The 57671-nt window shown below is 38.2% G+C and carries 56 protein-coding genes and 1 pseudogene (2 of these 57 cut by a window edge); 51 read left to right on the top strand and 6 right to left on the bottom strand.

The features are described 5' to 3' along the window. The 17 genes and pseudogenes from IGJ52_RS07835 to IGJ52_RS07755 all read left to right on the top strand — a co-directional run. Positions 1-244: the 3' portion of an L-type lectin-domain containing protein gene (locus IGJ52_RS07835; RefSeq protein ID WP_425140228.1), read on the top strand. 1925 nt of this gene lie to the left of the window's left edge; the window shows 244 of its 2169 coding nt (coding positions 1926-2169); its start codon lies off the left edge, out of view; it ends in the stop codon at positions 242-244. A gap of 366 nt (positions 245-610) precedes the next feature. Continuing rightward, on the top strand, positions 611-1456 hold the full coding sequence (locus tag IGJ52_RS07830; protein ID WP_104845999.1) for a glycosyltransferase family 8 protein: 846 nt from the start codon (positions 611-613) through the stop codon (positions 1454-1456). Then, complete coding sequence (locus IGJ52_RS07825; RefSeq protein WP_002408861.1) at positions 1446-2345, top strand: glycosyltransferase family 8 protein; 900 nt, start codon at positions 1446-1448, stop codon at positions 2343-2345. Before IGJ52_RS07830 ends, IGJ52_RS07825 begins: the two co-directional genes overlap by 11 nt. 133 nt (positions 2346-2478) lie before the next feature. Beyond that, positions 2479-3417: a magnesium transporter CorA family protein gene (locus tag IGJ52_RS07820; protein WP_438792008.1), complete on the top strand. Its 939-nt coding sequence runs from the start codon at positions 2479-2481 to the stop codon at positions 3415-3417. A gap of 36 nt (positions 3418-3453) precedes the next feature. Continuing rightward, on the top strand, positions 3454-4284 hold the full coding sequence (locus tag IGJ52_RS07815; RefSeq protein ID WP_438792007.1) for a manganese catalase family protein: 831 nt from the start codon (positions 3454-3456) through the stop codon (positions 4282-4284). Between the two features lie 279 nt (positions 4285-4563). Then, a complete protein-coding gene (locus IGJ52_RS07810) occupies positions 4564-5295 on the top strand; it encodes a GntR family transcriptional regulator (RefSeq protein ID WP_002360115.1) in 732 nt (243 codons plus the stop codon). A gap of 11 nt (positions 5296-5306) precedes the next feature. Next, positions 5307-6479 carry a tagatose-6-phosphate ketose isomerase gene (gene agaS / locus IGJ52_RS07805; RefSeq protein ID WP_368015250.1) on the top strand — a complete coding sequence of 391 codons (1173 nt, stop codon included), beginning with the start codon at positions 5307-5309 and terminating at the stop codon, positions 6477-6479. 22 nt (positions 6480-6501) lie between these two features. Beyond that, positions 6502-7497: a tagatose-bisphosphate aldolase gene (gene lacD / locus IGJ52_RS07800; RefSeq protein ID WP_002357245.1), complete on the top strand. Its 996-nt coding sequence runs from the start codon at positions 6502-6504 to the stop codon at positions 7495-7497. Between the two features lie 15 nt (positions 7498-7512). Further along, the gene (locus IGJ52_RS07795; RefSeq protein ID WP_368023483.1) at positions 7513-8454 is read left to right on the top strand and encodes a hexose kinase; all 942 of its coding nucleotides are present in this window, start codon (positions 7513-7515) and stop codon (positions 8452-8454) included. Between the two features lie 32 nt (positions 8455-8486). Continuing rightward, positions 8487-10301, top strand: coding sequence for a glycoside hydrolase family 35 protein (locus tag IGJ52_RS07790; protein ID WP_016614679.1), 1815 nt, complete (start codon positions 8487-8489; stop codon positions 10299-10301). Then, positions 10298-10777, top strand: coding sequence for a PTS system mannose/fructose/N-acetylgalactosamine-transporter subunit IIB (locus IGJ52_RS07785; RefSeq protein ID WP_002408868.1), 480 nt, complete (start codon positions 10298-10300; stop codon positions 10775-10777). Before IGJ52_RS07790 ends, IGJ52_RS07785 begins: the two co-directional genes overlap by 4 nt. Before the next feature lie 13 nt (positions 10778-10790). Continuing rightward, positions 10791-11690, top strand: a complete 900-nt coding sequence (locus tag IGJ52_RS07780) for a PTS mannose/fructose/sorbose/N-acetylgalactosamine transporter subunit IIC (protein WP_002357253.1) — start codon at positions 10791-10793, stop codon at positions 11688-11690. Continuing rightward, entirely contained in the window at positions 11677-12486 is an 810-nt protein-coding gene (locus tag IGJ52_RS07775; RefSeq protein ID WP_002357254.1) for a PTS system mannose/fructose/sorbose family transporter subunit IID, read from the top strand. Before IGJ52_RS07780 ends, IGJ52_RS07775 begins: the two co-directional genes overlap by 14 nt. Before the next feature lie 19 nt (positions 12487-12505). Next, positions 12506-12913 (top strand): PTS sugar transporter subunit IIA, encoded by a 408-nt coding sequence (locus IGJ52_RS07770; RefSeq protein ID WP_002419866.1) that lies wholly within the window; start codon positions 12506-12508, stop codon positions 12911-12913. A 149-nt stretch (positions 12914-13062) separates the two neighbouring features. Beyond that, positions 13063-17036, top strand: a pseudogene (locus IGJ52_RS07765) (endo-alpha-N-acetylgalactosaminidase family protein). 732 nt (positions 17037-17768) lie between these two features. Next, entirely contained in the window at positions 17769-18923 is a 1155-nt protein-coding gene (locus tag IGJ52_RS07760; protein WP_002386882.1) for an AI-2E family transporter, read from the top strand. A gap of 120 nt (positions 18924-19043) precedes the next feature. After that, entirely contained in the window at positions 19044-19688 is a 645-nt protein-coding gene (locus IGJ52_RS07755; RefSeq protein WP_438792006.1) for a DUF998 domain-containing protein, read from the top strand. 46 nt (positions 19689-19734) lie between these two features. On the opposite strand, the gene IGJ52_RS07750 is transcribed toward IGJ52_RS07755, so the two are convergent. Next, positions 19735-20304: a hypothetical protein gene (locus IGJ52_RS07750; protein ID WP_002361963.1), complete on the bottom strand. Its 570-nt coding sequence runs from the start codon at positions 20302-20304 to the stop codon at positions 19735-19737. Positions 20305-20525: 221 nt separating this feature from the next. Between IGJ52_RS07750 and IGJ52_RS07745 the strand changes: the two genes are divergently transcribed. The 4 genes from IGJ52_RS07745 to IGJ52_RS07730 all read left to right on the top strand — a co-directional run bounded on the left by IGJ52_RS07745 (position 20526) and on the right by IGJ52_RS07730 (position 24346). Next, positions 20526-20978 carry a DUF2188 domain-containing protein gene (locus tag IGJ52_RS07745; RefSeq protein WP_002420103.1) on the top strand — a complete coding sequence of 151 codons (453 nt, stop codon included), beginning with the start codon at positions 20526-20528 and terminating at the stop codon, positions 20976-20978. 190 nt (positions 20979-21168) lie between these two features. Next, on the top strand, positions 21169-22188 hold the full coding sequence (locus tag IGJ52_RS07740; protein WP_010707490.1) for a branched-chain amino acid aminotransferase: 1020 nt from the start codon (positions 21169-21171) through the stop codon (positions 22186-22188). Positions 22189-22321: 133 nt separating this feature from the next. After that, entirely contained in the window at positions 22322-22642 is a 321-nt protein-coding gene (locus tag IGJ52_RS07735) for a cupin domain-containing protein (RefSeq protein ID WP_010816575.1), read from the top strand. A 63-nt stretch (positions 22643-22705) separates the two neighbouring features. Continuing rightward, positions 22706-24346 carry a peptide ABC transporter substrate-binding protein gene (locus tag IGJ52_RS07730; RefSeq protein ID WP_010816574.1) on the top strand — a complete coding sequence of 547 codons (1641 nt, stop codon included), beginning with the start codon at positions 22706-22708 and terminating at the stop codon, positions 24344-24346. 97 nt (positions 24347-24443) lie between these two features. On the opposite strand, the gene IGJ52_RS07725 is transcribed toward IGJ52_RS07730, so the two are convergent. Further along, positions 24444-25319, bottom strand: a complete 876-nt coding sequence (locus IGJ52_RS07725; RefSeq protein WP_104659204.1) for an NAD(P)H-hydrate dehydratase — start codon at positions 25317-25319, stop codon at positions 24444-24446. A gap of 149 nt (positions 25320-25468) precedes the next feature. Here IGJ52_RS07725 and IGJ52_RS07720 point away from each other — a divergent pair, with 149 nt between their 5' ends. The 14 genes from IGJ52_RS07720 to IGJ52_RS07655 all read left to right on the top strand — a co-directional run bounded on the left by IGJ52_RS07720 (position 25469) and on the right by IGJ52_RS07655 (position 39168). Beyond that, positions 25469-26335: an SPFH domain-containing protein gene (locus tag IGJ52_RS07720; RefSeq protein ID WP_002366818.1), complete on the top strand. Its 867-nt coding sequence runs from the start codon at positions 25469-25471 to the stop codon at positions 26333-26335. Positions 26336-26508: 173 nt separating this feature from the next. Then, positions 26509-26997 (top strand): 5-(carboxyamino)imidazole ribonucleotide mutase, encoded by a 489-nt coding sequence (gene purE, locus IGJ52_RS07715; protein WP_033625012.1) that lies wholly within the window; start codon positions 26509-26511, stop codon positions 26995-26997. Next, positions 26990-28114, top strand: a complete 1125-nt coding sequence (purK, locus tag IGJ52_RS07710; protein ID WP_033601016.1) for a 5-(carboxyamino)imidazole ribonucleotide synthase — start codon at positions 26990-26992, stop codon at positions 28112-28114. Before purE ends, purK begins: the two co-directional genes overlap by 8 nt. A gap of 151 nt (positions 28115-28265) precedes the next feature. After that, complete coding sequence (purC, locus tag IGJ52_RS07705) at positions 28266-28979, top strand: phosphoribosylaminoimidazolesuccinocarboxamide synthase (RefSeq protein ID WP_002357270.1); 714 nt, start codon at positions 28266-28268, stop codon at positions 28977-28979. 13 nt (positions 28980-28992) lie between these two features. Next, positions 28993-29244: a phosphoribosylformylglycinamidine synthase subunit PurS gene (purS, locus tag IGJ52_RS07700; protein WP_002357271.1), complete on the top strand. Its 252-nt coding sequence runs from the start codon at positions 28993-28995 to the stop codon at positions 29242-29244. Continuing rightward, positions 29245-29919 carry a phosphoribosylformylglycinamidine synthase subunit PurQ gene (gene purQ / locus IGJ52_RS07695; RefSeq protein WP_002408883.1) on the top strand — a complete coding sequence of 225 codons (675 nt, stop codon included), beginning with the start codon at positions 29245-29247 and terminating at the stop codon, positions 29917-29919. It begins immediately after the preceding gene. After that, the gene (gene purL / locus IGJ52_RS07690) at positions 29916-32135 is read left to right on the top strand and encodes a phosphoribosylformylglycinamidine synthase subunit PurL (protein ID WP_010715271.1); all 2220 of its coding nucleotides are present in this window, start codon (positions 29916-29918) and stop codon (positions 32133-32135) included. The genes purQ and purL overlap by 4 nt, the downstream gene beginning before the upstream one ends. After that, a complete protein-coding gene (purF, locus tag IGJ52_RS07685; protein ID WP_010715270.1) occupies positions 32111-33550 on the top strand; it encodes an amidophosphoribosyltransferase in 1440 nt (479 codons plus the stop codon). Before purL ends, purF begins: the two co-directional genes overlap by 25 nt. A gap of 1 nt (position 33551) precedes the next feature. Further along, the gene (gene purM / locus IGJ52_RS07680; protein ID WP_347495668.1) at positions 33552-34583 is read left to right on the top strand and encodes a phosphoribosylformylglycinamidine cyclo-ligase; all 1032 of its coding nucleotides are present in this window, start codon (positions 33552-33554) and stop codon (positions 34581-34583) included. Further along, a complete protein-coding gene (purN, locus tag IGJ52_RS07675) occupies positions 34580-35152 on the top strand; it encodes a phosphoribosylglycinamide formyltransferase (protein ID WP_002360141.1) in 573 nt (190 codons plus the stop codon). Before purM ends, purN begins: the two co-directional genes overlap by 4 nt. Then, the gene (purH, locus tag IGJ52_RS07670) at positions 35104-36690 is read left to right on the top strand and encodes a bifunctional phosphoribosylaminoimidazolecarboxamide formyltransferase/IMP cyclohydrolase (protein WP_438792005.1); all 1587 of its coding nucleotides are present in this window, start codon (positions 35104-35106) and stop codon (positions 36688-36690) included. Before purN ends, purH begins: the two co-directional genes overlap by 49 nt. 18 nt (positions 36691-36708) lie before the next feature. Next, complete coding sequence (gene purD / locus IGJ52_RS07665; RefSeq protein WP_010827483.1) at positions 36709-37956, top strand: phosphoribosylamine--glycine ligase; 1248 nt, start codon at positions 36709-36711, stop codon at positions 37954-37956. A 127-nt stretch (positions 37957-38083) separates the two neighbouring features. Continuing rightward, positions 38084-38413 (top strand): DUF1648 domain-containing protein, encoded by a 330-nt coding sequence (locus tag IGJ52_RS07660; RefSeq protein ID WP_002420116.1) that lies wholly within the window; start codon positions 38084-38086, stop codon positions 38411-38413. Positions 38414-38433: 20 nt separating this feature from the next. After that, positions 38434-39168, top strand: coding sequence for a TIM44-like domain-containing protein (locus IGJ52_RS07655; RefSeq protein WP_438792004.1), 735 nt, complete (start codon positions 38434-38436; stop codon positions 39166-39168). Positions 39169-39207: 39 nt separating this feature from the next. Here the strand turns inward: IGJ52_RS07655 and IGJ52_RS07650 are convergent, their stop codons facing one another. The 4 genes from IGJ52_RS07650 to IGJ52_RS07635 form a co-directional block, all read right to left on the bottom strand. After that, positions 39208-39729, bottom strand: coding sequence for a QueT transporter family protein (locus IGJ52_RS07650; RefSeq protein WP_002408894.1), 522 nt, complete (start codon positions 39727-39729; stop codon positions 39208-39210). Positions 39730-39874: 145 nt separating this feature from the next. Next, the gene (locus tag IGJ52_RS07645; RefSeq protein ID WP_173975044.1) at positions 39875-40660 is read right to left on the bottom strand and encodes a 3-oxoacyl-ACP reductase; all 786 of its coding nucleotides are present in this window, start codon (positions 40658-40660) and stop codon (positions 39875-39877) included. 62 nt (positions 40661-40722) lie between these two features. Further along, positions 40723-40956, bottom strand: a complete 234-nt coding sequence (locus IGJ52_RS07640; RefSeq protein ID WP_002408895.1) for a DUF2829 domain-containing protein — start codon at positions 40954-40956, stop codon at positions 40723-40725. Continuing rightward, positions 40946-41608 (bottom strand): YigZ family protein, encoded by a 663-nt coding sequence (locus IGJ52_RS07635; RefSeq protein WP_010816565.1) that lies wholly within the window; start codon positions 41606-41608, stop codon positions 40946-40948. The genes IGJ52_RS07640 and IGJ52_RS07635 overlap by 11 nt, the downstream gene beginning before the upstream one ends. Positions 41609-41749: 141 nt before the next feature. On the opposite strand from IGJ52_RS07635, the gene IGJ52_RS07630 reads away from it, so the two are divergent. The 16 genes from IGJ52_RS07630 to liaX all read left to right on the top strand — a co-directional run. Further along, positions 41750-42037 carry a DUF7662 domain-containing protein gene (locus IGJ52_RS07630; RefSeq protein ID WP_002357286.1) on the top strand — a complete coding sequence of 96 codons (288 nt, stop codon included), beginning with the start codon at positions 41750-41752 and terminating at the stop codon, positions 42035-42037. Positions 42038-42157: 120 nt separating this feature from the next. Continuing rightward, complete coding sequence (locus IGJ52_RS07625) at positions 42158-42493, top strand: PTS sugar transporter subunit IIB (RefSeq protein ID WP_002360150.1); 336 nt, start codon at positions 42158-42160, stop codon at positions 42491-42493. 98 nt (positions 42494-42591) lie between these two features. Further along, complete coding sequence (locus IGJ52_RS07620; RefSeq protein ID WP_010816564.1) at positions 42592-43908, top strand: DEAD/DEAH box helicase; 1317 nt, start codon at positions 42592-42594, stop codon at positions 43906-43908. Further along, positions 43898-44584 carry a ComF family protein gene (locus IGJ52_RS07615; protein WP_173975049.1) on the top strand — a complete coding sequence of 229 codons (687 nt, stop codon included), beginning with the start codon at positions 43898-43900 and terminating at the stop codon, positions 44582-44584. Before IGJ52_RS07620 ends, IGJ52_RS07615 begins: the two co-directional genes overlap by 11 nt. 138 nt (positions 44585-44722) lie before the next feature. Further along, the gene (gene hpf / locus IGJ52_RS07610; RefSeq protein ID WP_002357293.1) at positions 44723-45274 is read left to right on the top strand and encodes a ribosome hibernation-promoting factor, HPF/YfiA family; all 552 of its coding nucleotides are present in this window, start codon (positions 44723-44725) and stop codon (positions 45272-45274) included. A 255-nt stretch (positions 45275-45529) separates the two neighbouring features. Beyond that, positions 45530-48067: a preprotein translocase subunit SecA gene (gene secA, locus IGJ52_RS07605; protein WP_002420121.1), complete on the top strand. Its 2538-nt coding sequence runs from the start codon at positions 45530-45532 to the stop codon at positions 48065-48067. A gap of 76 nt (positions 48068-48143) precedes the next feature. Then, positions 48144-49245 (top strand): peptide chain release factor 2 gene (gene prfB / locus IGJ52_RS07600; protein ID WP_111997025.1). Its coding sequence is split into 2 segments (ribosomal slippage): positions 48144-48215 and positions 48217-49245, totalling 1101 coding nucleotides; the frame shifts between segments, so codons are not numbered across the junction. Between the two features lie 105 nt (positions 49246-49350). Beyond that, the gene (gene ftsE / locus IGJ52_RS07595) at positions 49351-50037 is read left to right on the top strand and encodes a cell division ATP-binding protein FtsE (RefSeq protein ID WP_002361935.1); all 687 of its coding nucleotides are present in this window, start codon (positions 49351-49353) and stop codon (positions 50035-50037) included. Continuing rightward, complete coding sequence (gene ftsX / locus IGJ52_RS07590; protein WP_002364071.1) at positions 50030-50914, top strand: permease-like cell division protein FtsX; 885 nt, start codon at positions 50030-50032, stop codon at positions 50912-50914. The genes ftsE and ftsX overlap by 8 nt, the downstream gene beginning before the upstream one ends. 175 nt (positions 50915-51089) lie before the next feature. Beyond that, positions 51090-51944, top strand: a complete 855-nt coding sequence (locus IGJ52_RS07585) for a phosphate ABC transporter substrate-binding protein PstS (protein WP_002357298.1) — start codon at positions 51090-51092, stop codon at positions 51942-51944. A gap of 122 nt (positions 51945-52066) precedes the next feature. After that, positions 52067-52987 (top strand): phosphate ABC transporter permease subunit PstC, encoded by a 921-nt coding sequence (gene pstC, locus IGJ52_RS07580; protein ID WP_002357299.1) that lies wholly within the window; start codon positions 52067-52069, stop codon positions 52985-52987. Beyond that, positions 52987-53871: a phosphate ABC transporter permease PstA gene (gene pstA / locus IGJ52_RS07575; RefSeq protein WP_002357300.1), complete on the top strand. Its 885-nt coding sequence runs from the start codon at positions 52987-52989 to the stop codon at positions 53869-53871. The genes pstC and pstA overlap by 1 nt, the downstream gene beginning before the upstream one ends. A 16-nt stretch (positions 53872-53887) precedes the next feature. Then, positions 53888-54697: a phosphate ABC transporter ATP-binding protein PstB gene (gene pstB / locus IGJ52_RS07570; RefSeq protein ID WP_002420128.1), complete on the top strand. Its 810-nt coding sequence runs from the start codon at positions 53888-53890 to the stop codon at positions 54695-54697. Positions 54698-54707: 10 nt separating this feature from the next. After that, positions 54708-55466 carry a phosphate ABC transporter ATP-binding protein PstB gene (gene pstB / locus IGJ52_RS07565; RefSeq protein ID WP_002357303.1) on the top strand — a complete coding sequence of 253 codons (759 nt, stop codon included), beginning with the start codon at positions 54708-54710 and terminating at the stop codon, positions 55464-55466. Positions 55467-55480: 14 nt separating this feature from the next. Beyond that, positions 55481-56158, top strand: a complete 678-nt coding sequence (gene phoU, locus IGJ52_RS07560; RefSeq protein WP_002357304.1) for a phosphate signaling complex protein PhoU — start codon at positions 55481-55483, stop codon at positions 56156-56158. A gap of 209 nt (positions 56159-56367) precedes the next feature. Next, positions 56368-57671, top strand: partial view of a daptomycin-sensing surface protein LiaX gene (liaX, locus tag IGJ52_RS07555; RefSeq protein ID WP_002360155.1) — the 5' portion only. 298 nt of this gene lie beyond the right edge of the window; the window shows 1304 of its 1602 coding nt (coding positions 1-1304); its start codon is at positions 56368-56370; its stop codon lies off the right edge, out of view.

The raw sequence follows: 57671 nt of genomic DNA, 5'->3' as shown, positions 1-57671 counted from the left end.
ACAACTAGAAAGCTGGGGACAAGAGGTCTCTCTTTGTTTTTTTGAAAAGAATACTCAAACATTACTTTTTCAATTAACCAAAGATGAACAGTTAATTCTAAAGCAAGAAGTAGAAGGTAAGGATGTAACTAAAAGTTTAAATGATTATGATCTCTATTTTCGTTTTAAAGCTGATCCTTTAAAGGTTGTACCAGGACGGTATTCAGGAAATGTTAGATGGCGGTTATCAGAAGTTAAGCCTTGAAAATGAGAATATTTTTAAAGATTATTAAACAAAAAACTGACTACTTAACTGAGTAGTCAGTTTTTTATTGGTAATATTTTTTTTAATATTAAAACAAATAAGAAAATCTAGAAGCAATACTTTTATCCGAAGTAAAAAAATAGTAGTGGCAGTATTAAGTAGGTTTTGTTTTGCTTAATATATCCCTAAATTAGAGGTCTATTATTTATTTTTGTTTCCTCATAAATATTTTTTAATAGCAATAAAATATATTTTTTTTATAATTTAATTATGTTTATTAAAGCGTATGATTTGCATAAATATTTTTTCGGTCCTATTCTGGTTATGAACTTAGCTATAAAAAGATGAAAGAGGAGAGTGGTTTTGATGAGAAAAACTCAGAAGATTGTGCCAATTGTGACAGCTTCAGACGAAAATTATGCTCCTTATTTGAATGTAATGATGACAACTGTTTTAGAAAATTGTCATGCGGAGAGACCTGTTCATTTTTATGTGATTGATGATGGGCTGTCGCTATCTAGCAAAAAAGCACTCCGACAAACGGTTAGTAGTAACTCACAAAGTGCGACTGTTGAATTTCTAACAGCAGACAAAGAAGTTTATCAAAATTTTTTAGTGAGTGATCATATTACAACGACCGCTTACTTACGCATTTCTTTACCGTCACTTTTACAAAAATATAGCTATAAAAAGGTTCTTTATTTAGATGCAGATACGCTTGTTTTAGATGATATTGTCCAGTTGTATGATACGCCATTAGTGAACCAAACGATTGGCGCGGTTATTGATCCTGGTCAAGCATATGCCTTGAAACGTTTGGGCATCCATTCCTCCGATTATTATTTTAATTCAGGAGTCATGATGATTGATATTGACCGATGGAACGAGCAAGCAATCACTCAAAAAACAATTCAGTATCTAGAAGAAAATGGGGACCGCATAGTTTATCATGACCAAGATGCTTTAAACGCCGTTCTCTATGAAGATTGGCTAGCTTTAGAACCAAGATGGAATATGCAGACGTCTTTAGTTTTTAATCGTCATGAAGCGCCTAATGAGGCTTACCAAAAATTATATGCAGCGGGAAATCAAGAGCCAGCGATTATTCATTTTACTGGTCACGATAAACCCTGGAATACGTTAGAAAATCATCCTTATACAGCTCTTTATCTAAACAAGTTAAAGAAAGTAGGTGCAAGAAATGGAAAATAGAAAAGAATTAGCGATTGTCTCATGTTGCAATACCAACTTTGTACCGCATCTTGCTGCTATGTTTGTTTCAATTTTAGAAAATAGTCCTTCAGCGGCAGCTGTTCATTTTTATGTGATTGATGACAATATCAATTTTGAAAGCAAGCAACTACTGTATTTTACGATTAAACATACCCAAATCAATGCAGAGTTAACATTTTTAAAAATCAACCCCCATTTTTTCAAAAATGTTGTAACCAGTGAGCGAATCCCCAAAACAGCTTACTACAGGATTGCTATTCCAGAGTTGTTTAGAGGAAGCCAGATCGAACGGCTGTTGTATATGGATTGTGACATGATTGCCTTAGATGATGTCGCAAAATTATGGACAGTTGATTTAGGTGAAAATATCATCGCCGCTGTGGAAGATGCAGGGTTCCATCAACGTTTGGAAAAAATGGCGATTCCTGCAGAATCTATGTGTTATTTTAACTCAGGCTTGTTGCTAATCGATGTTAAAAAATGGTTGAATTTAGATGTAACCACTAAAGTCTTAAGATTTATTGAAGAAAATCCAGATAAATTACGTTTCCATGATCAAGATGCATTGAATGCGGTTTTACACGACCGTTGGACCCAGTTACATCCTAAGTGGAATGCCCAAGGTTATATTCTGTCAAAAGCGAAAAAACATCCGACTATTTATGGAGAAAGACAATATGAAGAAACGAGAAGAGCACCATCCATTATCCACTTTACTGGCCATGTCAAACCTTGGACGAAAGAATTTCAGTGGTATACCAAGCGTTATTATGATCAATATGCGAACAGGACTGCCTTTCGTTGTGCAAAAACATTTAGTAAATATCTTTCTTATGCCAAAAATAGTAAAGCTGTTGAACATGTTTGATAACCCTTGTTATTTAGAATAATAGAGGTACACCTCAATTAATTACTACAGAAAAGTGGAGACGTAAAGAAGACTAATTTGCGCTAGGCATTGTGCGTTTACTCGAAATATTTTTTAGAAGGAGAGATTTATAATGCCCAAGTACTACTTTATTGGTGGGGAACGAGTGAGGGAGACAGAAGAAAAAGAGTTTAATTGGTTAGTGATTGACACTAGTGAAACTCAGGTAATTGAAAGAATAATTAAAGAGTATAATTTTCCTAAAGATATTTTTGTGGGTACGTCGTATCCAGAAGAAGTTTCTCGGTTTGAAACTCTTTCGGGAACGACGTTGAAACAACCGATTTCGCTAGTGCTTATGAACCTTTTGAAGGAGGGCGAGAACATTGAGGAACGTTTAGCACCTATTTCCTTTATTTCTTCAGAAAACCTTTTAATTACATGTACTAACGAAAACAATCATTTTTTTGATCGTTTATTAGAAAAATATGGTTGCAAAATAGATACGTTTGAAAAACTAATAACGTATGCGATTTTAGATATCTATTCACATTACGTAGAAGAGTTAAAGGAAAAAAAACAACGGATCGATCGTCTAGATAAAAAAGCACGTATGACTACAGAAAACAAGGAGTTGTACAGACAAGCTGATTTAGAAAGAGAAATCGTTTACATTGATCATACGTTAAAGGATCAAAAAAGCACATTAGAATTACTTTGGCAATCTTCCCAGTTTGTCCATCGATTATCAGATAAAAAACTACTTTATGACGTTCAACTGAGACAACGACAAACCGAAAAAATGATTTCGATTTATAGAGACCTTTTAGAAAGTATTGGCAATCTTTTTAGCGGCATGATGGATAACCAATTAAATCATTTAATGAAATATCTTGATTCAGCGGCCTTAATTATTTCAATTCCAGCGATGATTGCTGGTGTTTGGGGTATGAATACTGGCGGCCTACCAGGTAAAAGTTCTGGTTTCGGGTTTTTATTAGTCGTCCTAGGTGCGCTCATTATCTCAGTAGCCTTTGGTTATCATCTTTACAAAAAAGATTATTCAAAATAAACAAGCATTAAAAATTATTATATAGGAGGATGAATCATGTTTAGACACCAAAAAGAATTACAGTTTGAGGCGAAACCAGACAAACCAAATCCGTTAATTGCAAAGTATCTTCAAGAGTTAATTGGTGGACAATATGGTGAAATGAGTGTAGCAATGCAATATTTATTCCAAGGATGGAGCTGTCGTGGAGGAGAAAAGTATAAAGATATGTTAATGGATATCGCTACTGAAGAGTTGGGCCACGTTGAAATGCTTGCAACAATGGTCGCTCGTCTACTTGAAGGAGCACCAGTGGAAGATCAAGAAGAAGCAATGAAAAAAGATCCAACAATTGGGGCAATTATTTCTGGGATGAATCCCCAACATGCAATTGTCGCTGGTTTAGGGCCACGTCCCGCAGATAGTGTTGGAAATCCCTGGAGTGGTGGGTACATTATTGCTAGTGGAAATATGTTAGCTGATTTTCGTGCTAATTTAAATGCAGAATCACAAGGACGCTTACAAGTTGCTCGAATTTATGAAATGATTGATGACCGTGGAGTGAAAGATTTACTTTCTGTTCTTTTAGCTAGAGATAGCTATCATCAAAATTTATGGGCAAGCGCTGTGAAGGAACTGGAAACAAAAGAGGGCTCTATCTTAGTTCCAAGCACTTTTCCTAGAGAAGAAGAACGTTTGGATATTGCCTATGATTTCTATAACTTTTCTGAAGGAGATGCAAGCAGTCAAGGCTCATGGGCTAGTGGTAAAGCATTAGATGGAGAAGGAGAATATCAATGGTTAAAAGAACCAAAAATTGAAGGAAAAGCTCCTAACTTAAAGCCTGTTACACCTAAAATGTACGGTACACCGAAATTAAAAAAATAAAAGATATTTATCTGTATATGAAAAATGAGCAAAAAAAGATTCTCTTTTAGAGGATCTTTTTTTATCAACTGGTATCATATTTAAGGGTGGTTTTTTACAAAAAAATGATTTCTTTAGGAAAAAAATATTACAATAAAGAAAAATAAAAAAATGTAAACGTTATCATTTCAAGGTTATAGCGGTATGAAGATATTTATTAATACTTTTTATTGACAAAATAAAAAAAACCACCGTACTATTGGTTTGTGGTTATAACCAGTTAGGGTAAAGGAGAAAGTTATGGAAAATGCCTTTAAAAACAAAGCTTTGTATCATCAACTTGTTGATTTGCTGCAGGAACGAATCGAAACATGCATGATTCCTCATGACAAGTTGCCCTCTGAACGTGAATTGACTGCACAATATGGAGTGAGTCGGACGACGGTCCGGTTAGCGCTACAAGAACTAGAAAATAGAGGTTCCATCTATCGTCGTCATGGCAAAGGAACATTTGTTTCAGATATAAAAAAAGAGGCCGCTGATTTAGCTGGCGCATATAGTTTTACAGAACAAATGAAAGGGCTGGGCCGAAAACCACATACCCGTATATTATCTTTCGAAAAATTGGAAGCGGATAAATTTATTTGTCAGCATTTGAATCTGTCGTTAGGAGAGGCAGTTTTTAAATTAAGTCGGTTGCGGATTGCTGATAACGAGCCATTAATGGTTGAAGACACATACTTGCCTGTGAAATTTTTCTTATCACTTACGGATCAATTACTACGTAGCAAGCCATTATATGATCTATTTTCGGAAGATTTTAAGCAAACCGTTCGTTTAGCTGATGAAGAATTATACGCTAGCATTGCGTCAAAAGAAGATGCCAAATTATTGATGATTCCAGAAGGAGCGCCAGTCCTTCATTTAGCACGCCAGACATATAACATGAAAAATGAAATTATTGAATTTACGTTGAGTGTGGCACGAGCAGACCAATTTCATTATCAGATACGCCATATTCGGAATAGTTAGGAGAGTTAAGTATGTTTACAGCAGAAAAAGAAGAACTAGAACAACTAGGAGCGGAAATCACGACACGTGAAATTCGTCAGCAACCTGAGCTTTGGCAAGAAACCGTGACACTTTATCATGAAAATCAAACAGCTTTGGAAAACTTTTTAAAAGAAGTCCAAGCCAAAGCGCAAGGAAAACGAACAAGAGTAATTTTTACAGGAGCAGGGACTTCGCAATATGTCGGTGATACGGTTGTACCTTATCTCCGAGCACACGGCGACACACAAGCCTTTTCATTCGAAAGTATTGGAACAACGGATATTGTGGCCAAACCAGAAGATTATCTGATTAAAGACGAACCAACACTGTTAGTTTCGTTTGCAAGAAGTGGAAATAGTCCTGAAAGTTTAGCGGCAGTTGAAGTAGCTAATCAAGTGGTTGAAACAATTCATCATTTAGCGATTACTTGTGCCGAAGAAGGACAACTGGCACAAATAAGCCAAAAAGAAGAAAACAGCTTTTTATTCTTAATGCCAACACGTTCCAATGATGGTGGTTTTGCGATGACTGGTAGCTTTTCTTGCATGACCTTGGGTACATTACTACTCTTTGATCAAACAGCCTTTAAGCAAAAACAAGATTATGTAACCGCTCTAATTAAATTAGGTGAAGAAGTGCTATCCCGTGAAGAAGAATTAAATGAAATTGTTAACCTTGATTTTGAACGAATTGTTTATGTTGGTTCTGGAAGTTTAGCTGGTTTGACAAGAGAAGCGCAATTAAAAATCTTAGAACTAACAGCCGGCAAAGTTGCCACAATTTTTGACTCTTCTATGGGCTTCCGTCATGGACCAAAATCATTTATTAATGAAAAAACAATAATGTTTGGTTTTGTTAATAATACACCATACACAAGAGATTATGACTTGGATATCTTAGAAGAAGTTCACGGTGACGAAATTGCGGCGGGTGTTTTTGCGATTGCTCAACCCGGCAAACGTAATTTCTCAGGTTCAACTATTGAATATTCCGCAGAAACTGCTCTATTACCTGATGGCTATTTAGCATTAGCAGATATTATGGTAGCCCAAACAGTCGCACTTTTAACATCTATTAAAGTTGGAAATAAACCGGATACCCCTTCACCGACAGGTACAGTGAATCGTGTGGTTAAAGGCGTAACGATTTATGACTATAAATAATACAACATTTGGAGGAGGAACTATGCTTACGTTAACAGCTGGAAAAAAAGCGGCAATGGATCGTTTGTCAACCCAAGAAGGAATCATTAGCGCATTAGCCATTGATCAACGAGGTGCCTTGAAAAAAATGATCAAAGCGCTAGATGTAGAGCCAACTGATGCACAAATTGAAACGTTTAAAGAATTAGTCTCGAAAGAATTGACACCTTATGCGTCCGCTATTTTATTGGATCCAGAATATGGATTGCCTGCTGCAAAAGCACGCGATACCGAGGCTGGATTGTTACTCGCTTATGAAAAAACGGGCTATGATGCAACAACTCCGGGACGATTGCCTGATTTACTAGCAGATTGGTCTGTTTTACGCTTGAAAGAAGAAGGCGCAGATGCGATTAAATTTTTACTCTACTATGATGTGGATGAGGATCCAGAAATCAATCATCAAAAACATGTATTTATTGAACGCTTAGGGAGTGAATGTGCAGAAGAAGACCTACCATTTTACTTAGAATTAGTTTCTTACGATGCACAAATAGCAGATGCAACTTCGTTAGAATATGCAAAAGTTAAACCGCATAAAGTGAATGAAATGATGAAAGAATTTTCTAAACCCCAATATAAAGTAGATGTATTGAAAGTGGAAGTACCAGTTAATATGAATTTTGTAGAAGGTTTTGCGCCAGCTGAAACAGCGTATACAAAAGAGGAAGCGGCGAATTATTTCTTAGAACAAAGTCAAGCCACTGATTTACCATTTATCTTTTTAAGTGCCGGTGTCTCAACAGAACTATTCCAAGAAACACTACGTTTCGCTAAAGAAGCTGGTTCAACATTTAATGGTGTTTTATGTGGCCGTGCTACGTGGAAAAATGGCGTGAAACCTTTCGTTGAAGCAGGAGAAACTGCGGCTTGTGATTGGTTAAAAACAGAAGGCCGAGAAAACATTGAAAGTTTAAATGAAGTCATCGCGGCAACCGCCAGCTCTTGGCATGCAAAAGTTCAAGTAAACGAAGGGTAATTGGGAGGCATAGCTGTGATAGTAACAGTAACAATGAATCCGTCAATTGATATCTCCTACCTATTAAATCATCTAAAGCTTGATACCGTTAATCGGACCAGTCAGGTGACCAAAACCCCTGGTGGCAAAGGACTAAATGTCACTCGCGTCATTCATGATTTAGGTGGAGATGTTATCGCTACCGGCGTTCTTGGTGGTTTTCATGGGGCGTTTATTGCAAACGAGTTAAAGAAAGCAAACATCCCCCAAGCATTTACATCAATCAAAGAAGAAACGCGTGATTCGATTGCGATTTTGCACGAGGGGAATCAAACTGAAATTTTAGAAGCTGGACCAACTGTTTCCCCAGAAGAAATCAGTAACTTCCTTGAAAATTTCGATCAATTAATTAAGCAAGCAGAAATTGTCACAATTTCTGGCAGTTTAGCGAAAGGATTACCATCAAATTTTTATCAAGAATTAGTTCAAAAAGCTCACGCACAAGAGGTTAAAGTGCTACTAGATACTTCTGGTGATAGTTTAAGGCAAGTTCTTCAAGGACCATGGAAACCGTATTTAATTAAACCTAATTTAGAGGAACTAGAAGGATTGCTAGAGCAAGATTTTTCAGAAAATCCATTAGCAGCTGTACAAACAGCTTTAACAAAACCAATGTTTGCTGGAATTGAATGGATTGTCGTATCTTTAGGAAAAGATGGTGCAATTGCCAAACATCACGATCAGTTCTATCGTGTAAAAATTCCAACGATTCAAGCTAAAAATCCTGTTGGTTCAGGAGATGCAACCATTGCTGGTCTTGCATATGGACTAGCCAAGGATGCCCCAGCTGCCGAACTGCTAAAATGGGGCATGGCGGCTGGAATGGCTAATGCCCAAGAAAGAATGACTGGGCATGTAGACGTAGAGAACGTGAACAAACATCTTATGAACATCCAAGTAGTCGAAATTGCTAAATAAAGAGCTTTCTTTATTTAGCAATTATCCAGGAATTGAAAGCGTTTACTAGAAAGGGTGGCAATGTGGACAGATTTGAAATTAAAGAGGAGTTTCTTTTAAATGATCAACCATTTAAAATTTTATCAGGCGCCATTCATTATTTTCGTGTAGATCCCTCAGATTGGCATCATTCACTTTATAACTTGAAAGCTTTAGGCTTCAATACAGTTGAGACATATGTGCCATGGAATTTACATGAACCGCAAAAAGGAACATTTCATTTTGAGGGAATATTAGATTTGGAGCGCTTTTTAAAATTAGCACAAGAACTTGGACTATATGCGATTGTGCGGCCGTCTCCTTATATTTGTGCAGAATGGGAGTTTGGCGGTTTTCCAGCCTGGCTATTAAATGAACCAGGACGAATGCGTTCGAATAATCCAACCTATCTGAAGCATGTCGCGGAATATTATGATGTTTTAATGGAAAAAATTGTTCCGCATCAACTTGCTAACGGTGGCAATATTTTAATGATTCAAATCGAAAACGAATATGGTTCATTTGGCGAAGAAAAAGCGTATTTACGGGCGATTCGCGATTTGATGATTGCACGTGGCGTGACAGCACCATTTTTTACTTCTGACGGGCCATGGCGCGCAACATTGCGGGCAGGTAGCATGATTGAAGATGATATTTTAGTAACCGGAAATTTTGGCTCAAAAGCCAAAGAAAATTTCGGTATGATGCAAGCCTTTTTTGAAGAACATGGTAAAAAATGGCCGCTAATGTGTATGGAATTTTGGGATGGCTGGTTTAACCGTTGGAAAGAGCCAATTATTAAACGAGATCCGCAAGAATTGGCTGAATCAGTTAGAGAAGCATTAGCATTAGGCAGTATCAACTTATATATGTTTCATGGCGGCACCAATTTTGGGTTTATGAATGGCTGCTCCGCACGAGGAACCATTGATTTACCACAAATCACTTCCTATGATTATGATGCGCCACTTGATGAACAAGGGAACCCAACCGAAAAGTATTTTGCGTTACAAAAAATGCTTCACGAAGAGTACCCTGCGTTACCACAAGCTGAACCATTAGTAAAAGATTCTTTTGCGCAAACAGCAATTCCTTTAACAAACAAAGTGAGTTTGTTTGCGACTTTAGAAACGATTAGTCAGCCAGTGGTCAGCGTTTATCCGCAAACCATGGAACAATTAGGACAAAATACAGGCTACCTTCTTTACCGAACAAGCATTGAAAAAGATGCTGCAGAAGAAAAGCTAAGAGTGATTGACGGTCGTGATCGTCTGCAATTATTTGTCAATCAGATACATCAAGCAACGCAATATCAAACGGAAATCGGCGAAGATATTTACGTTATACTATCGCAAGAGAATAATCAAATCGATGTTTTAATGGAAAATATGGGTCGTGTCAATTACGGGCACAAATTATTTGCAGATACTCAGAAAAAAGGGATTCGAACGGGTGTCATGGCAGATTTACATTTTATGACGCAATGGCAACAATATTGTTTACCTATGACAAGCTGTGAACAGGTAGACTATTCAAGAGAATGGCAACCGGATCAACCAAGCTTTTACCAGTATCATCTGGAGTTAGCAGAAGTGAAAGATACATTTATTGATGTTTCTAAATTCGGCAAAGGAATTGTTTTTGTTAACCAAACCAATCTTGGTCGTTTCTGGAATGTTGGTCCGACGCTTTCCTTATATATTCCCAAAGGATTATTAAAAGAAGGGCAAAATGAGATCGTCATTTTTGAAACGGAAGGAACGTACCAACCAGAAATTCAGTTAGTAAAAGAACCACTATATAAAGAAATGAAAGAGGGATTACAATGAGTATTATTGGCGTAAGAATTGATGGACGTTTGATTCATGGACAAGTAGCAAATTTATGGGCGACAAAATTGAATATTTCCAGAATTATGGTCGTTGATGATGAGGTTGCAGGGAATGCCATTGAAAAAAGTGGTTTGAAATTAGCAACACCAGCTGGCGTGAAACTAAGCGTGTTACCAATTGAAAAAGCTGCTCAAAATATTTTAGCAGGAAAATACGACTCACAACGTTTACTAATTGTGGTACGGAAACCAGATCGTTTATTAAAACTAGTAGAACTTGGGGTGCCGATTAAAGAAATCAATGTTGGGAACATGTCTCAAACAAACGAAACACGGTCGATTACTAAGTCAATCAATGTGGTCGATCAAGATATTGAGGTTTTTAAAGAGTTAAATGCTAAAGGTGTCCATCTGATTGCTCAAATGGTGCCAAGTGACAAAGCGGAAGACTTTATGAGTTTGATAACAAAATAGGAGGGAACAAAAAATGAATATCTTATGGTGGCAGATCTTATTATTAACATTATACGCAGGATACCAAATTTTAGATGAATTACAAATTTATTCTTCATTAAGTGCGCCAGTGTTTGCAGGTCTTTTTGCAGGATTAGTGATGGGGGATATTAAAGCAGGACTTATTATTGGTGGAAGCATGCAATTAACTGTATTAGGAGTTGGGACTTTCGGGGGTGCCTCCAAAATTGATGCTAACTCAGGTACGATTCTTGCCACAGCATTTTCTGTGTCTTTAGGAATGAACCCTGAACAAGCAATCGCTGCTATTGCAGTACCAGTTGCTAGTTTAATGATTCAATTAGACATTTTGGCTCGTTTTGCGAATACCTACTTTGCACATCGGATTGATAAAATGGTCGAAGATATGAACTACAAAGGAATTGAACGTAACTTCTTAATGGGTGCCTTACCTTGGTCTCTTTCTCGAATGATTCCAGTCTTCTTAGCACTTGCTTTTGGTGGTGGTTTAGTACAAAAAGTTGTATCTGTCCTAAATGGCGATTTGAAATGGTTAGGTGATGGCTTGTCTGTTGCTGGGGCGGTCTTACCAGCGGTCGGTTTTGCAATTTTACTACGTTACTTACCAGTGAAAAAACATTTCCCTTATTTAATTCTTGGTTTCACTGTAACTGCTTTACTAGGAACAATCTTTACAAACATGCAACTTTTAGGAACATCTGTTGCGAGCGTTGTGAAAGACTTCAGTGGTGTATTTAACGCACTACCAATGTTAGCAGTCGCTTTAATTGGTTTCGCTTTAGCCGCAATTAGCTACAAAAATGGTCAAATGATTCCGAGTGGGCCAGCAGCAAAAAAAGAACATGCAGCGAATGATTCAGACGAAGGAGAGATTGAAGATGACGAAATCTAATTATAAATTGACGAAAGAAGATTTTAAACAAATTAATCGCAGAAGCTTGTTTACTTTCCAATTAGGTTGGAACTACGAAAGAATGCAAGGATCAGGTTACTTGTATACGATTTTGCCACAATTGCGTAAAATTTATGGGGATGATACGCCTGAATTAAAAGAAGTGATGAAAACACACACGCAATTTTTCAATACTTCAAACTTCTTTAATACGATTATTACAGGGATCGATTTGGCCATTGAAGAAAAAGAAGGCATTGCTGGAAAACAAACAGTTTCAGGTTTGAAAACTGGTTTAATGGGACCGTTTGCAGCAATTGGGGATTCAATTTTCGCAGCTTTAATTCCAACTATTTTTGGGGCGCTAGCTGCCAACATGGCGATTAATGGTAACCCAACTGGTATCTTTATCTGGATTGTTGCTCAAATTGCCGTGATGGTCTTCCGTTGGAAACAATTGGAATTTGCGTATCGCGAAGGAATTTCTTTGGTAACAACTATGCAACACCGCTTAACTGCCTTAACAGATGCTGCAACTTTACTAGGGGTCTTCATGGTTGGCGCTTTAGTGGCAACAATGGTTAATGTCAAACTATCATGGGCACCAAGTATTGGGGATGTAACACTTAACATGCAAAATAACTTGGATATGATTTTACCACGTCTACTTCCTGCAGGAATTGTCGGTGGCGTTTATTGGATGCTAGGTAAAAAGAATATGACGTCTACTAAAGCTATTTTTATCGTATTAATTGTCTGTGTCGCATTGTCTGCGTTAGGTGTTATTTCAAAATAAGTAAGACAGGAGAAAATCGATGAGTGAACATTTAGTTTTAGTAAGTCATGGCCGTTTTTGCGAGGAATTGAAAAAAAGTGCGGAGATGATTATGGGACCGCAAGAAACAATTTCCACTGTTGCTTTATTACCAGAAGAAGGTGAAGCTGACTTTTTAGAAAAATTTGAAGCGATTACGGAATCGTTAGAAGATTTTGTTGTCTTTGCTGATCTATTAGGGGGGACACCTTGTAATATTTTATCTAAAAAAATTATGCAAGGTGCTTCGTTTGACTTATATACTGGGATGAATTTACCGATGGTTATCAGCTATGTAAATGCAAGTTTATTAGCGATTGAAGGTGACTATGTTAATGAATCAGCAGAAAGTATTGTGAAAGTCAACGAATTGCTGCTAAATGTTGCAGTAGATGACGAGGATGAATAATTCTGACTTGTTGTCGTAAGTAATCAAAGTTTTTAAGAGAATGATTTAGAGATGGACGTTCCAAAAATAAAAGAATTTATTTTTGGAACGCCCCTTTAATTGCTAATAATGAAAGCGTGTTCAAAAATGTTAGGGGGCTGATTTATCAGATGAAACATGGGAAAATAAAACGATTTAGTACATTGACACTATTGGCAAGCGCAACGATTTTAGTACCATTAAGTACGTCTGCAGAAGAAACAACAAACAGCAGCACTGAAACAAGCTCATCAATGGTGGAACCTACCGCAACAGAGGAAAAATTGTGGCAATCTGATTTTCCAGGAGGGAAAATTGGTGAGTGGCAAGATGTGATTGGTAAAACAAATCGAGAATTAGCAGGAGAGTCATTGGCGATTTCACGAGATGCAGCAGCAGGTAATAATGCCGTATCTTTAAATTTAGATTCCCCTAAATTAGCTGATGGTGAAGTAGAAACAAAGTTTAAATACACTGCTGGAAGCGGTCGAACGGGTGTGATTATACGTGGTAATACCAAAGATAGCTGGGTTTTTGTAGGCTATAACGCGAATGGCAAATGGTTAGTTGAAAGCCCTAATTCGTGGAATGATTCGATTTCTGGGCCAACGTTAAATGAAGATACGAATTATTTGTTGAAAGTACGTTATGTTGGTGAAAAAATTACTATCTGGCTTAACACCACGTTGATTTACGAAGGAGAACCTGTTTTGGCCAACGGAGACAAAATTCCAACAGAAGCCGGACATGTGGGTGTCCGTTTGTGGTACGACAAAAAAATTGTCAATTATGACTATTTTAAAAATGGCCCCGTAGATAGCATTCCAGAAATTGTGCCAGAAGTGACACAAATTGCGCCAGTCAAAGTTTTTACAAAAATTGGTGTCGCACCAAAATTACCGAAACAAGTAAAAGTGACCTATAATACTGGTAAAGAAGCCAATGAAGCAGTCCGTTGGGATGAAATCGATCCTGATGCATACAAAGAACCAGGGACTTTTGAAGTCGACGGTACTTTGGAAAATACAAACATCAAAGCAAAAGCCAGCGTTGTTGTTGCTAAAGACAATGAAGCTGAAAAAGGCGACAAAATCTCTTCTGCAGATTTAACAGCCGTGGTTGATCCACAATTTCCACGAATTATTCGCTACGAAGACCCTCAGAGTAATCAAGTGATTTTTAATGGCCAACACGAGAAAATTGACCAAGTAATGATTGATGGCAAAGCATATAAAGCAACTGCTGAAAAACAGAAGAGTGAAGCAAATCAAGCCTTTTATAACGTAGCTGTCCCAGAAATTGGTCTGCGTTTCACAACGACATTGACTGTTTCAGAAGGCCAAGAATTAGCTATGAAACTCTCAGATATTCGTGAAGAAGGAACCAAAATACACACAATTTCAATTCCAAATCAAGGCTTGATTTCTGTCAATAGTACAGATGAAGGGGCGACTTTTGCTGGCGTTGTGATGAATACTGGGACAAATGCAAATAACGGAAATAAAAATGGTGATACTATCCAAGATTTAACTACAACTAGTCAAGAAGAAACGAAAAAATATATGTACGGTTTCTTAAATACAGCAAATTATGCTGCAAGTTTTTGGACGAACGCCTATGGAGACGGCTCTGTCGATGGTAGTGACAACAATCGAATCCATAAACAAACAAAAGAAGCGGCGACTGGTTTTGTAACAACCTTGTCAAGTGGGGCATGGACCTATCGACCATTTGATGCACCGGAAGATTACACAACTGGGGAAACGCCAGAAGTGAAAGTTAAATTCTCAAAAGATAGCAATGACGACAAGCGGGTGGATTGGCAAGATGCGGCAATTGGGTTCCGTTCAATTATGAATAACCCAATGGGCGCGGAAAAAGTCCCTGAATTAGTCAACCAACGGATTCCTTTTAACTTTGCTAGTCAGGCGACAAACCCATTCTTAGTGACGTTAGACGAATCAAAACGCATTTACAATTTAACAGATGGATTAGGACAAATGAATTTACTAAAAGGGTATCAAAATGAAGGACATGATTCTGCGCATCCAGATTATGGTGCTATTGGTCAGCGACCTGGTGGGGAACAAGCGTTGAATCAATTAATTGATGAAGGCCATAAATTAAATGCCGTTTTCGGTGTGCATATTAATGACACCGAGTCTTACCCAGAAGCAAAAGGATTTAATGAGGAATTAGTTGATCCAACGAAGCGTGGCTGGGATTGGTTAGATCCGTCTTATTTTATTAAACAAAGACCCGATGCATTGAGTGGTCGTCGCTATGAGCGCTTTAAAGAATTAAAACAAAAAGCACCGAATCTAGATTATATTTATGTTGATGTTTGGGGCAACAAGGCGAATCAGGTTGGGCAAGTCGTCAACTAAGTAAAGAAATTAATTCACTCGGTTGGTTTACAACCAATGAATTTCCGAATGCTTTAGAGTATGATTCGGTTTGGAACCATTGGTCTGCAGAAAAAGATTACGGCGGTACAACAACGAAAGGCTTTAACAGTACAATCGTTCGTTTTATTCGGAATCACCAAAAAGACACTTGGATTATTTCCGACAACCCTTTGTTAGGTGGAGCTGAATTTGAAGCCTATGAAGGTTGGGTGGGTAAAACCAATTTTAATACCTATCGCCAAAAAACTTTTGCCATTAATGTCCCAACTAAGTTCTTACAGCATTACCAAATTACAAACTGGGAAACTACAACAGCAGAAGATGGTCAAATCTATGGCACGATTAAATTAGCGAACGGTGCTGAAAAAGTGACCGTTACTCAAGCAGATGCTAATTCGCCAAGAAGCATTACGTTAAATGAGACAGAAGTTCTAAAAGGTGATGCGTATCTACTGCCTTGGAATGTCAATGGTCAAGACAAACTATATCACTGGAATCCAAAAGGCGGTACCAGCACTTGGTCATTGGATAAGAAAATGCAAGGAAAAACGAATTTACATTTATATGAATTAACAGATCAAGGGCGTATTGACAAAGGCGCAATTGCCACTACAAATAACCAAGTGACCATCCAAGCCGAGGCTAATACGCCGTATGTCATTGCTGAACCTGACAGTATTGAACCGATGACATTTGGAACAGGAACACCATTTAAAGATCCTGGATTTAATGAAGCCAATACCTTGAAAAATAACTGGAAAGTTTTCCGAGGTGATGGAGAGGTTAAAAAAGATGCTAACGGTGATTATGTCTTTAGTTCAGAAAAAGAAAGAACCGAAATCAAACAAGACATCAATCTTCCTAAACCAGGAAAATATAGTTTGTATCTAAACACAGAAACACATGATCGCAAAGCCACAGTAACTGTTAAAATTGGTGGTAAAAAATATACGCGGACAGTGAATAATTCGGTTGCCCAAAACTACATTCAGGCAGATATTAACCATACAAGCAGGAAAAATCCGCAGTATATGCAAAATATGCGAATTGATTTTGAAATCCCAGATAATGCCAAAAAAGGCTCGGTGACATTAGCGGTTGATAAAGGCAATTCCGTTACAAAATTTGATGATTTACGAATTGTTGAGCGTCAAACGGATATCATGAATCCAGACAAACAAACAGTTATTAAGCAAGATTTTGAAGACACACAAGCAGTTGGGTTATATCCGTTTGTTAAAGGCTCAGCTGGTGGTGTAGAAGATCCACGGATTCATTTATCAGAAAGAAATGAACCTTACACACAATATGGTTGGAATGGAAATCTTGTTTCAGATGTATTAGAAGGCAACTGGTCCTTGAAAGCCCATAAACAAGGAGCAGGATTGATGCTTCAAACAATTCCGCAAAATATTAAATTTGAACCGAACAAGAAATATACGGTCCAATTTGATTATCAAACTGATGGTGAAAATGTCTTTACTGCTGGGACCATTAATGGGGAGTTGAAAAATAACAATGACTTTAAGCCAGTCGGTGAGTTGACTTCGACAGCAGCAGATGGTCAAACCAAGCATTATGAAGCAGAAATAATTGGGGATGCTTCAGGAAACACTACGTTTGGTATTTTTACAACAGGTGCCGATAAAGATTTCATTATGGATAACTTTACGGTCACAGTGGAATCGAAAAAATAAATTTAGTCTATCTAGAAGAGGTCGGCACAGAAGTGTTTAACTCCGAGAACCAAGTAGGTACTGTTTAACATCTATTTGCTTTGCAAATAGTGTTTCTCAGCAATAAGAAGGAATTTCCGGAAATTGTTCTATAATTTTTGGAGACCAAGTCCTTCAATTCTTAGTGATTTATCACTTAGAGATTGATGAGATCGGAGCTCTGCGAAGTAGGTATTGTTCATCATCGAATCACTACGTTCTTCGTGATTCTCAACAATTTCAGTTTATTGTTTTCTCGCCAAAGGCTCGTCACAGTTTTATCCTTGTAAGTTCCGAAGGACCTTCACCAAGTAGGTACGATGATTTCATCTGTTCATGCTTCACAGTGAAACATCGCAACTCTTAGAGCTTTAGCTCTTTTGAAGGCTGTACTGTGACGAGACGCATGTCGAGAAAACACCTTAGAAGTTGTTGAGATCGGAGCAACGCGTAGTGTTGCTTCTGTTCCCGCCGTTTATCAGTTTTTGAGCGTGAAGCAAAAATCCAAAGTGATTTTTGTCCCACGCTCTACTTTTTTTATGAAAAGAAGCAAGGTCTAGTGCCTCATTTTTATACTGCAGAATAAACCGACACATTTTTTAAAGTGTCAGGCTTCTTTGTGTATTTCATCAAGAACGAATGGACAAACTTGCCTTTTGCCACAAATCGTTTACAATTACAATGATAGGCATAATTTATTTAGAGGTGAAGTGATTGAAGAAATACAATGTTGATTGGAATTACTGGGTTGTCCGCTTTTTATTTGTAATGGCGCTGATTGTTGGCTATTTATTAATCACGAATTATCAGCACTTTGTCCATAGTGTTTCGGGTTTGTTGGGCATCTTATCCCCATTCATTACTGGGTTCGTGATTGCTTATTTATTGAGTGGAAGTCAGAAAAAAATCGAGGGATTACTAGAAAGAGTTCCTTTACCAGTCGTTAAAAAAGCGAAACACGGCTTGAGTGTACTCCTTTTGTACCTGATTATTTTGTTTATTTTTGTCTTGACATTAAACTATATCGTTCCGCTACTCATTAGTAATTTAGTAGATTTAGCAAACTCTTTACCCACTTTTTATGATCACATGGTTCAGTTTGTGATGAGTTTAGAAGATAAAGGGATTTTAAAAACAGCCGCGATTGAAAAATATTTAAATAGTGTCCTTAAAGATTTGTCGCCGGAACGTTTTTTAAATCAATGGACACAAGCGTTATTTTCATTAGGAACGTTGACTAAAAATGTTTCTTCATTCTTTTTAAATGCATTTTTGACGTTGATTATCTCAATCTATGCGCTGGTATTTAAGCAATCTATTTTGACATTTGTTGAAAAGGCCGCCCACAAATTGCTGTCTGAAAAAGTGTACAAGCAAACACAAACCTGGTTAAATACAACGAATAAAATTTTCTATAAATTTATCAGTTGCCAATTTCTTGATGCTTGTATTATTGGCGTTTCATCAACGATTTTGTTAAGTATTTTGAATGTGAAATTTGCTGTGACTTTGGGGATTTTATTAGGTATTTGTAATATGATTCCTTATTTTGGTTCGATTTTTGCGTCAATTGTTGCTGGTGTGATTACGCTTTTCACAGGTGGTGTTACTCAAGCCATTACGGTGTTACTAGTTTTATTAATTTTACAACAAATTGACGGCAATATTATTGGTCCTCGAATTATGGGAGATGCCCTAAATGTCAATCCGATTTTAATTATTGTTTCAATTACGATTGGGGGAGCGTACTTCGGCGTCTTAGGGATGTTTTTAGCAGTTCCTGTTGCTGCAATCATTAAAATTATTGTCTCGGAGTGGCTAAATGAATCAAAAGAAAATGATAAGATTGTAGATTCTATTGAATCCTAAAGTAAAACTTTTCGTCTCGCGTTGACGAAAAGTTTTTTAGTGGGAAAGAAAGTTTAATTATTCGGAGTTTTTGATATGCTATACTTGAAGTAAATAGAAAATCAAAATTGAGGTGAATAAATGCAGCTTTTAAAAAAATATGGCGGCTATTTTTTAGTTTTAGGGGTCTTACTTGATTTTTTTACACCTTATTATGTCGGATTCAAAGATCAAGGTTACAATCAATTGACAGAAGTTATTAGCTTATTAGGTGATGTGAATAGTCCAGTTAGAGAAACCTTTAATCGGTTAACTATCATTGCGGGAATGTTAATGTTAGCAAGTTTACCTAGGATATATGCTATTTTTTCCAGAAAAACGAAAAAAGGTGCTTGGTTAGTAGTGGCAATGATTGGCGCTTATGGTTTATTTGATTGTATTTTCAGTGGGCTCTTCAGCGTAGACACTTCAAGCGCTGGCACAGTTGCTACCGCGCTTCATAACGGAGGATCAGCAGTCGGTTATACAGGCTTTTTGTTGTTATCAGGCGTCTTAACCATTATCTATAGTAAAGACGGTTCGCAAAAAAATAAAAACCTTTTTGGCTTTTTGTTTATTTTATGTATGCTTGCAGCCGGCTTATATGGCTTAGCAAGGATTCCACAGCTACAACAGGTAAAACCATTTAATTATTTAGGCTTATGGCAAAGAGTGAGTTCATTTTGTAATTATCTACCAATGCTGGCACTGTGTTTACAAACTAAAACCAATGACAAATTTGATTGAACATTTGTCATTGGTTTTTTACTAGTTAAAATTGTTTGGTAATGACTTAATTATTGGCTACGGTGACTTCACCAGTAACAGTGGCACCATCTTTTTCTAAGTCAGCAGAATCTTTGTATTCTTGTTTATCAAAAGTAATATTGCCATTAACTTTGGTACCATTTAAAGTAAAGCCATTTGCTTTCACCTCAATATCACCTTTGACAGTCCCGTGAACGATGTTGAAATTTTCAGAAGAAACGATTAGCTTAGGAACCGTGATTTCATATTCAGCAGTTACTTTTTTATTATCATCTTGAGAATAAAGCGCTAATTTACGATAGACATCGTTGGAATCTTTCCCCTTATCATGGAAAGTACCAGCAACTGTTACCTCTTTATCAAAAGTGACATTGTCAGTAGCTGCGACAATCCAATTTCCTTTATCACTTAACGCCATTTCGAGTTCTTCAGGCTTGGCACTAATTGAAGCACCAGAGACTACTTCTGTACTTGAATTAGCTGTTTCTTTGCTACTAGAACTACTATCTGTTTTTTTATCAGATGAACAAGCACTAAGCAGCACAAGAGCAGCAGTTGCCGTCAAAACAGTGGTGAGTACTTTAGACATTTTCATGAAAATCCCTCCAAAAAAATTTATTTATTTCTTCCTTTATCATAACTGATTCAAAGGGAAATGAGTAATCATACACTCAAAGATTGAGAAGTTTGGCCAACGGGAAATTAGGTTTATTCTCTCAAGAAGGTTCAGGAAATATTCAAAGTAATCATTTCTTTTTCAAATGTTCCTTTTCTGTAGTAAGCTAGTAATAGACAGAATTTAAGGAGGAGATTTTGATGCCTTGGAATATGAATGATTATCCTACATCAATGAAAAATTTAGCACCTTTGATTCGGAAAAAAGCGATAGATATTGGCAATGCGTTGCTTGCGGATGGCTACCCTGATGATCGTGCCATTCCAATTGCGATTAGTCAAGCGGAGAAATGGTATCAAGAGGCAAGTGCAGCAGACAAAAAGGCCTTCGAACAAGAAGCAAATCCTACGAAACAAGATTCGCATAAACAGGATAAACATGCTGGAAAATTATTAACGGCGGCTGTCAACGTTAAATATAAAGACAACCAATGGTTGGTGATTTCAGACAGCGCTGAAAAAGCAAGTAATACATTTACCCACAAACAAGAGGCGGTTGAACGAGCTCAAGAAATTGCTCGGAATAAACAAACAAAGCTGAAAATCTATAAGCAAGATGGGACGTTACAAGAAACTAAAGAGTATACTGAATAATTTTTCGAAACCTTGATATTCCGTTGCAATTGAAGAAACGGCTATCAAGGTTTTTTGGCGAGGGAGAAATGGACAAGTAAGAAAAAATAACAAAAGTTAAGAATGAGAATAAGGCTTGCTTTTCTAGTTTTTGGTGGGTACAATTACACTAATTAAGATAAAAAATTAAAATAATTGAGGTGCTACGACAATGGAAAAAGCCAATCTTGATTGGAATAATTTAGGATTTTCTTACATTAAAACGCCCTTTCGTTATATTAGTTATTGGCGAGATGGCAAGTGGGAAGAAGGCACGCTAACAGATAACAATCAGTTAACGATTAGTGAAGGTTCGCCTGCTCTACATTATGGCCAACAATGTTTTGAAGGATTAAAAGCGTATCAATGTGCAGATGGTTCTGTCAATTTGTTTCGTCCAGATGAAAATGCCAAACGGCTACAAAAAAGTTGTGCGCGTCTACTGATGCCACAAGTGCCAGTAGAAACCTTTGTTTCTGCATGCCAAGAAGTGGTGAAAGCCAACCTTGCTTATTTACCGCCATATGGAACGGGTGGCACGTTGTATCTTCGCCCTTATATGATTGGTGTCGGCGATAATATTGGCGTAGCACCTGCCAAAGAATACATTTTTTCTATTTTTTGTGTGCCAGTTGGTTCGTATTTTAAAAATGGTTTAGCACCAACCAACTTTATCGTTTCTGAATATGATCGAGCGGCGGGCCGAGGAACTGGGGCCGCTAAAGTGGGGGGCAATTATGCAGCCAGTCTTTTACCAGGTGCAGAAGCACATGAGAAAGAATTTAGTGATTGCATTTATTTAGATCCGTATACGCATACGAAAATTGAAGAAGTTGGTGCAGCTAATTTCTTTGGCATAACCAAAGAGGGTACTTTTATTACGCCAAAATCAGCGTCTATTTTACCAAGTATTACTAAATATTCATTATTGACGCTAGCAAAAGAACGTTTAGGGATGACGGCGCTTGAAGGAGATGTTTACATTGACCGATTAGCGGACTTTTCCGAAGCGGGTGCTTGTGGCACGGCGGCGATTATTTCTCCTATCGGTGGGATTCAAAATGGCACAGATTTCCATGTATTTTATAGTGAAACAGAAGTTGGACCAGTGACCAAACAACTATATGATGAATTGGTTGGCATACAGTTTGGTGACAAAGAAGCGCCAGAAGGCTGGATAGTAAAAGTTTAAAGAGATAAAAAAGAGAGAATTCATGCTCTCTTTTTTTGTGTAGAATATTCAGAATTTTCTATAAAAAGATTGACTTTGATACTATTTAAAGGAATAATGGAAGATACAAGATTTAAAAAAGGAGGGAAAGCTATTGCTTATTAAATCAGCAGAATCAGAAGAAATGACGATTTTTTTTGATAAAGAAAACCAACCAAATACACAAGTTCAAATGGGCATTATTACATTACAGCCTGGTGAAAAACGGCCTTTAGCTGGATATGCTCGCCATGAACAAGATGAATATTCTTATGTGATTTCTGGCGAAGCACATACGATTTTAGAAGATGGTCAAGACTTAGTTGGAAGAGCTGGACAAGCCCAATTAATTGAAGCTGGTGAAGGGCACATTAATTATAATGATGGGTTGGAGCCAGCAGTCGTTGTCTGGATGCTTGTGGAAAGAACAGAATAAAACGGGAAGCTGTCTTTCTGTAAGTAAGAGCATAAAAAAATGAAGAGTTATAGGAGAAAGAAGATGAAAAAGTATTTAAAAATCACAATAGTTTGTGTTTTATTGGTAGGATTTTTAGCTGGGTGTACCAATAAAAATGAAAATAAAAAGAAACAGAAAAATACCAAAGAAGCCGTTCAACTGATGTCACCCTCGGAATTAACAACACTCAACACCTCTGTATTATTGGATTTTCCAGATGCTATTGTCCAAACTGCAGCGTTTGAAGGGTTATATAGTTTAGATGAACAAGACCAATTGGTACCAGCCGTAGCAAAAGCATTGCCGACGATTTCAGAAGATGGAAAAACCTACACGATTTCTTTGAGAAAAGAAGCGGTTTGGAGTAACGATGATCCTGTCACAGCACATGATTTTGAATATGCTTGGAAAAAAATGATTGATCCTAAAAACGGCTTTGTCTATAGTTTCCTCATCGTTGAAACAATTCAAAATGGTGCAGAAATCTCAGCTGGGAAATTAGCTCCCAATGAACTTGGTGTCACAGCTGTGGATGATTATACATTAAAGGTGACGCTCAAAGAGCCAAAACCGTACTTTACGTCCTTATTAGCTTTTCCGACATTTTTCCCGCAAAATCAAAAAGTAGTCGAACAATTTGGTGCGGACTATGGAACTGCTAGTGATAAAGTCGTCTATAATGGCCCGTTCGTGGTAAAAGATTGGCAGCAAACAAAGATGGACTGGCAACTAGCAAAAAATAATCGCTATTGGGATCGCCAGAACGTGCGCTCAGACATTATCAATTATACGGTTATCAAAGAAACATCTACTGCATTGAATCTTTTTGAAGATGGACAATTAGATGTGGCTACACTAAGTGGTGAACTGGCGCAACAGAATAAAAATAATACGTTGTATCATTCGTACCCAACAGCAACAATGAACTATTTGCGCTTAAATCAAAAACGGAAAGGGCAAGCAACGCCGCTTGCAAACGAAAACTTGCGTAAAGCGTTGGCTTTAGGCATAGATAAAGAAAATCTAGTCAATAATATTATTGCAGATGGTTCTAAAGCTTTACATGGTGCGATTACGGAAGGTTTTGTGGCGAATCCCACAACGGGCCTCGATTTTCGTCAAGAAGCAGGTAATTTAATGGTTTATAACAAAGAAAAAGCGCAAAGTTATTGGAAAAAAGCACAAGCAGAATTAGGAGAAAAGGTTAACGTTGAATTGATGGTAACAGATGATGGTTCTTACAAAAAAATTGGTGAAAGTTTGCAAGGCTCGCTACAAGAACTGTTTCCTGGTTTGACAATAGAGCTAACCGTATTGCCAACGGAAGCTGCATTGAACTTTGGGCGAGAAAGCGACTATGATTTATTCTTAATTTACTGGACACCAGACTATCAAGATCCTATTTCTACCCTGATGACTTTATACAAGGGCAATGATCGCAATTATCAGAACCCTGTCTATGACAAATTATTAGATGAAGCAACCACAACCTATGCCTTAGAGCCAGAAAAAAGATGGGGGAAACTGATTGCAGCTGAAAAAGAAGTGATTGAAACGACTGCTGGTATGATTCCACTTAGCCAAAATGAACAAACAGTCCTGCAAAATGATAAAGTCAAAGGCTTGAATTTTCATACCTTTGGCGCTCCATTAACGTTAAAAAATGTTTATAAGGAAAAATAAAAAGAGAGCCTGGGCTGAAAATCGCTTTTGATTTTCGGCCCAGGCTTAAATCCTGCTTTTTAACCCAAAATTTGTCACCATTTATCCTTTTTGGGTTTTATCTCGAACGCTTCTGTTCTAATAGTTCAGAATCAGGTGCAGTGTGTGGCTGGGCATATTTTTTCATATATGTCGGCAAGGCTTGACTAATCTTCGTTGGTAAAACAACATAGTCGGTTTTGGCCAAATCATCTCCAATGAGACTGTGTAAGTAAACGGCGCCAGCAATGGTTTCAATTGTCGGCTTAAACTGAGCCAAAAACCCAGCAATGATGCCAGCCAAGGTATCCCCAGTTCCGCCAGTAGCCATCCCAGGGTTGCCACCTGTATTTTGAAAAGGTTCTCCTGCGTGGAAAATTGTGGTGCGATGACTTTTTAAAACAATCGTACTGCCTAATTTTGCTTGTTGGCGCTGGTTATTTGCCAGTGTTTGTTGCTCGATAGGTAAGTGACTCAAACGTTGCCATTCCATTTGATGAGGTGTGAAAACAACTTTTTCAGGATAGGTAAGGGAAAAATTACCTTGGCTAAACAGGGTAATTGCTGAGCCATCGATAATTAACCATTGTTGTTTTTGATGTTGGGCGAGTACCATCTTTAATATTTGTTGTGCAGTAGCATCTAAGCCTAAACCTGGACCAATTAAAATAACCTCCGCTTGCTCTACGACGTCCGTCAGAAGGACTGTTTCTTCAAAGCCCACGACCATGGCTTCTGGGCATCTTGCATGTAAAGGCCCGTGATTTTTAACATCAGTAATCACAGTGGTGAGACCAGCGCCACTATTGATACACGCTTCGGTACTCATGATGATGGCTCCGCCATATTGACGGTTTCCTCCGATTAATACGACACGCCCAAAATTGCTTTTATAAGAGTCGGAAGGGCGTTGAGTGATGACTTCCTCTAAAATGTCCTTGCTTAAATAGCGCATTCTATCACTCCTTTTCTTGGGATTTCTTTGTTCTCAGTATACTACAAGAGCACTGAAAAAATCAGTTTATTTAATGTTAAAAGTTACTCTATTGAAGGCAATGAGGTGTATAATAAGGACCAGATAAATGAGTTAGGAGAGTGAAACAGATGGAAGAGAAAAAAACATTTTATATGAGTGGCTACGTAGGAATTGCGAGCTTATTAGTTATTTTAATTGCGGGAATTGGTTTATTTATTTATGGAGCGAGTCATACCAATGGTGTTCTTGTTGTTTTAGGTATTATTTTGTTAATTGGGGCTATTTTATTTTTAAGTTCCTTAACTATTGTTAGTCCCAACCAGGCGAAAGCAATTTTATTTTTTGGTCGCTACTTAGGTACGATTAAAGAAAATGGGTTGTTTATTACCATTCCATTTACGCAAAAAATGAACATTTCTTTGAAAGTACGAAATTTCAATAGTTCTCTATTAAAAGTCAATGACTCTGATGGGAATCCAATCGAAATCTCTGCGGTCATCGTTTTTCGGGTAGTCGATACAGCTAAGGCGTTATTTAATGTCGATTATTATCAAGACTTTGTGGAAATTCAAAGCGAAACGGCAATCCGGCATGTAGCAACACAATATCCTTATGACACTTTTTCAGATAATGATGTAACTCTGCGAGGAAATACCGAACAAATTTCCGAGGAGTTAACCAAAGAATTGCAAGAACGCTTAGCAGTGGCTGGTGTAGAGGTTATCGAAACACGGTTGAATCATTTAGCTTATGCAACTGAAATTGCTAGCTCCATGTTGCAAAGACAGCAAGCAAAAGCAATCTTAGCGGCCCGACAAACAATTGTTGAAGGTGCGGTAAGCATGACACAAATGGCCTTAGAACAGATCGAAGAAGGGCAAGAAATTAATTTTACCGACGAACGAAAAGTACAACTTATTAATAATTTACTAGTCTCAATCATTACTGATAAAGGCACACAACCAGTTATTAATACAGGCGATGTTTCTTCTTAAAGAGGAAGCAACGCTAAAAATAGCAAAAAAGAGTCATCTTTCCGATGACTCTTTTTTTTGATAAACACGAACATTATATAATTTTAATATATAATATTTCGGTTTTTCTTTGACATCTCTTTTTCTCATTGTTAGAATAACAGTGAAAAAAGGCGGAAGGAGTTATTACATTCATGAAACCATTAGTCGCTGTGATTATGGGAAGTACCTCAGACTGGGCAACGATGAAAGCTGCTTGTCTTGTGTTGGAAGAGTTGGAAATTCCTTATGAAAAACGAGTGATATCAGCACATAGGACCCCTGACTTGATGTTTCGTTTTGCAGAGGAATCACGAACAAAAGGATTGAAGGTTATTATCGCTGGCGCTGGTGGAGCGGCCCATTTACCAGGGATGGTAGCTGCAAAGACAACCTTACCTGTCATTGGTGTTCCAGTTAAAACACGAACATTAAACGGTATTGATTCACTGTTGTCTATTGTGCAGATGCCAGGGGGAGTTCCTGTAGCAACAACTGCGATTGGCTCAGCAGGTGCTACCAATGCTGGGTTATTAGCTGCAGAAATACTAAGTATTGATGATTTACAGTTAGCAGAAAGAATCCAAGCAAGACGACAATCATTGGAAAAAGCGGTTATGGAAAGTGGGGAACAACTTGAATAAACCTTTAAAAGTCGGAGCAACTATTGGCATTATAGGTGGGGGACAGTTAGGGCGAATGCTAGTCATGAGTGGTAAAAAAATGGGTTTCCAAATGATTGTGTTGGACCCGACGCCTGATAGTCCAGCTGGTCAAGTAGCTGACCGGCAAATTGTGGCAGCCTTTAATCAGCCCTCTGCTTTAACTGAACTAGCAGAGTTATGCGATGTGATCACCTATGAATTTGAAAATATTGAAGTGGCCTCCCTAGAAAAGGCCATTCCACTAGAAAAGTTGCCACAAGGAACAGAATTGTTAAAAATTACTCAAAATCGATTGCTTGAAAAAACGTTTCTTCAATCGATTGGCTGTAAGATTGCCCCTTTTGCGGAAGTAAAAAGCCAGAAAGAGCTGCCACAAGCAATAGAAAAGATTGGTTTTCCATGTGTCTTAAAAACTATTCAAGGTGGATACGATGGAAAAGGACAAGTCGTCTTAAAATGCGAAGAGGATTTCTCCCAAGCGACTAAATTATTAGCTAACGCCACTTGTGAATTAGAAAAGTGGGTGCCTTTCACTAAAGAACTTTCAATCATCGTTGCAGGGAATAAGCATGGTTACCAAAGCTTTCCTGTATCTGAAAACATTCATCGAAAGAATATCTTGCATGAATCAATTGTGCCCGCTCGAATTTCTGAGAATGTGCAACAAAAAGCAGCGGAATTGGCGCAACACATTGCTGAGGAATTAAATTTATCTGGGGTTTTAGCTATCGAACTGTTTTTAACGGATTCAGAAGAGTTGTACGTCAATGAATTAGCGCCACGGCCTCATAACTCAGGTCATTACTCTATTGAAGCTTGCTCATTTAGTCAATTTGATGCGCATATTCGAGGGATTAGCAATTGGGGCATTGGGTTACCCCAGTTACTTCAACCAGTGGTTATGGTGAATCTCTTAGGCGAACACTTAGAAAAAAGCTACCAGTTATGCACGTCAAAACCCACTTGGCAAGTCCATTACTATGGGAAAGCCGAATCAAAAGTTGGCAGAAAAATGGGCCACGTCACCATTACAACACCTTGCTTATCAGAAACGTTAAAGGAAATTGAGACTGTTGGTATTTGGAACGTAACTTAATAAATGCTTGCTCCAAGCAAGTTTTTTATTTTTATATTCGAAAAACACGAACGATTATTGTTTTTTTATAACTAATGTAAGTTTTTGTCTGATGTAAATCAGCTGACTTAGAAAGAATAGGGTTCATGAAGCTAACGAGAAGAGGGAAAGAATGGAAAAGAAAGCACTTGTGTATACAGGAAAAGCGAAGAAGTTGTATCAAACAGAAAATGCAGCGGTTCTTTTTGTGGAATATCTTGATCAAGCAACAGCTTTAAACGGTCAAAAAAAAGACAAAGTTCTTGGAAAAGGCGCTTTAAATAATCAAATCACTAGTCTAATTTTTGAACATTTACAGCAACAGAAGATTCCCAATCATTTTATCAAAAAAGTATCTGAACACGAACAATTAATTCAGGCCGTAGAAATGATTCCTTTGGAAGTTGTCGTACGTAATTATGCGGCAGGAAGTTTTTCAAAGCGTTTAGCGATTGAAGAGGGCACTAAATTAGTGACGCCCATTATTGAATTTTATTACAAAGAAGATCGTCTGGATGATCCTTTTATTAACGAAGACCATATTCAATTTCTAAAAGTAGCCACTCCTGCTGAAATTGTGGAGATTAAAGCATTGGCTTTACAAATTAATCAGGCGCTTAGTCAACTCTTTCAACGCCTCAATATTTGTTTGATCGATTTTAAAATCGAGATTGGTCGGACGAAGGCCAATCAATTGTTACTGGCAGATGAAATTTCTCCAGACACCTGTCGTTTATGGGATTTAAACACAAACGAACATCTGGATAAAGATGTTTATCGCCGTGAATTAGGAGAAATAGTTCCTGTATATGAAGAAGTTTTACAACGTTTACTAACAGCTAATTGAGGAGGAAGCGCGTATGTATTTTGTCAAAGTCTATGTTACGTATAAAGAATCAATTTTGGATCCCCAAGGTGAAGCGGTTAAGGAAGCAGTCCATCGGCTTGGTTTTACAGAAGTAGCCGAAATCCGTGTCGGTAAGTATTTTGAAATGCACGTCCAGCAGACAGAAGCAATTGAAGAGAAAATTGAACAAATTTGTGATCAACTATTAGCCAATGTAAATATGGAATCCTATCGTTTTGAAATTTTATCTTTGGAGGAAATTTAAATGAAATTGGCAGTGATTGTTTTTCCAGGATCCAATTGTGATGCAGACTTATTGTGGGCTGTCAAAGAGGTGATGGGCGTCGATGCAGAATTTGTCCGACACGATGCCACTTCTTTAGCAAAATTTGATGGCGTGTTATTGCCTGGTGGTTTTTCTTATGGCGATTACTTGCGTTGTGGTGCAATTGCTCGGTTTTCGCCAATTATCAATGAGGTGATTCGCTTTGCTACAGAAGGCAAAATGGTTTTTGGTACTTGTAACGGCTTTCAAATTTTAACAGAAATTGGCTTACTTCCTGGCACTTTGCTAAGAAATGATTCGCTTCGTTTTATTTGTAAAAGTGTCCCATTGAAAGTGAATACGCACACAAAGTTTACAAGCGAGTATCCTGAAAATGTTTCGATACATTTACCAGTAGCACATGGCGAAGGGAATTACTATTGTGATGAAAAAACGTTGAAAGAGCTGAAAGAAAAGAACCAAATTGTTTTTACGTATCAAGAAAGGGTGAACGGTAGTCTTGCGAATATTGCTGGTATTTGTAATGAACAGGGCAATGTTTTAGGAATGATGCCTCATCCGGAACGAGCGATGGAAGAATTGTTAGGTTCAACAGATGGACGCAGTTTTTTTGCTTCAATCATTAAAAACTTTGGAAAGGAATTAAGCCAATGATGAATGAACCAACACCAAAAGAAATCAAGGAGACACGGTTGTATGCAGAATGGGGACTAACAGATGAAGAATATCATCAGATTGAGACCATTTTGCAAAGAGAACCTAATTATACAGAAACTGGCTTATTCTCCGTGATGTGGAGTGAACATTGCTCTTACAAAAATTCCAAGCCCGTTTTAAAAAAGTTTCCGACGGAAGGGCCACAAGTGCTTCAAGGTCCTGGTGAAGGAGCTGGGATTGTCGATATTGGTGACGGATTAGCTGTTGTTTTTAAAGCAGAGAGCCATAATCATCCTTCTGCAGTAGAACCTTACGAAGGAGCAGCTACAGGCGTTGGTGGAATTATTCGCGATATTTTCAGTATGGGGGCGCGGCCGATTGCTTTACTGGATTCGTTAAGATTTGGCGAACTGACGGATGCACGAACACGTTATTTGTTTCAAGAAGTTGTGGCGGGGATTAGCGGTTATGGAAATTGTATTGGTATTCCAACCGTTGGCGGCGAAATTGCTTTTGAGCCATGTTATCAAGGAAACCCACTTGTTAATGCTATGTGTGTGGGATTGATTCGTCATGACGAGATTCAAAAAGGCCAAGCAAAAGGCGTCGGAAATAGCATTCTTTATGTAGGTGCGAAAACAGGACGAGATGGAATTCATGGTGCGACCTTTGCTTCAGAAGAATTTAGTGAAGGTGAAGAACAGCAACGATCTGCGGTACAAGTAGGTGATCCGTTTATGGAAAAATTATTATTGGAAGCTTGTCTTGATTTAATTAAAAATCATCAAGATATTTTAATCGGCATCCAAGATATGGGGGCGGCTGGCTTGGTTTCTTCAAGTGCTGAAATGGCATCAAAAGCAGGTTCAGGCTTGATTCTAGAGCTAGATAAAGTTCCGCAGAGAGAGACGCAGATGAGCCCCTATGAAATGCTCTTGTCTGAGTCCCAAGAACGGATGTTAATCTGTGTGGAAAAAGGAGCAGAACAGCAAGTTTGTGAATTGTTTCAAACGTATGACTTAGAAGCGGTAGCGATTGGCTCCGTAACAGATGATGGACAGTATCGTGTCTTTCACAGTGGCAAAATAGTCGCAGATGTACCAGTAGATGCTTTGGCAGAAGAAGCCCCTGTCTACCAGAAAGCCTATCAAGAACCAGAGCGGATGCGTGCTTTTAAAAAATTAGCGCCCTTCATTCCAGAAATTACGAATAGTACGGAATTATTAAAACGCCTATTGCAACAGCCAACGATTGCATCGAAAAAATCAGTTTACGAAACCTATGATAGTCAAGTACAAACGAATACAGTGGTGCAACCAGGAAGTGATGCAGCTGTTTTAAGAGTGCGGGGCACCAATAAAGCCTTAGCGATGACAACAGATTGTAATAGCCGTTATTTGTATTTAAATCCTGAAATTGGTGGGCAAATTGCGGTTGCAGAAGCAGCCCGTAATATTGTAGCAAGTGGAGCACAACCTTTGGCTATCACTGATTGTTTGAATTATGGTTCCCCTGATAAACCAGAAAGTTTTTGGGAATTATGGACGTCGGCGGATGGAATCGCCGCAGCCTGCCGTCAGCTAGGAACACCCGTGATTTCAGGGAACGTCTCTCTTTACAATGAAACAGATGGTCAAGCCATTTACCCTACGCCGATGATTGGCATGGTGGGCGTGATTGAAGATGTTTCACAAATTACCACACAAGCGTTTAAACAAGTGGATGACTTAATTTATCTCATCGGTGAAACCCACGCAGATTTTAACGGCTCAGAAATTCAAAAAATGCAACTGGGCCGAATTGAAGGGCAATTACGCTCATTTGATTTAAAAGAGGAAAAAGCAAACCAAGAATTAGTTTTAAAAGCAATTCAAGCAGGCCTAGTTGCTAGCGCGCATGATTGCGCTGAAGGCGGCGTTGCCGTTGCTTTAGCCGAGTCGGCTTTTGCTAACGAACTGGGGTTACAGGTGATACTGCCATTAAAAAAAGAATATCTATTTGCGGAGACGCAATCCCGTTTTATTCTTTCAGTTAGTCCCCAGCATCAGGAAGAATTTGAAACACTAATTGGAAAAAAAGCCCAACACATTGGGAAAGTGACTGAAACTGGTTTGGTCATCCATGCGTTAGATGATGTGATCAATTGTTCAACAAAAGAAGCCAAAGCCTTATGGGAGGATGCGATTCCATGTCTTATGAAGCAAAAAGCTTAAATGAAGAGTGTGGTATTTTTGGTATTTGGGGTCATCCTGATGCGGCACAAGTGACCTATTTTGGTTTACACAGCTTGCAGCATCGAGGCCAAGAAGGCGCGGGAATTGTGGCGAACAATTCTGGGAAATTAGATGGCCACCGTGATTTAGGTTTATTAGCAGAAGTATTCCAAAAGCAAGAACAACTGAATGCGTTAGAAGGAACGGCGGCTATTGGTCATGTACGCTATGCAACCGCTGGTACGGGTAGCGTGGATAATATTCAGCCATTTTTATTTAAATTTTATGATAGTCAAATTGGGTTAGCACACAATGGCAATTTGACAAATGCCAAGCGTTTACGAAAACAACTAGAAAGAGAAGGCGCTATTTTTCATTCTAATTCAGACACTGAAATTTTAATGCACTTGATTCGAAAAAGCACTGCTGCCTCGTTTCTCGATAAACTAAAAGAGAGCTTGAATTTGGTTAAGGGGGGCTTTGCTTATCTTTTATTAACAGAAACGATGATGATTGCTGCACTCGATCCCAATGGCTTTCGCCCTCTCTCCATCGGACAAATGAACAATGGGGCGTACGTTGTGGCATCCGAAACGTGTGCATTAGAAACAGTTGGGGCTCGCTTTATTCAAGATGTGGCGCCTGGTGAAGTAGTCATCATTTCTGATGAAGGCTTGAAAATAGAGGTTTTCACTACGGAAGTCCAACCAGCGATTTGCGCAATGGAATATATTTATTTTGCACGACCAGATTCAACTATTGCTGGAGTTAATGTGCATACAGCTCGTAAAAGAATGGGGAAGAACTTGGCAATCGAAAGTCCAGTCGCAGCTGATATGGTAATTGGGGTACCAAACTCGTCATTGTCTGCAGCTAGCGGCTATGCAGAAGAAGCACGGATTCCTTACGAACTAGGTTTAGTAAAAAATCAATATGTCGCTCGAACATTCATTCAGCCGACACAAGAATTAAGAGAACAAGGTGTCCGTATGAAACTATCGGCAGTTCGTGGCGTGGTCAAAGGAAAAAAAGTCATTTTAGTAGATGATTCGATTGTTCGCGGGACCACTATTCGACGCATTATCCATTTATTAAAAGAAGCAGAAGCGCAAGAAGTTCATGTCAGAATTGCTTCACCACCATTAAAATATCCGTGTTTTTATGGCATTGATATACAGACGCGGGACGAACTAATTGCGGCAAACTATTCAATTGAAGAGATCAAAGAGCAGATTGGCGCAGATTCGCTGGCTTTTTTGAGTGAAGCAGGGCTGATTGATGGGATTCAATTAAATTATGATGCTCCTTATTCTGGGCTGTGTATGGCTTACTTTAATGGAGACTATCCAACGCCTTTGTATGATTATGAAGAACAATATCAAGCATCCTTGAAAAAAGAAACTAGGAGGAATTGACATGGAAAATGCCTATTCAAAAGCTGGCGTAAATGTTGAGGCGGGATACGAAGTAGTGGAACGAATTCAAAAGCATAGCCAAAAGACACAACGGACGGGAACGTTGGGCATGCTTGGTGGTTTTGGTGGTTGTTTTGATTTAAGTAGTTACAAGCTTAAAGAACCAGTTTTGGTATCAGGAACGGATGGCGTAGGCACAAAGTTACTCTTGGCAATTGAAGAACAGAAACACGAGACAATCGGAATTGATTGTGTAGCAATGTGTGTCAATGATGTCGTCGCACAAGGCGCCGAACCGTTATATTTTTTAGATTATTTAGCGTTAGGGACCGTTAATCCAGCTAAAGTTGAAGCAATTGTTGCGGGTGTTGCGGCTGGCTGTTGTGAGGCGAATGCAGCCTTAATTGGGGGCGAAACAGCTGAAATGCCTGATATGTATGAAGCAGATGCTTATGACGTAGCTGGTTTTGCCGTAGGTATTGCTGAGAAAAGTCAACTCTTGACTCCAAGTAACGTAAAAGAAGGCGATTTCTTGATTGGTCTTCCTTCAAGTGGTCTTCATTCTAATGGTTACTCTTTAGTAAGAAATGTTTTTTTTAAGAAACATTCGTTTAAAACAACGGACAAGCTTCCAGAATTGGCACCCAAAACGTTAGGGGAAGAATTATTAACACCAACAAAAATTTACGTGAAGGAATTATTACCATTGTTAAAAGCAGGACTCGTGCATGGTGCTGCGCATATTACTGGCGGCGGGTTTTTAGAAAATCTACCAAGAATGTTTCCTTCTTCATTAGCTGCAGAGATTCAATTAAATAGTTGGCCAGTGCTACCAATTTTTAAATTGATTCAAAAATACGGTGAAATTCCATCTGAAGAAATGTATGAAATTTTCAATATGGGCTTAGGGATGATTTTAGCGGTGAGTCCAGAGCATGTTGAAAAAGTTCAGGAGCTTTTACCAGAAGCTTTTGAAATTGGTCGTTTGGTACCTAGGAAAACGAAAGCCGTTATTTTTAAGGAAGCCTTATGAAGATAGCTGTTTTTGCATCTGGCAATGGTAGCAATTTTGAGGCGATTGCTGCAGCTTTTTCCCAAAAAAAAATCGCAGGGCAGTTGAGCTTAGTCTTTTGTGACCAGCCTGAAGCCTATGTATTGACCCGTGCCCAAAAACGCAAGATTCCCGTTGTTTGCTTTTCGCCATCTGATTTTCCATCTCGTGGGCAGTATGAAGAACAAGTATTGAAACATTTAAAAGAGCATCAGATCGATTTAATCGTGTTAGCTGGTTATTTGAGAATTATCGGCAAGACTTTACTGGAGGCTTATCCAAAGAGAATCGTCAATATTCATCCTTCGCTGTTACCTAGTTTTCCAGGTCTTCACGGAATTGAAGAGGCATTTCATTATGGAGTGAAAATAACAGGAATCACTATCCATTATGTTGACTCTGGGGTTGATACAGGACCGATTATTTTCCAAACAACCACCAAGATTGATACTGAAGATACATTGGACACATTAGCAGAGAAAATTCATGCTCTTGAGCACGAATGGTACCCAAAAATAATTTCACAAATTGTAAAGGAGACAATGAAATGACCAAAAGAGCATTGATTAGCGTTTCAGACAAAACAGGAGTGACAACATTTGCAGCAGGCTTAGTTGCAAATGGCTTTGAAATTATCTCTACTGGGGGAACAAGGACTGTCTTAGAAGAAGCGGGGGTACCGACACTTGCTATTGACGACATCACTGGCTTTCCAGAAATGTTAGATGGCCGTGTCAAAACGTTACATCCGAATATCCATGGCGGACTTTTGGCAAAAAGGGGAAACCAAGCGCATCAAAAAGCACTGACTGAACAAGGCATTCACTTTATTGACCTTGTAGTAGTGAATCTTTATCCATTTAAAGAAACAATTTTAAAACCAGCGATTTCTGAAGCAGAAGCGATTGAAATGATTGATATTGGCGGTCCTAGCATGTTACGTTCAGCGGCAAAAAATTATCAAGACGTAACAGCAGTGGTTGATCCTAGTGATTATGAACAGGTATTAAGTGAAATTAGCAGCACTGGAACTAGCCAGTTAACCACTAGAAAAAGATTGGCAGCAAAAGTCTTTCGTCATACCGCTGCTTATGACGCGCTTATCGCTGACTATTTAACGACGCAAGTGGGTGAAACTGAACCAGAGAAACAGACGCTTACTTATGAACGTAAGCAAACATTGCGTTATGGCGAAAATAGCCATCAACAAGCCACCTTTTATCAATCCGTTGTACCTGTATCATTATCCATTGCTTCCGCTCGACAACTTCATGGCAAAGAACTGTCATATAACAATATTCGAGATGCTGATGCAGCGCTCCGGATTGCTAGCGAGTTTACAGAACCTACGGTCGTCGCTGTCAAACATATGAACCCATGTGGAATTGGAACAGGAAAAACGATTTTGGCAGCCTATCGTCAGGCATTTGAAGCAGATCCAGTTTCAATTTTTGGTGGCATTGTTGTTTTGAATCGTCCAGTGGACCAAGCGACTGCGGCTGAAATGCATCAAATCTTTTTAGAGATAATTATTGCGCCTAGTTTTGAAGAAGAAGCTCTGGCACTGTTATCTCAGAAAAAGAATCTTCGTTTGTTAACGTTAGATTTTCATGCTCAAGAAAAAAAAGCGGTGGAATTAGTTTCTGTTATGGGCGGGTTATTAATTCAAGAACAAGATACAGTTGTTGAAAATGAACAAGCATGGCAAGTAGTTACAGAGCGCCAACCCACACCAGCTGAAAGAGACGCATTGAACTTTGCTTGGAAAGCAGTCAAGCATGTAAAATCAAATGCTATTGTTTTAGCCAATGAAAGTCAAACAGTGGGAATTGGCGCTGGTCAAATGAATCGAATTGGGTCAGTAAAAATTGCAGTTGATCAAGCCCAAGCAGCTGGAAAATTACAAGGGGCCGTCTTAGCAAGTGATGCCTTTTTCCCCATGGCAGATAGCGTGGAATATGCTGCACAACATGGCATTCAAGCAATTATTCAGCCAGGTGGGAGCATTAAAGACCAAGCATCAATCGATCTAGCGAATCATTATGGCATTGCGATGATTTTTACTGGGACTCGTCATTTCAAACATTAATTTTTAAAGGAGAAACCGATGAATATATTAGTGATTGGGCGTGGTGGTCGTGAACATGCAATCGCCAAAAAATTACAGCAAGAAAACAAAGTCAAGATTGTTTATTGTGCACCAGGTAATCCTGGTATGAGTGGTGATAATATTCGGACTGTACCTATCAGTGAAGAGCAGCAAACGGAACTAATTCAATTTGCGAAGAATAATCAGATTGATTGGACATTCGTCGGACCGGAAACGCCATTAATTGAAGGAATTGTAGATGCCTTTCAAGCAGCGGGATTACTAATTTTTGGCCCGACAAAAGCAGCTGCAATAATTGAAGGTTCAAAAAGTTTTGCGAAAGATTTTATGCAAAAATACCAGATTCCAACGGCGGAATATCGGGTCTTTCGACGTTTGGCACCTGCCTTAGAATATATTGAAAAGCAAGGAGTACCAATTGTTATTAAGGCAGATGGTTTGGCAGCTGGAAAAGGAGTAGTAGTTGCCGAAACAAAAGCAGCCGCAAAACGGGCGCTAGTTGCGATGATGGAGGACCAACAATTTGGAGCAAGCGGTCAAACGGTCGTAATCGAAGAATTTTTGCAAGGAGAAGAATTTTCCTTAATGGCCTTTGTTTCTAATGAGAAGGTATATCCGATGGTGATTGCTCAAGATCATAAGCGGATTTTCGATGGGGATGCTGGGCCGAATACAGGGGGGATGGGTGCTTACACACCAGTGCCTCAGATCCCAGAAGAAGCGGTTCAGCAAGCCATTAGCCAAGTCCTGAAACCGACTGCTAAAGGAATGGTGGCTGAAAAACGTCCGTTTCAAGGGATTTTATATGCTGGTTTAATCCAAACAGCAACTGGCCCCAAGGTTATTGAATTTAATGCTCGATTTGGGGATCCAGAAACACAAGTTGTGTTGGCACGTTTAGAGAGTCCCCTTTCAGAAATAATTTCTTCATTGCTGGCGAAAGAGCAACCAACGATTGCATGGAATGAGTTAGCGAGTGTTGGTGTTGTTGTAGCAGCAGAAGGCTATCCTAATCAATACAAGACAAATCTACCATTGCCCGAAATGTCTGGTGAAACCATCTATTATGCAGGGGTAACTCGTTCAGAACAGGCTTTGGTTTCGGCTGGCGGACGAATCTTTTTAGCAGAAGCAACTGCTTCGACTCTTGAAGAAGCCCACAAAAAAGTTTATCAAACATTGGATAATTACTCATTTCCTGGAATGTACTATCGAAAAGATATAGGCGTGAAAGGCTTGATTTAGGATTTTTAAAACAGAGGCAAGGACATTTAATTGGATGTTTCCTTGTCTTTTTTTTATTGCAAATTCAGATAGGGAGGCATAAACTGATAGTATATCCATCATTAAACTAGAGGAGAAAGCTAAATTAATGAGAGAAAAGCAGATTGAAAAAGTTAGTCAGGGATTGTTTATTGTTACAAGTATTTTAGCAGTCAGTTTACTATTATTAAGTGCGGTGGTCTATCCTGATTTACCAGCTCATGTGCCCATTCATGTGAATTTTTGGGGCGAGGGTAATTCATTTGGCCCAAGATCTAGTATATTTATGTGGCCAGCGGTCCTGTTTGGCTTGAGTATTTATCAACGAAGTTATCAATCAGTACAACCATATGGCAGATGGCTGAAGGTATTATTAATTATTGTTAATCTTGGCGCTTTGTTTAGTATTCTGCGTCTATTTATTAATTTGTTGGTTTGAAAGGATCGAAAGGTGAGAAAATGAGAAAGTTAATTTTGGTTTTTGTGGGATGTGTCATGGTCTTTTGGTTATGGCCTAATCAAGCGGTGGCTGTAGCTGGAGGCTATGGCGGTGGACGTGTAGAAAGTCCTAGCGGGGGCAATCCCTCGAATGGTTTTTCGTCAGGCAGTAATGGATCAAGAAGTTATGTTCATCATCATGAGACCGGATCCAGCAACACAACGCCACTGGAAGGCTTAATTTCAACAGTGTTTTTTGTTCTTTTTGGGGGCGCGATGATTTGGCAAAGACGCCGTAGAAATCAACCAGTCAATGAAGGTGCTTTTCAAGAAATGTGGGCAGCATTACCTGGAACATCAAAAGAAAAAAAGGCACTCTTAAAAGAAATACAACAAACGTTTTTAGAAATACAACAAGCGTGGGATCAAGAAAATTTGTCTGTAGTCAAAGATAACTATACAGAAAAACTTTATCAAAAACATCTTGCAGTATTACAAGAAAATCAACAAGCGGGCATCAGAAATCATGTAAAAAAAGTGAAAGTAGCGCCAGCTTCGAATTATCATCATATTAGTGAAACCAGTTTTTCACTGATGCTTCATTTTTCTTGTATTGACTACGAGGAAGATACTCAAAGCGGTCGTGTTTTATCGGGATACAAGCATCAAAAACAATATTTTTCACAACTTTGGTATTTTGATTACAATCCATCTCTTGGAAAATGGCAAGCAGACTTCATTCAACCTAAAGGATAGTGCTAAAAAGCGCTTGGGGTTTAAATCCCAAGCGCTTTTTTATTCTTCGATGCGTTTTACAAGCTGTATTTTTTTATTTAATACGTAAATCAGGATACCGCCGACTGTCATTGAAAGAAGTTCACCAAGTCCAACGGTCAACCATGTGTACCAAAAAGGTAACTGATAAAAGAACGTTAAGGGTCCGGCGACAGTGAACATGGACAAAGCAAAAAGAATGGCCGTTAGCATCAGTTTAATCAATAAATTTTGCTGATTTTTTGTCGCCAAATAGGCAATCCATAAGACTGCGCACGTGCCAGCGCTACCGATGACTATATCGATGATACCAAGAGGCGAAGCGGTGTTGGCAATCGCAACCCCTAACGTAATGGACCAGATATATCGCTTGTTAAAAACGCCTAAATAATTAAATAATTCGGCAAGACGAAGCTGTATCGGACCAAAACTAAGCGGAGCGAGAAGTACAGTGACAACGACATACAAAGCGGTAACCAGCGCCATTTTAGCCAAAACCGTAGCTGACCACGTACTGGTTTGTGGATTTGATGAATGATTCATTTGAGATTCTCCTTTATAAAACAACGACGTGTTTTAGTGATAACCATAACCAAAGGAAGGGCAGTAAAGCCAACTGAAGTGTTATGGTGTGAGCTGCCTCACTGTGTTACATGTTACTGAAGAACAGACACTCTGTAAAGTCTTTTTATTTCATGGTCCAACCACCATCGATGGTCATAACTGTGCCATGGATATAATCAGCGTCATCACTAGCTAGAAATAATGAAAGTTTTGCTACTTCTTGTGGCTGTGCCCAACGGCCCGCGGGTGTTTCACGTGCTACCCAAGTAGCCATTTCGCCTTCTCCTGCAAAATCAGCTGCGTTCATGGGTGTTTGGATGGCACCTGGCGCAATCGCATTTGCTCGAATGCCTAATTTGGCATAATCGTAGGAAAGTTGTTTTGTATACCCGATGATTGCGTGTTTGGAGGCAGTGTACGCTGCGCCGCCGCCCCCAGCTACTAAGCCAGCGATAGATGACATATTAACGATTACTCCTTTTTTTTGTTGGAGGAAATAAGGTAATAGAGCATTGGTCACTAAAAAGACACTTTTTAAATTGGTTGCTAAAATTTGATCCCATAAAGCTTCCGAAGTTTCTAGAGAAGGACGATAATCATCTAAAATACCTGCCGTATTTAATAAAATATCAATTTGGCCGTTGTTTTTCACAATTTGTTTCATCGTGGCTTGCACAAATGAGGGAGAAGACACATCACCGACAAAATAAGTAAATGGCTTAGTAGAATCTGGATTAACCAGTGCGGCTGTCTGTTTTAACCCCGTTTCGTCTAGGTCGATGCCAATAACTTCAGCGCCCTGTTCAGCAAAGGCAATTGCTTGTGCTTGGCCAATCCCTGAAGCTGCACCGGTTACAAGCACCCGTTTTGTTTCAAATTCTTTTGGCATAAGAAAAACTCCTTTAAACATTTAAAAATTAAGGTCTGGAAGAACGAGCAATCGCCGTAATCTGCCAGACCTTATGTGTGTAGTTATGCTTCAACAATCACCCAATCTTCTGCTAAGACATCACAAGGTGTTGGTGAAAACATGCTGTAGCCTTCATCAGAAGTTTTGATTAAAAAATACGGGGTAACTTGTAAAAATTCACCTTCGGAGGTGCCAATTTCATCACGTAATTCAATAAAAAGTTCAAAACCGCTCCAGCCTTTACGTACGGCTTTTTTTCCTTCTTTAATCTGTGGCAATACTTCTTCAAATGTCATTTGCTTGTGCTCCTTTTTCGTTAAATGGTAGTTCGTGATAGCTCGTTGCGCCTTTTTCAATTGTCAACTGACCGTTAAGTAGATCCGTCATTTCAGCTATAAATGTTTCTGTTGCTTGTTCATCTACTAAACAAATTAACTGAATAGACTCTGTGTAAATAGTTTCTTTAAGCGTGTAGGGACTATGTTCTAAAAAGGCTTGGGTTTTTCCTAATAAAGGATAGGCGATCGTAATCAATAGTTCTTGTTGCAATTTGCCAATGACTAAACCAATTTCATCTAAAGTGTGGGAAAGAGCATGACTATATGCTCGGATTAAACCACCAGTGCCTAATTTTATTCCGCCAAAATAACGAGTGACAACAGCCACTACGTTGATTAACTCTTTTTTCTTTAAGACTTCCAGCATTGGAACACCAGCAGTGCCACTAGGTTCTCCGTCATCGCTGCTCCGCTGAATGTCATTTTTTTCGCCGATCACAAAAGCACTACAATTATGATTGGCTTTCCAATGTTCTTTTTTTATTGCGGCGATAAAGGCTTTTGCTTCTTCTTCTGATGTTACGCGCTTTACAGAACAGATAAACCGCGATTTCTTGATTTCAATCTCGCTGAAACCATCTTGTTTGACTGTAATATAGCTTTCTAACATATGGGCATCCTTTTCTCTCGTAATAAAGTCAGTATAAAAAAGAATCAACTGAATAGCAACTTTTTCTCTCATCTTTTTTGTGAGATTTTTGGAAAAAAACGTTATAATAAGGTATGATAGAGAAAAGGGAGGCGCTGGAAAATGGTACATACACGACAGAAAAAATATGATACAATTACTCATTATTTGAAAACGAATGGCGGTTCCCAAGTTACCTTGACCTTTACCCAGTTTGATGAATTGTTATTCCCTCATTCTGGTTTACCAAAAACTGCTAAGACAGATGTCGATTGGTGGGCGAACGATTATAAGCATCCAGAAAAAGGCGCTTATGGTTGGTTGAATGCGAGTTATCAAGTAGTTCAAGTGAATTTGGAAAAAGAATATGTGGTATTTAATAAATTGCTGAAGTCAGCATGGTACGTTTAAACCAGGATTGTATCCGCTTTAAAAAACAAGAATGATTGACAAAAATTAACTTTACACTATAATATTTTTAATAGATAATGTTGAAAATTGAAAAAGGCAATGGTAAAAGGGGCTGTTAAAATGTCAAAAAAAACAATTATGTTAGTTTGCTCCGCTGGAATGAGTACTAGTTTACTTGTTACAAAAATGCAAAAAGCAGCATTTAATCAAGGCTTAGATGCCCATATATTTGCGGCTTCTGCATCGGAAGCAGAAACGAATTTAGAAAATAATCCAGTCGATGTGTTATTGTTAGGTCCACAAGTTCGTTATATGAAGAGTGATTTTGAAAAGCGTCTATCACCAAAAGGTATCCCAACAGATGTCATTAGCATGTCTGATTACGGCTTAATGAACGGCGAAAAAGTCTTGGAACAAGCCTTGGGTTTGTTAGCACAAGCAGATAAAAAAGAGTAAAAACAAGTTGTTTTTTCGAGAATCTTCGAAAAAGCAACTTGTCTTTTTTTTCGCAAAAAAGCTAGAGAAATGCGTATTTTATAATTGAGGTGGTTAACATGGAAGACTTGCATGGACGTAAAATAATTCTTGAAGAAACAGAACGTTCAATACAGACAAAACTGGTTTATTTATCAACAATGTTAGAGCGTTCACCCCTAACAATTCAATGTCAGCGGTGCGGGGAAGTCGTATCCAAAAAAGAAAACAAACTGGCGACAAATGTATACTACTGTCATGCGTGCATTCAATTAGGCCGTGTGACTTCTTGTCAAAAATTTTGTCATTTACCAGAAAGGCCCAATAGCCCAAGAACTGTCTTTTTTGAGTGGTCTGGACAATTAACAAAGGGACAGCAAGCGATCTCGGTTGAACTTTGTGAGACAGCAAAAGCAAGAGAGAATCGCTTAGTGTGGGCAGTTACAGGTGCAGGCAAAACAGAAATGTTATTTGCTGTTTTGCACCAAACCTTACAAGAAGGGGGGCGGATTGCGCTGGCTTCGCCGCGTGTCGATGTTTGCTTAGAACTGTTTCCCAGAATCCAAGCGGTTTTTCCTCACGAAGCAATTGCTTTACTTCATGGAAACAGTCAAGAGCCGTATCGTTATACGAAACTAGTGATTTGCACCACGCATCAATTATTGAAATTCCATCAAGCATTTGATTTACTTATCGTTGATGAAGTCGACTCTTTTCCTTTTGTTAATAACGAGCATCTTTATTATGGAGTGCGTAACGCACGAAAAAAAAGAAGTAGTTTGGTGTACTTAACAGCAACCCCTACGAAAGAATTGCGGAAGCTTTTACAGCAAAAGAAGTTAGCGGCCAGTATTTTGCCAGCAAGATATCATCGTAGGCCATTACCTGTGCCACGCCGATTTTGGGTTCAGTCGTGGCAACGTCTTTCTAGCAAAAATATTAAAATCATTGCATATCATTTGAAACGTTTATTGGTGCGTAATTCAGTTTTACTATTTTGCCCAAGTATTTCATTAATTCACCAATTGCATGCATTAATAGCTGAGCGATTTTCCGACAAAAAAGTTGTCGACGTTTATGGTAGTGATGAGCTTCGTCTAGAAAAAGTTCAAGCAATGCGTCAGCAGAAAACGGATATTTTGATCACTACAACCATTTTAGAACGTGGTGTGACTTTTGATGCAGTCTCAGTTATTGTTTATGGTGCCAATCATCGAGTCTTCACTTCTTCAACACTTGTCCAAATTGCGGGTCGAGTCGATCGAAGACAAGAATTCAATTACGGCGAAGTTTTATTTTTACATGATGGGGAAACAAGAGACATGAAAGAGGCAATTCGGCAAATAAAGCAAATGAATCGCTTGGCTAGCAAACGAGGGATGTTAGATGGATTGTAAAAATTGCGCAAGCCCCATTCGTTTGGAGATAACATTAAAAATGCTCTTATGTTTTAAAAAATGGGCGAGGCCTTCACTTTGCCAGCACTGCCAAGCAAAGTTCCAGAAACTGCCAATGATAGGCACTTGTTTTGGCTGTAATCGCGTCTGCCAAGAGCGCTATTGTTTTGATTGTCAAAGGTGGCAGCTGCTTTATCCAGAGTATTCTTTTCATAATGCAGCGTTGTTTCATTATGATGAAGGAATGCAAGAGTGGATGGAACGCTATAAATTTCAAGGAGACTATCGCTTAAGAATGTGTTTTAACGAGGAAATCAACTTTTACTTTCAGCAACAATCTGCGGACTATATTATTCCGGTGCCCTTATCCGAAAAGCGAATGCAAGAACGAGGCTTCAACCAAGTAATTGGCTTACTAGAAGCGGCTGATGTTCCGTACAGCCCTTTTTTAATTAGAAAAGAGGAAAATGTTCCGCAATCTAAGAAAACTAGAAAGGAAAGGATGCAGTTGCAACAACCATTTGTCATCCAAAAAGAAAACCAAAAAAAATTAAAAAATTGTTCTATTATTTTGGTGGATGATATCTATACCACTGGACGAACTCTTTTTCACGCAGCTGCTGTTATCAATGACTGTTATCCTAAAAGTTTGAATACGTTTACTCTCGCGCGGTAAAAAGAAAAGAACTCATAAATTTGATGACTATTTTGTTGGCAAAACCCAGATTATTCGATATAATGAAATTAAGAAGAAGGGAATTAAAGAGTGGTCCTTTAATCTTTTCTTTACTGGTAGATGAAAGGGGTAATTGTTATGTTTAGATATAATGTACGTGGAGAAAATATCGAGGTAACCGAAGCGATTCGAGACTATGTTGAGAAAAAAGTCGGTAAATTAGAAAGATATTTCAGCGATTCACCTGAAGCAACGGTTCACGTGAATTTGAAAGTGTACACTGAAAAAACAGCCAAAGTCGAGGTTACTATTCCTCTTCCTTATCTAGTTTTACGAGCTGAAGAAACGTCACCTGATTTATACGCAAGTATTGATTTGGTTGTCGATAAATTAGAACGACAAATTCGTAAATTTAAAACAAAAATCAACAGAAAATCTCGTGAAACAGGACGTAACAATACAAAAGCCGCTGTCTTCTTAGTTGGTGAAGAAACAGAAGAAACACCTTCAGAATTAGACATCGTTCGTACAAAACGTCTATCATTAAAACCGATGGACAGTGAAGAAGCTGTTTTACAAATGAACATGTTAGGACACAACTTCTTTATTTTTGAAGATGCTGAAACAAATGGAACAAGCATTGTTTACCGTCGTAAAGATGGCAAATATGGCTTGATTGAAACAGACTAAAGCTTAAAATAAGAGCTGAAATGCCTTCGTGCATTTCAGCTCTTTAAACATCTTTAAAGCACGGAGTAAAGAAAAAATAAAGAAATACATAAAATAACTTTAAAAGTTTCTCTTTTAAAGGAAAATGTCTGTAAAATAGAGAGAAATGGTTTTCTTTCTCGTCAAGTAATGATAAAATAAAACGGATAGATTGTGCTTCTTGTACAAAAAGGATACAAAAATAAAAAGAGGTAATTGAAAGGAACACAGATACCAATGGCAAATTTTTTGAAAAAAATGATTGAAAACGATAAAAAAGAATTAAGACGATTAGAAAAAATCGCCGATAAAATTGATGCACATGCAAGTGCAATGGAACAACTAAGCGATGAACAATTACGTGAAAAAACAGATGAATTTAAAGCCCGTTATCAAAAAGGGGAAACCTTAGACGAACTATTACCAGAAGCGTTTGCGGTTGTCCGTGAAGCTGCTAAACGAGTACTAGGTTTATTCCCGTACCGTGTCCAATTAATGGGTGGGATTGTGCTTCATGACGGGAACATTCCTGAAATGAGAACAGGTGAAGGGAAAACCTTGACTGCCACAATGCCTGTATACTTGAATGCACTATCTGGCGAAGGAGTACACGTTGTTACAGTTAATGAATACTTAGCAACCCGTGACTCTAACGAAATGGGAGAATTATATAATTTCTTAGGCTTAAGCGTTGGCTTAAACATTAACTCTAAATCTTCTGATGAAAAACGTGAAGCGTATAACTGTGATATCACTTATAGTACAAATAACGAATTAGGATTTGACTATTTGCGTGATAACATGGTTGTTTATCGCAGCCAAATGGTTCAACGTCCATTAAACTATGCAATTGTCGATGAAGTGGATTCAATCTTAATTGACGAAGCAAGAACCCCATTAATTATTTCTGGACAAGCTGAAAAATCGACAGCACTCTATACGCGTGCCGATAATTTTGTCAAACGCTTAAAAGAAGATGAAGATTACAAAATTGATATTCAGTCTAAAACAATTGGTTTAACAGAAGCAGGGATTGAAAAAGCTGAAGAAACTTTCGGATTGGATAACCTTTACGATATTGAAAATACAGCATTAACGCACCATTTAGATCAAGCGTTACGGGCAAACTATATCATGTTATTAGACATTGATTACGTGGTTCAAGACAATAAAGTCTTAATTGTTGACCAATTTACTGGTCGTATCATGGATGGTCGTCGTTATTCTGATGGCTTACATCAAGCGATTGAAGCAAAAGAAGGCGTCGAAATTGAAGATGAAACAAAAACAATGGCGACGATTACGTTCCAAAACTACTTCCGGATGTACAAAAAACTAGCCGGGATGACTGGTACTGCTAAAACAGAAGAAGAAGAATTCCGTGAAATTTACAATATTCAAGTCATTCAAATCCCAACCAATCGTCCAATTATCCGTGACGATCGTCCAGATTTACTTTATCCAACCTTAGAAAGTAAATTTAATGCAGTGGTGGAAGATATTAAAGAACGTTACCACAAAGGGCAACCAGTGTTGGTAGGGACTGTTGCGGTAGAAACATCAGAATTACTTTCTGATAAATTAAACGCAGCTAAAATTCCTCATGAAGTATTAAATGCGAAAAATCACTTTAAAGAAGCCGAAATCATTATGAACGCCGGTCAAAAAGGCGCAGTTACAATTGCAACAAATATGGCTGGTCGTGGAACGGATATTAAACTTGGTTTAGGTGTACTTGAACTAGGTGGTCTAGCAGTTATCGGGACAGAACGTCATGAGTCACGTCGTATTGATAATCAGTTGCGTGGACGTGCAGGACGCCAAGGGGATCCAGGGGTTTCACAATTTTATTTATCTTTAGAAGATGACTTAATGAAACGCTTTGGTTCAGAACGAATTAAAACATTCTTAGAACGAATGAATGTGCAAGAAGAAGATGCAGTTATTCAAAGTAAAATGTTTACTCGCCAAGTAGAATCTGCTCAAAAACGTGTGGAAGGAAATAACTATGACACACGTAAAAATGTCTTACAATACGATGACGTGATGCGCGAGCAACGTGAAGTTATTTATGCGCAACGACAAGAAGTAATTATGGAAGAAAATGACTTGTCTGATGTATTGATGGGCATGGTAAAACGGACGATTGGCCGAGTGGTGGATAGCCATACACAATTAGAAAAAGAAGAATGGAATTTAGATGGGATTGTCGATTTTGCAGCCTCAACGCTTGTCCATGAAGATACGATTTCTAAAAAAGACTTAGAAAATAAATCAGCTGAAGAAATCAAAGACTACTTAGTGGCACGTGCGCAAGAAGTATTTGAAGAAAAATCTCAACAATTGAATGGTCAAGAACAACTGCTAGAATTTGAAAAAGTTGTCATCTTGCGTGTCGTCGATACTAAATGGACAGATCACATTGATGCAATGGATCAATTACGCCAATCTGTCGGCTTACGTGCGTACGGTCAAAACAACCCATTAGTAGAATATCAAACAGAAGGTTATTCTATGTATAACAATATGGTGGGTTCAATCGAATATGAAGTAACACGTTTATTCATGAAATCGGAAATTCGCCAAAATGTCCAACGTGAGCAAGTAGCCCAAGGACAAGCGGAACATCCAGAAACAGAACAAGATGCAGCTGCACAAAGCAACACAAGTGCGAAGCGTCAACCTGTGCGTGTAGATAAAAAAGTGGGCCGTAATGATTTATGCCCATGCGGAAGTGGCAAAAAATTCAAAAATTGTCATGGAAGAAACGCTTAATTAAAGAAAAAACGCAGGGTGGGGCAATTTGTCCCGCCTTTGCTCTTTTTACAATAAAAAGAAAGAAGGAATCATTTTGGAAAACCCAGAAATTCGTACATTATTAGACGAAATGACACAAAAAATTACTAGCTTCAGGAGGTCTCTTTGACTTAGACCAGTTAGAAGAAGACATTGCCGAGGCGGAAAATCGGATGGGAGAACCTGGTTTTTGGGACAACACAGAAACGGCTCAAAAGCTAATTAACGAAACCAATAGTTTGAAAGAAAAATATCAACAATTTCATCAGCTCTCTGAGGAACTGGACGAATTAACGGTGATGTTTGAATTACAACAAGAAGAATATGATGCAGAGATTCAAGAAGAATTGGAAGAAAGAATTCATCTCTTGCAAGAACGTTTAACAACGTATGAGCTATCCTTACTACTAAATGAGCCATATGATCATAATAACGCCCTAATTGAATTACACCCTGGTGCCGGTGGTACTGAATCACAAGATTGGGGAAGTATGCTTTTACGAATGTATACACGTTGGGCAGAAAGTCACGGTTTCCAAGTTGAAACGTTGGATTACCAAGCTGGAGATGAAGCAGGGATTAAAAGTGTCACCTTATTAATCAAAGGTTACAATGCTTATGGCTACCTAAAATCTGAAAAAGGTGTCCATCGTCTTGTACGGATTTCGCCCTTTGATTCCGCTAAACGCCGTCATACTTCGTTTTGTTCAGTTGATGTAATGCCGGAACTAGACGATACAATAGAAATTGCGATCAATCCAGATGACTTAAAAATTGATACCTATCGAGCAAGTGGTGCCGGTGGTCAGCATATTAATAAAACAGAATCGGCTGTTCGAATCACACATATTCCAACAGGTACCGTTGTCGCAAGCCAAGCACAACGTTCTCAATTAAAAAACCGTGAGCAAGCAATGAGTATGTTAAAAGCCAAATTATATCAATTGGAAATGGAAAAGAAAGCCCAAGAAGCAGCAAGTTTACGTGGTGAACAAATGGAAATTGGCTGGGGCTCACAAATCCGTTCTTACGTGTTCCATCCGTATTCAATGGTCAAAGACCATCGGACAAATTACGAAACTGGCAATGTGCAAGCTGTGATGGATGGAGACCTTGATGGTTTCATTGATGCCTACCTAAAACAGCGCTTAAGTTAAGCTCTTCATTAAATTGAAATAAAAATGTAACTTAATGCAAGAAGTTTGCAATATTGACATGTTATAATGAGTAGGATTGAAGAAAAAAGAGATGGAGAGAACGCCATGATTGAAATGAAAGATGTAATGAAGAAATATTCGAATGGTACAACAGCGATTCGAAATATTTCAGTAGAGATTGACCAAGGCGAGTTCGTCTATGTGGTTGGTCCCTCAGGTGCAGGGAAATCAACCTTTATTAGATTAATGTATCGTGAAGAAAAAGCAACAAAAGGTAATTTGACAGTTGCAGGTCATGATTTAATGAAAATAAAAAATAAAGAAGTTCCTTATTTACGTCGTGAAATCGGCATCGTTTTCCAAGACTATAAATTATTACCAAAGAAAACTGTGTATGAGAACGTGGCCTATGCGATGCAAGTTATCGGACGACGTCCTCGCGAAATCAAAAAACGCGTGATGGAAGTTTTAGATTTAGTCGGTCTAAAACATAAGGTACGTGTTTTTCCAAGCGAACTTTCTGGTGGGGAACAGCAACGGGTATCCATTGCACGAGCAATCGTAAATACACCGAAAGTTTTAATTGCCGATGAACCAACTGGAAACTTAGATCCAGAGAATTCATGGGAAATCATGAAATTGTTGGACCGGATTAACGCACAAGGAACAACAGTCGTGATGGCAACGCATAATAGTACAATTGTAAATACGATTCGTCACCGTGTTATTGCCATTGAAAATGGTCGCATTATCCGTGACCAAGTGGAAGGAGAATACGGCTACGATGATTAGAACATTCTTTTCTCATTTATTTGAAAGTATCAAAAGTTTAAAACGGAACGGTTGGATGACTGTTGCCTCAGCAAGTGCGGTTACAATTACATTAGTTTTAGTTGGTATTTTTATGGGCGTTATTTTTAATGCAACGAAACTTGCTGATGATATCGAAAAAAACGTGACAGTGTCTGTTTTTGTCGATATTGGTACAAAACAAAATGAAATGAAAACATTAGAAAAACAACTTAAAGGATTAGACAATGTTGAAGATATTTCTTATTCAAACAAAGATCAACAATTGAAAAAAATCCAAGAACAAATGGGGGATGCCTGGAATCTTTTCGAAGGCGACAGTAACCCATTATATGATGTGTATTATGTCCGTGCAAAAACACCAGAAGACACGAAAGATATTGCGAAACAAGCAGCTAAATTCCCAAGTGTTTTTAAAGCCGATTACGGTGGTGTAAATTCAGACAAAATCTTTAAAATCGCTCAAACCGTTCGAACTTGGGGCTTAGCAGCTGCTGCATTACTTTTATTCGTTGCAGTGTTCTTAATTTCCAACACTATTCGGATTACGATTTTATCTCGTCAAAAAGAAATCCAAATTATGCGTCTTGTAGGAGCCAAAAACAGTTTCATTCGTTGGCCGTTCTTCTTAGAAGGTGCTTGGATTGGGTTGATTGGCGCAATCGTGCCAGTCATTATTATGACGTTAGGCTACCATCAAGTTTATAACATGTTTAACCCGCAGTTATTGCGTTCGAATTATTCATTAATTCGTCCAGAAGATTTTATCTGGAAAGTTAATCTATTAATGATTGCAACAGGAATGATTATTGGATCACTAGGTTCAGTTATTTCAATGCGTCGTTTCTTGAAAATTTAAACGAAAAAAAGCTCTCCATTTTGGAGAGCTTTTTTTGGTTTAGTTTTAAAATACTTGTTATTTAATTTAAGAGTTTTCTCAGTTGTACCAACAAATTGATAACTTATAATTTTCAAGTCCTACATATAATGGTAAAATAGAATGGATTGAAATTAATTGGAGGAATAATGAATCGATGAAAAAAAGATTGCTATTATTTATTGGTTTGGCAAGTATACTTACTTTGACAGGATGTGCAAAATGGATTGATCGTGGTGAATCCATCACAGCGGTAGGCTCATCAGCTTTACAACCATTAGTAGAGACAGCGAGTGAGGAATATCAAAGCCAAAATCCGGGAAGATTTATTAATGTCCAAGGTGGCGGAAGCGGAACAGGTCTGAGTCAAGTCCAATCTGGCGCGGTAGACATTGGTAATTCTGATTTATTTGCAGAAGAGAAAAAGGGCATCAAAGCGGAAGACTTAATTGATCATAAAGTTGCTGTTGTTGGGATTACACCAATCGTTAACAAAAATGTCGGTGTCAAAGATATCTCAATGGAAAATTTAAAGAAAATCTTTTTAGGTGAAGTAACAAACTGGAAAGAACTTGGCGGAAAAGATCAAAAAATTGTTATTTTGAATAGAGCGGCCGGTAGTGGTACGCGTGCGACTTTTGAAAAGTGGGTCTTGGGAGATAAAACAGCCATTCGTGCGCAAGAACAAGATTCCAGTGGCATGGTTCGTTCCATTGTTTCTGATACACCAGGAGCGATTAGTTATACCGCATTTTCATATGTTACTGATGAAGTAGCTACGTTAAGTATTGATGGTGTTCAGCCAACAGATGAAAATGTAATGAACAATAAATGGATTATTTGGTCTTATGAACACATGTACACTCGTAAAAATCCAAGTGATTTAACCAAAGAGTTTTTAGACTTTATGTTGTCAGATGATATCCAAGAACGTGTGATTGGTCAATTAGGGTATATTCCTGTTTCGAAAATGGAAATTGAACGGGATTGGCAAGGAAATGTCATTAAATAATTCTCTTAACACAAAATTTACAAACTTAACATAAAATTTACATGTTATTAAAAACAAATTGATGTAAAAAAGGTACACTATTTTTATCTGTAAAAGTTGGATTGTTTGAGGAGGAAATATTCTTGGAAGATGTACAGAAAAAATTATTAACAAAATCGAAAAGAGCCAAGATGGAGCAACGAGGGAAATTTATTAGTTTCCTATGTATTGCCTTAATTGTAGCAGTGGTTGTTTCAATTTTCTATTTTGTTGCAAGTAAAGGACTTGCTACATTCTTTAAAGATAAGATTAACGTGTTTGATTTCTTATTTGGAACAAACTGGAACCCAAGTGATATCGGCGCAGACGGTAAACCCATGGTTGGGGCTTTACCAATGATTGCGGGTTCCTTTATTGTAACGTTTTTGTCAGCGATTGTTGCGACGCCATTTGCGATTGGAGCGGCTGTTTTTATGACAGAAATTTCACCTAAAAAAGGAGCGAAATTTTTACAACCAGTTATTGAATTACTTGTAGGGATTCCCTCTGTTGTTTATGGATTTATTGGTTTATCTGTCATTGTTCCTTTTGTCCGTTCAATCTTTGGCGGAACTGGCTTCGGTATTTTAGCTGGTACATTTGTACTATTTGTTATGATTTTACCAACGGTCACTACAATGACCGTGGATGCGCTAAAAGCTGTGCCTAGACATTATCGTGAAGCGTCGTTGGCGCTTGGTGCTACGCGTTGGCAAACGATTTATAAAGTTGTCTTGCGGGCAGCTGTGCCTGGTATTTTAACTGCGGTTGTCTTTGGTATGGCTCGTGCGTTTGGTGAAGCCTTAGCAATCCAAATGGTAATCGGAAATGCAGCTGTGATGCCAACTAGTTTGACAACACCAGCTTCGACACTAACAAGTATTTTGACAATGGGGATTGGGAATACAATTATGGGAACAGTTGAAAACAACGTTCTTTGGTCTTTAGCCTTGATTCTATTGTTGATGTCTTTACTATTCAACATTGTTATCCGAATTATCGGTAAGAGAGGAGCCTTAAAATAATGAATGCAAAAAAAGCAGATAAAATCGCAACAGGTATCTTATATGCCGTATCTGGCGTCATTGTTTTAATTTTGGCGGCCTTACTGATTTACATTTTAGCTAGAGGAATTCCACATATTTCGTGGGAATTTTTAACACAACCATCCAGAGCCTATCAAGTTGGTGGTGGGATTGGTATTCAGCTTTTCAATTCACTATATTTACTATTGATTACAATGATTATTAGTATTCCAATTTCATTAGGTGCTGGAATTTACTTATCGGAATATGCGAAAAAGAATTGGTTAACTGATTTAATTCGTACCTCGATTGAAATTTTAAGTTCATTGCCTTCCGTTGTTGTGGGGCTGTTCGGCTTCTTGATTTTCGTTGTACAAATCGGATATGGCTTTTCAATCTTATCAGGTGCGTTAGCATTAACATTTTTTAACTTACCATTATTGACTAGAAATGTTGAGGAATCTTTGAAAGCCATTCATTATACACAGCGTGAAGCGGGGTTAGCCTTAGGTCTTTCACGTTGGGAAACAGTTAAAAAAGTTATTTTGCCAGAAGCGTTACCAGGAATTTTGACAGGGGTTATTTTGAGTTCTGGTCGGATTTTCGGTGAAGCCGCTGCGCTAATTTATACAGCAGGACAAAGCGCACCTGCCTTAGATTTCAGTAATTGGAATCCGTTGAGCGTTTCAAGTCCAATTAGTATTTTCCGTCAAGCGGAAACGTTGGCTGTGCATATTTGGAAAATTAATACTGAAGGTACGATGCCAGATGGCGCTGCGGTCTCAGCAGGTGCCTCCGCTGTGTTAATTTTAGTAGTTTTACTTTTCAATTTCGGCGCTCGTTTTATCGGCAACCGTCTTTATAAGAGAATGACATCAGCTTAATGTTAGGGGAATTAGCATGAAAGAATACAATTTAAATGATACCCATTTACTTCAACTAGATAGCCAAAAAGACCCAATTGCGTTACACACGGAAGACTTACATGTCTTTTACGGGGACAATGAGGCTATCAAAGGTGTTGATTTACAATTTGAAAAGAACAAAATAACCGCCTTAATTGGACCTTCTGGTTGCGGTAAATCCACGTATTTACGTTCGCTAAATCGTATGAACGATGGCATTGCCAATACACGTGTTACTGGAAAAATCATGTATAAAGATGTCGATGTCAATACGAAAGAAGTGGACGTCTACGAAATGAGAAAACGCATTGGCATGGTTTTTCAGCGGCCCAATCCATTTAGTAAATCTATCTATGAAAATATCACATTCGCATTGAAACAGCATGGTGAAAAGGATAAGAAAAAATTAGATGAAATCGTTGAAACAAGTTTGAAGCAAGCCGCACTTTGGGATCAAGTGAAAGATAACTTAAACAAAAGCGCCTTAGCTCTGTCTGGTGGGCAACAACAACGTTTGTGTATCGCTCGGGCAATTGCGATGAAACCAGATATTCTATTGTTAGATGAACCGGCAAGCGCGTTAGATCCGATTTCAACAGGAACGGTTGAAGAAACGTTAGTGAATTTAAAAGATGATTACACGATCATCATTGTGACACATAACATGCAACAAGCGGCGCGGATTAGTGACTATACAGCTTTCTTCTATATGGGCAAAGTCATTGAATACGACCATACAAGAAAAATCTTTACACGACCAAAAATTCAAGCAACGGAAGACTACGTTTCAGGACATTTTGGTTAGGAGGAGCAAGATGGGCAAAGAAATTATTTCATCAAAAGATTTACATTTATATTACGGGAAAAAAGAAGCATTGAAAGGCATTGATTTAACTTTTAATCAAGGAGAATTAACTGCCATGATTGGTCCTTCTGGTTGCGGGAAGTCAACGTATTTACGTTGCTTGAATCGTATGAATGATTTAATCCCAGACGTAACTATTACTGGAAGTGTCGTCTATAAAGGAAAAGATATTTATGGACCGAAAACAGATAACGTTGAATTGCGTAAAGAAATTGGGATGGTTTTCCAACAGCCTAATCCATTTCCATTTTCAGTTTATGAAAATGTGATTTATGGCTTGCGCCTAAAAGGAGTCAAAGACAAGCAAGTCTTAGATGAAGCAGTTGAAACCAGTTTGAAAGCTGCTGCCGTTTGGGAGGATGTCAAAGATAAACTTCACAAAAGTGCACTTTCACTTTCTGGCGGACAACAACAGCGGGTTTGTATCGCTCGTGTGTTAGCTGTGGAACCAGATATTATTTTATTAGATGAACCAACTAGCGCCTTGGACCCAGTTTCTAGTGGTAAAATTGAAAACATGCTGTTAACATTAAAAGAGAAATATACCATGATTATGGTGACACATAATATGTCACAAGCATCACGGATTTCTGATAAAACGGCCTTCTTTTTACAAGGTGATTTAATTGAATTTAATGACACGAAAAAAGTATTTTTAAATCCAAAAGAAAAACAAACAGAAGATTACATTTCTGGTAAATTTGGTTAAAAGGGGGAAAAAGAATGTTACGGACACAATTTGAAGAAGAACTATTGAATCTGCACAATCAATTTTATGAAATGGGTATGATGGTTAGTAGTGCCGTCCATAAATCCGTGAAGGCATATATTAATCATGATAAAAAATTAGCTCAAGAAGTGATTGATCGCGATATTGAAATCAATGATATGGAAGTCAAACTTGAGAAAAAGAGTTTTGAAATGATTGCGTTACAACAACCAGTGACAACAGACTTACGTATGATTATCACTGTTATGAAAGCTAGTTCGGATTTAGAAAGAATGGCGGACCATGCCGTTTCAATTGCTAAATCAACGATTCGCTTAAAAGGAGAAACACGTATTCCTGAAATTGAAAAAGAAATTTCAGATATGTCTGATTATGTGAAAAAAATGGTGGATAATGTTTTAATCGCCTATGTTAAAACGGATCAAAAAGATGCACGAATGATTGCACAAATGGATGATCGTACTAATGAATATTTCGATAGTATTTACAAACATGCCGTAGAAGCAATGAAAGCTAATCCAGAAACGGTCATTAGCGGAACTGATTATCTACATGTGGCACAATACTTGGAAAGAATTGGCGACTATGTCACAAATATTTGTGAGTGGATTGTTTACTTGGCAACTGGTAAAATTACCGAATTGAATAGTAATCGTGACGAACAATTTTAAGAAAAACAAATAAAAAAAACTAGGAGACGGCCTTTTTTAGACCAATTCCTAGTTTTTTTAACGTAAAATGAACTGATTTTATAAAACTAGTCCTTACTAATGAGAAGAAATCGTTCTTAAGTCCTATGACAAATGATCAAAAACAAGGCATAATAATGCATGTAAGGAAAACACTATTGAGTGAAAAATTTGCTAAGGAGGCAATATCCATGAAAGAAAGAGAACGCGTATTAGAATTAGTGAAAAAAGGTATTCTAACGTCAGAAGAAGCGTTAATTTTATTAGAAAATATGGCAACTGAAAAAGATGAAAAACAAATCGAAAAAGCTGCTGAAAAAGTCGATACACAAAATATTGGAACAACAAATAAAGAAGATCAAGTCGCAGATTTAATGGATGCATTAGAAAAAGGCGAATCAGAAGGACCTACTGTTGATTCGTTTGAAGAAAATACACAGGACAGTGCAGAAAAAGATCGTGAAAACTTAGAAAGAATTCTTGATGAGTTAGCGACAAAAGCCAATCGTGCTTCGGCTGAATTGGACGAAGTCAACGCAGAAATTGCCGGCATCAAAGAAGAAATTAAAGAAGTCGCAGAAGAAATTGGAACATTAGATACAAAAGAAGAATTAGATGCATTAACAGAAGATGAACAAGTCCAACGAAAAGACTTGCATGTTTTACTTGCACAATTAGAAGAAAAATTAGCGACTCAAAGTACTGAAAAAACAGCACTGGAAGAAGAACTAAAAAACATTCGCAAAGAACAATGGAAGGGTCAATGGAATGATACAAAAGAAAAAGTTTCTTCTCAATTCTCTGAAGAGTGGAAAGATCAAGCCACAGACACCTTTAACCAAGTCGGCGGCAAAGTTGCCGAAGTTGGCGGCCAAGTGGGAGAATTCTTGAAAAAAACATTTAATTCTTTCAGTGATACCATGAATGATAATGTGGAATGGAAAGACATTAAAATGAAAGTTCCTGGTGTGGCAACAACTAAGTTTGAACATGAGTTTAACTATCCAAATCCACAAGCAAGTTTAATTGATGTCAAGGTAGCAAATGGTACCGTGGTTTTCAAAACTTGGGATCAAGAAGATGTGAAAGTCGAAGCAAAAATCAAATTATATGGTAAAATGGCAGGAGATTCACCAATGGAAGCTTTCTTAGAACGAAGTGACATTGATGTGGATGACGAAACAATTTCTTTCCAAGTGCCAAACAAACGGGTGAAAGCAGATTTAACGTTCTATTTACCAAAACGCACTTACGATCATGTATCTGTTAAATTATTAAACGGAAATGTCTTAGTAGAAGAGTTAACAGCGAAAGATGTTTACACAAAATCAACGAATGGGACGATTACGTTTAAAAAAATTGATGCAACTATGTTAGAAATTGAAGGCGTGAATGGTGAAATTAAAGTCCTAGAAGGAACAATTTTAGATAACATTATTGAAACAGTCAATGGTGATGTGTCTATTTCCGCGGCACCAGAAAGTCTAAGTGTCTC

Source organism: Enterococcus sp. DIV1758 (genome assembly GCF_051711985.1).
Lineage (GTDB): Bacteria > Bacillota > Bacilli > Lactobacillales > Enterococcaceae > Enterococcus > Enterococcus faecalis.
The sequence above is the reverse complement of the archived record's forward strand: the minus strand, read 5'-3'. Positions and strand labels throughout refer to the sequence as shown.

What these genes read in the sequence shown, in the direction of transcription:
- IGJ52_RS07720 (WP_002366818.1), top strand. Translation starts at nt 25,469, where the DNA reads ATGGAAGAGAAAAAAACATTTTATATGAGTGGCTACGTAGGAATTGCG.
- IGJ52_RS07775 (WP_002357254.1), top strand. Translation starts at nt 11,677, where the DNA reads ATGACGAAATCTAATTATAAATTGACGAAAGAAGATTTTAAACAAATT.
- lacD (WP_002357245.1), top strand. Translation starts at nt 6,502, where the DNA reads ATGCTTACGTTAACAGCTGGAAAAAAAGCGGCAATGGATCGTTTGTCA.
- IGJ52_RS07750 (WP_002361963.1), bottom strand. Translation starts at nt 20,304, where the DNA reads ATGAAAATGTCTAAAGTACTCACCACTGTTTTGACGGCAACTGCTGCT.
- IGJ52_RS07755 (WP_438792006.1), top strand. Translation starts at nt 19,044, where the DNA reads ATGCAGCTTTTAAAAAAATATGGCGGCTATTTTTTAGTTTTAGGGGTC.
- purH (WP_438792005.1), top strand. Translation starts at nt 35,104, where the DNA reads ATGGTACCCAAAAATAATTTCACAAATTGTAAAGGAGACAATGAAATG.
- IGJ52_RS07660 (WP_002420116.1), top strand. Translation starts at nt 38,084, where the DNA reads ATGAGAGAAAAGCAGATTGAAAAAGTTAGTCAGGGATTGTTTATTGTT.
- pstA (WP_002357300.1), top strand. Translation starts at nt 52,987, where the DNA reads ATGAATGCAAAAAAAGCAGATAAAATCGCAACAGGTATCTTATATGCC.
- purS (WP_002357271.1), top strand. Translation starts at nt 28,993, where the DNA reads ATGTATTTTGTCAAAGTCTATGTTACGTATAAAGAATCAATTTTGGAT.
- purF (WP_010715270.1), top strand. Translation starts at nt 32,111, where the DNA reads ATGTCTTATGAAGCAAAAAGCTTAAATGAAGAGTGTGGTATTTTTGGT.
- IGJ52_RS07630 (WP_002357286.1), top strand. Translation starts at nt 41,750, where the DNA reads ATGGTACATACACGACAGAAAAAATATGATACAATTACTCATTATTTG.
- purD (WP_010827483.1), top strand. Translation starts at nt 36,709, where the DNA reads ATGAATATATTAGTGATTGGGCGTGGTGGTCGTGAACATGCAATCGCC.
- IGJ52_RS07730 (WP_010816574.1), top strand. Translation starts at nt 22,706, where the DNA reads ATGAAAAAGTATTTAAAAATCACAATAGTTTGTGTTTTATTGGTAGGA.
- IGJ52_RS07655 (WP_438792004.1), top strand. Translation starts at nt 38,434, where the DNA reads ATGAGAAAGTTAATTTTGGTTTTTGTGGGATGTGTCATGGTCTTTTGG.
- IGJ52_RS07640 (WP_002408895.1), bottom strand. Translation starts at nt 40,956, where the DNA reads ATGACATTTGAAGAAGTATTGCCACAGATTAAAGAAGGAAAAAAAGCC.
- purQ (WP_002408883.1), top strand. Translation starts at nt 29,245, where the DNA reads ATGAAATTGGCAGTGATTGTTTTTCCAGGATCCAATTGTGATGCAGAC.
- IGJ52_RS07785 (WP_002408868.1), top strand. Translation starts at nt 10,298, where the DNA reads ATGAGTATTATTGGCGTAAGAATTGATGGACGTTTGATTCATGGACAA.
- IGJ52_RS07745 (WP_002420103.1), top strand. Translation starts at nt 20,526, where the DNA reads ATGCCTTGGAATATGAATGATTATCCTACATCAATGAAAAATTTAGCA.
- ftsE (WP_002361935.1), top strand. Translation starts at nt 49,351, where the DNA reads ATGATTGAAATGAAAGATGTAATGAAGAAATATTCGAATGGTACAACA.
- ftsX (WP_002364071.1), top strand. Translation starts at nt 50,030, where the DNA reads ATGATTAGAACATTCTTTTCTCATTTATTTGAAAGTATCAAAAGTTTA.
- purE (WP_033625012.1), top strand. Translation starts at nt 26,509, where the DNA reads ATGAAACCATTAGTCGCTGTGATTATGGGAAGTACCTCAGACTGGGCA.
- IGJ52_RS07620 (WP_010816564.1), top strand. Translation starts at nt 42,592, where the DNA reads ATGGAAGACTTGCATGGACGTAAAATAATTCTTGAAGAAACAGAACGT.
- phoU (WP_002357304.1), top strand. Translation starts at nt 55,481, where the DNA reads ATGTTACGGACACAATTTGAAGAAGAACTATTGAATCTGCACAATCAA.
- secA (WP_002420121.1), top strand. Translation starts at nt 45,530, where the DNA reads ATGGCAAATTTTTTGAAAAAAATGATTGAAAACGATAAAAAAGAATTA.
- pstB (WP_002420128.1), top strand. Translation starts at nt 53,888, where the DNA reads ATGAAAGAATACAATTTAAATGATACCCATTTACTTCAACTAGATAGC.
- IGJ52_RS07815 (WP_438792007.1), top strand. Translation starts at nt 3,454, where the DNA reads ATGTTTAGACACCAAAAAGAATTACAGTTTGAGGCGAAACCAGACAAA.
- IGJ52_RS07650 (WP_002408894.1), bottom strand. Translation starts at nt 39,729, where the DNA reads ATGAATCATTCATCAAATCCACAAACCAGTACGTGGTCAGCTACGGTT.
- IGJ52_RS07770 (WP_002419866.1), top strand. Translation starts at nt 12,506, where the DNA reads ATGAGTGAACATTTAGTTTTAGTAAGTCATGGCCGTTTTTGCGAGGAA.
- IGJ52_RS07825 (WP_002408861.1), top strand. Translation starts at nt 1,446, where the DNA reads ATGGAAAATAGAAAAGAATTAGCGATTGTCTCATGTTGCAATACCAAC.
- IGJ52_RS07830 (WP_104845999.1), top strand. Translation starts at nt 611, where the DNA reads ATGAGAAAAACTCAGAAGATTGTGCCAATTGTGACAGCTTCAGACGAA.
- IGJ52_RS07820 (WP_438792008.1), top strand. Translation starts at nt 2,479, where the DNA reads ATGCCCAAGTACTACTTTATTGGTGGGGAACGAGTGAGGGAGACAGAA.
- IGJ52_RS07615 (WP_173975049.1), top strand. Translation starts at nt 43,898, where the DNA reads ATGGATTGTAAAAATTGCGCAAGCCCCATTCGTTTGGAGATAACATTA.
- pstB (WP_002357303.1), top strand. Translation starts at nt 54,708, where the DNA reads ATGGGCAAAGAAATTATTTCATCAAAAGATTTACATTTATATTACGGG.
- IGJ52_RS07725 (WP_104659204.1), bottom strand. Translation starts at nt 25,319, where the DNA reads ATGCGCTATTTAAGCAAGGACATTTTAGAGGAAGTCATCACTCAACGC.
- agaS (WP_368015250.1), top strand. Translation starts at nt 5,307, where the DNA reads ATGTTTACAGCAGAAAAAGAAGAACTAGAACAACTAGGAGCGGAAATC.
- IGJ52_RS07625 (WP_002360150.1), top strand. Translation starts at nt 42,158, where the DNA reads ATGTCAAAAAAAACAATTATGTTAGTTTGCTCCGCTGGAATGAGTACT.
- purN (WP_002360141.1), top strand. Translation starts at nt 34,580, where the DNA reads ATGAAGATAGCTGTTTTTGCATCTGGCAATGGTAGCAATTTTGAGGCG.
- purL (WP_010715271.1), top strand. Translation starts at nt 29,916, where the DNA reads ATGATGAATGAACCAACACCAAAAGAAATCAAGGAGACACGGTTGTAT.
- IGJ52_RS07585 (WP_002357298.1), top strand. Translation starts at nt 51,090, where the DNA reads ATGAAAAAAAGATTGCTATTATTTATTGGTTTGGCAAGTATACTTACT.
- IGJ52_RS07780 (WP_002357253.1), top strand. Translation starts at nt 10,791, where the DNA reads ATGAATATCTTATGGTGGCAGATCTTATTATTAACATTATACGCAGGA.
- hpf (WP_002357293.1), top strand. Translation starts at nt 44,723, where the DNA reads ATGTTTAGATATAATGTACGTGGAGAAAATATCGAGGTAACCGAAGCG.
- purM (WP_347495668.1), top strand. Translation starts at nt 33,552, where the DNA reads ATGGAAAATGCCTATTCAAAAGCTGGCGTAAATGTTGAGGCGGGATAC.
- IGJ52_RS07810 (WP_002360115.1), top strand. Translation starts at nt 4,564, where the DNA reads ATGGAAAATGCCTTTAAAAACAAAGCTTTGTATCATCAACTTGTTGAT.
- IGJ52_RS07740 (WP_010707490.1), top strand. Translation starts at nt 21,169, where the DNA reads ATGGAAAAAGCCAATCTTGATTGGAATAATTTAGGATTTTCTTACATT.
- IGJ52_RS07635 (WP_010816565.1), bottom strand. Translation starts at nt 41,608, where the DNA reads ATGTTAGAAAGCTATATTACAGTCAAACAAGATGGTTTCAGCGAGATT.
- purC (WP_002357270.1), top strand. Translation starts at nt 28,266, where the DNA reads ATGGAAAAGAAAGCACTTGTGTATACAGGAAAAGCGAAGAAGTTGTAT.
- IGJ52_RS07645 (WP_173975044.1), bottom strand. Translation starts at nt 40,660, where the DNA reads ATGTTTAAAGGAGTTTTTCTTATGCCAAAAGAATTTGAAACAAAACGG.